Raw genomic sequence first — 53,647 nt, forward strand, 5'->3', positions numbered from 1 at the left:
ACGCCGTGCTCACTCCGGCGTCCGGGTCACCGAGTTGCGACTGCACGCTGGTAAGGATCTGTTGCTCGGTGGAATAGTAGTTTTGCGATGAGCTTGCGCCGCGGAAGAGTTCGTCGTAGGATTCCACGTTGGCGCGTTGGATCGAAGCGACGACAACGCCGTCCCCGACCGTCCCGGGAACGTTGGTCGAAGGGAACGGCGAACCGACGACCGGCGGCGCCTCGGTGAGATCCACCGTCTGCGTGGTTGCACCGGGCGTGTCGACGTTGGAGATGTTGTCGCCCGTCACGTTCTCCGCCACCGAGAACGACTGCAGCGACGTCGACATCAGATCGAGCCCGAAGAACGTACCTTGCGGGAAGAAACTGCTCATGCTTTGCTGCTCACCAGCACGCTGTTGGTCGGAGGCGGCACGTAACCGCGCCGCTTATAGGTTCCCGGTGTATCGTTGGCGGCACGCTGCAGTGCCGCGGTGATCTTGACCAGCCGCTGCATACCGCTCTGAATCAGCGCCTTGTTGTTGGCGTTGGTGATGCGCAGCCCGATCGAGGTCGTGGTCAACTCGACCAGCCGCTGATTGAGCGTGGGCCAGAGGGCCCGCGGCGCGTAACCGCAGACTTGCCGCAACGTGAGCGAACCGAATCCGCGAATCTGCATACCACGGCGTTTTCCGGAGGCCGAATGATAGGCGCGACGAGCCGAATCCAACGCGTGCTCGCTCTCGAGGATTTCCAGCGCGTCGCTCTTCACCAGCGCCTTGGTGAGGGCCAGCGACGCTTCGTGCGTCCGCTTGAGCAGCGCCGATTCTTCGCGCAAGGCAGCTGCAAACGCATCCCACGAATCGCTCACGGTCCGATCCTCCCATCGACCTGTACGGCAGCTTCCTGACTCGCATCGCTCAGAACCTGATTGCGCAGTTGGCTTTCGAGCTGCTGGGCGAGGCCGAACGAACCATCTTTCGCGATCGCTTGTGCCCGCTCGTCGTTGAGCATGCTCTGCCACGTCGACTCCGACGCTGACTGCTGGCCGAAGATCGTTTGCTGAGGCACGGTGTCTTGCATCGCGTTCATCAGCATCTCGAGAAAGACGCCTTCGAATTGTGTCGCTGCGTCGTGCAGCTTAGCCAAGGCGGCTTTCTGCACCGGCGTAAGGTTCTGCGCGCTCTGCGCCTGCGCGGGATTGCTGCTCGTCGGATCGATCGGCGACGCCACTAGAGGATCTCCAGATCGGCTTGCAGCGAGCCCGAGGCGCGCAATGCTTGCACGATGGCGATCAGATCGCGGGGCGAGACGCCGAGCACGTTGAGTGCGCGCACGACCGACGAAAGCGTGGCCGCTCCGGCAATGAACGTCAACTGATGACCCTTCTCCGAGGCCGCGACCGTCGTATTGCGCTGCACCGCGGTTTGGCCGTTGGAGAACGCGTTCGGCTGTACCACCTGGTTCTGCGTCGTAATCGTAATCGTGAGGTCGCCGTGGGCGATCGCGCACGGCGCAAGACGGATGTCGCCGCCGAAGACGATCGTACCGGTACGCTCGTTCATCACGACCTTCGCCAATTCGTCTTGTTCGAAACTCAAATCCGAGGCGTCGGCGAGAAACTGCACGGGATTGTTGGCGTACTGCGGAGGCAGGTTGACGTGCACGGTTTCCGCGTCTTGAGCCTGAGCGGTGCGCGCACCGAACCGCGCGTTGAGCAGCGCGGCCAGATTGGCCGCGGTCCGGAAGTCGGGCGTCGTCAGCACGTAGTTGAAACCGTTGGGAGAGTTTTCGATCGGCGTGACCATGTCGCGCGCAATCACCGCACCGTTCGGAATGCGGCCCGCGCCGGTGTAGTTTTTGTTGACGGTCGATCCGCCGAAGCCGGCGACGAAACCGCCGACCGAAACCGGTCCTTGCGCCGTCGCGTAGACGAGGTTGTTGGCCGCTCGCAGCTCGGTGAGCACGAGCGTCCCGCCCTGAAGGCTGGTCGCATCGCCCATCGCGGAAACGTCGACGTCGACGTTATCGCCGGAGTGGGCAAAGGGCGGCAGCGTCGCGGTGACGATGACCGCCGCGACGTCGCGCGTGCGCACCTCTTGCTGCGAGACGGTGAGCCCGAAGGATTGCAGGATGTTCTGAATCGTCTGGCTGGTGAAGATGACCGAGGTCGAATCGCCGGTCCCCTGCAGACCGACAACGACGCCGTAGCCGACGAGTTGGTTGCCGGTCACGCCCTGCACGTGCGCGATGTCCTTGACCAAAACAGCCTCCCCGAAGGGGTCGGCCCACGCGCATGAGCCCGCGCAGAGCAGCGCGAGCACGAACGCGGTGAGGGTTCGGCCTAGAAGAGCCAACTCAGTATCCTCGCTAGGAGCCCTTTGTTCTTCTGATCGTTGCCCTTGAACGTCGCCTGGACGTTGGCCACGTGCGAAGCCAGCACGGTGTCGGTGTTGTCGATGTCCTCGGGTCGAATCGTTCCGGTGATATGCAGCGTCTGGGCCTGTCCGTTGACGGTCATCGACTGGTCACCGGTAATCTGCAACGCACCGCTCGGAAAGACGTTGGTTACCGTTGCCATCATCGTCGCGGTAAAGGCGTTCGATCCGGTCGCGGTCTGCGCCGTCGTGGTCGTCGATTGCCCCGCGACCGAGTTGTTCAACCGCACCAGCGGCAGGTTGAAGAGGCCGCTTCCGTTTCCGCCGGACATCGAGGCCGCCTTGCTGCTCGAGTAATCGTTCACTTCGGAGTTGGTGTTGGCGATGTCGAATTGCACGTAGACCAAATCGCCGATCTGCGCCGCGCGATGGTCGGCCATCAGGCGCAGCGGATGTCCCGGTCCGACCGCCGGCGGGGCAGCCTGATAGAGAGTATCGGCGGCCGCAACGGCGGGAGCAAGCGCGAGCAGCGCGATGATTGCCAGCGTGGTGCGCATCACAGTGTCTCTCCCGACAGGTTCAGTTCGACGCGATCGGGGCCGACGACGGTTCCCGTCAGCGTCGTATTCGTCTGCGGATTGTAGACCGAGACGTGTTCGCCCAGACCGCCGCTGCTCCGCGCGACGACGTCGGCCACGACCGCCACGCCGTTGTCGTCTACGATCAGCGTCACCGTGTTGCCGGCCTTGACGATTTGGTTGATCGTCGTGCTTTCGATCGTAATCGGCGAGCCTGCACGCACTGCGGCGATCAACCGGCGCCCGACCAGCACCACCGCGCCGTTCGTCCACTGCCCGCTGTATATGACGCGCGCCATGCGCAGATCCGAGGCCGTAAGCACCGCTCCGGGCAGCAGATCGTGGGTCGCTACGGCGGTCTGCACGTAACGCACGACCTTGTATCCGACGAAAATCTGGCGCAGGAACCTACCGTCGAGATCGACCTGAATCGGCACGTTCACGTACGAGGGCGTGACGATCGCGCTCTGGACGAGCAGCCTCACGCGGCCGGCCCCGACCGTTTGATCGGGAATCTGATACGCCTGCACGAGTTTTGCGTCGCCGCTCAGATGGACGGCTTTGATCGCGGGCGCGGCAAGTTCTTCGAAACGCCGCCCCGGCACGACTTGCGTGAGCGTTTGGGCGCGCAGTGCCGCCGGCACGCATGCAAAGCACGCGAGTCCGAGAAGCACGGCGGCGACAAACGATCGCATCATCGATCCTACTGGAACGGCGAGAGCTGAACGGCGGTCGAGAGCATGTCGTCCGCGGCCCCGATCGCTTTCGAGTTCGCCTCGTAGGCACGCTGCGCGACGATCATGTTGACGATCTCGTTGACGACCTGCACGTTGGAGCTTTCGAGATAGCCGTCTTGCAGCGTCCCGGCGCCGTTGAGGCCCGGAGTCGTCACGATCGGCGGTCCACTCGCGGCTGTCTCGGTGTAGAGATTGTTGCCCGTCGGCGAGAGGCCCGCATTATTGACGAATCGCGCGAGCTGCAACTGTCCGAGCGTCTGCGGCTGCACCGCGCCGGGCACCTGCGCCGAGACCGTGCCGTCGGAACCGATCGAGACCGAGACCGCGTTCTGCGGAATCGTGATCTGCGGCTGCACGAAGTAGCCGTCGGCGGTGACGATCGAACCGTTGGCGTCCTCTTTGAACGAACCGTCGCGCGTATACGCGGTCGTCCCGTCGGGCATCGTCACCTGAAAGAAACCGTCGCCTTCGATCGCGACGTCGAGGTTGTTGCTCGTCTGCACCAGCGACCCTTGGGTGAAAACTTTCTCCGAATCCGAAACTTGCGTGCCCAAACCAACCTGCTGACCGACCGGAACGATCGACGCGCCGATCGGATTTCCGGGCGCCTGGATCTGCTGATAGACCAGGTCCTGAAACCGCGCCTGATTGCCCTTGAACCCCGTCGTGTTGACGTTCGAGAGGTTGTTGGAAATCGTGTCCATGTTGTACTGCTGGGCGATCATGCCGCTGGCTGCAGTGTAGAGCGATCGCATCATCTCGGTTCACTAGCTCCTAGCTGGTCTTGGCGACTTGCGAGATCGCCGTATTGGTAGCGTCGTCTTGGGTCTTGATCGATTTTTCGTTCGCATCGAACCAGCGCTCGGCCGTGATCAAGTCGACCATCGAGCGCACCACGTTGGCGTTGCTGGCTTCGAGCGCTCCCTGCTGCACGCTCGCGGTGGTCGTCGGCGACGGGCCGGCGTTGCCGCTGGGCACGTAGTTGTTCGCCCCTTCAGGGCGCAGGTTGAGCAGGCTGTTGAACTGCGTCAACTGGATCTGCGCGACGACCTGTCCGTTCTGAAAGACGGTGCCGTCCTTGCCGATCGTGACCGCGCCCTGGTTTTGTAACTGGATCTGCGTTCCTTGCGTACTCAGCACGGTGTTGCCGTCGCGGGTGCGCAAAATGCCCTGCCCGTCTTCGGCGAACTCGCCGTCGCGGGTATAACGCACGCCGTTCGGCGTTTGAATGGTGAAAAACGCGTTCGCGTTTCCGGTGATCGCGAGGTCGAGCGGATTGCCCGTCTGCCGGATCGGCCCTTGTTCGAAGCTCGTCGGCGTGTCGTAGACTTGCGAGCCGGTTCCGAGCAGGCCAACCGCTTGCGCGACCGGCACGCCCGAGAGCGCTCCGGTCGCCGTCTTGCCGGGATCGGTTTGAATCCGGTAGATGTCGAGCGTCGGCGCGGACTGAACTTGGAGCAGCGTCTGCTTGAAGCCGCTCGTGTTCACGTTGGCGAGGTTGTTCGCCACGTTGTCGACCATGCTCTCCGCTACGAGCGCGCCGCTCGCAGACGTGTACAGGCCACGGACCAAAAGAAAAAACCTCCGCACGAACGGCCTGCCGGAATCCCGGCTTGTGGCAAAATCCTCAATCAGTCGGATTTGCCGGCGGCCTTCCACCCTTCGTGCGAGGTAGTCCAGACCGCAAGTCCCGGATTATCCACCGGTACTCAGTCAGGTATTCGGTTGAACGAGGAGGGAATTTTAGGGCGGCGTGCCCTTGGGGTGCCTCTGACAGAAGGCTCGAAGTTTTGCGCCATTCGCAGGATGCGAACTTCCTTTGGGCGTGGCGCAAAACTCGCGCAGCAGGAGCGGCACAGGACGTGCCGCGAGGAGCGTCTTCGGGAAGAGGCGCCCCAAGGGCAGGCTGCGCTAAAATTGCATCTGAGAGATTTCGGTATACGCTTGGAGTATTTTGTTGCGGACGGAGAGGGCCATCTGCATCGAGAGGCCCGCCTCTTCGACCGCTTTGACCGTCCCCTCGAGATCGTTGCTCTTGCCGGTCGCGAGGTCTTCCGACTTCTGCTGAGCGGTGAGCATCTGATCGTTGACGTGGGTGAGCATTCCGGCTAGCGTGTCTTTGAACGAAACGCCGCCTGCGCCGGCGATGCTTCCGTCGTCCGGCAGCGGTTCGGACTGTGGCGCCGTTTGGGGGGCGATGTCCGGAACGAACGTCCCGGGGACGACCTTGCTCATCGCATCGCCGTAGCCATTGATATCCATCATCGTGTTATTCCCGCGCGGTTAGCTCTTGAGCAGGGAGAGGTCGGCTGCACCCATGTTTTGCGAAGCGGTGATCGCCGCCACGTTGGCCTGGTAGGCACGTGAAGCCGCCATGAGATCGACCATCTCTTTGACGATCTCGACGTTCGGATAGTGCACGTAGCCGCGGGCGTCGGCTTCGGGATTCCCGGGATCGAAGACCAGCCGGTCCGGGCTCGGATCCGTGGTGATGCCCACGACCTGGACGCCCTCGACGCTGGCCGGCTGTGAAGAACTCGGATCGAAGGGATCGGGCGGGGCAAACGGATCGGCGGAGTCGTCCGAATCGGACGCGCCAACCTGGTCCGAGCCCGACGGCGAGGCCGGTTTCTGCGCGAAAATCACCAGCTGACGCTTGAACGCGCCGCCCTGCGGCGTGCGCGTGGTATTGGCGTTGGCGATATTGTTCGCGATGACGTCCATCGCCAATCGCTCGGCCGAGAGGCCGGACGCGCTGATCTCGACTGCGTCGTAATAACCCATGCTACGTTGGTTGCTCCGTGATCGCTTCGCGAAGGAACTTATACTGCTCTTGCAAGAGCTGCGACATCGTCTCTTGGTAGCTCGTGTTCTCGGAGAGCTGCGCCATCTGCTGATCGATGTCGACGTTCGATCCGTCGACCCGCATTTGCGTGGTGGTATCGACCTGCGGCTGCGGATCGTACGGAACCGGCGCGCTCGCGTCGCCGATTGCAAACTGGCGAGAGTCATCGGTTTCCATCGGCAGCTGGTCGGGGTCCGGCGGCGTTCCGAGGCTGGCTTGGAGCGCGCTCTGAAAATCCACGTACGAGCTGCGAAATTCCGGCGTGTTGACGTTGGCGATGTTGTTCGCGATTTGGTCGTGCTCGAGCTTCGCGCCCTTGACCGCCTCGCCGAGCAGCGTGGTGGCCTCCCCAAGCGGAAGCATGCTGAAATCAGCCATCCTAGACTCTATCGACCCAATTACGCCGTGAATTGAGCGGCATGCAGACGTGCGTAGGCGCCGCCGCGGGCGATCAGCATGTCGTGCGAGCCGGCTTCCAGCACCCGTCCGCCTTCGATATAAAGGATCGTCGACGCGCGGCGGATCGTCGAGAGACGATGAGCGATGATCACGGTCGTCCGTCCGGGCAAGAGCCGATCGAGCGCCGCTTCGATCAGCGCTTCCGAATGGCGGTCGAGCGCGCTGGTCGCTTCGTCCAAGATGAGGATGCGCGGATCGCGTACGATCGCCCGCGCGATGGCGATGCGCTGGCGCTCACCACCGGAAAGGCGGACACCGCGCTCTCCGACCTCGGTTGCGTAGCCCTGCGGCAAGCTTTGCACGAATTCGTCCGCGTTGGCCTCGATCGCCGCGCGGCGCACGTCGTCGTCGTTTGCATCGGGCTTGCCGTAACGGATATTGTCGGCGATCGACGCGCGGAAGAGCTGGGGATCCTGCGGCACGATCGCGATCTGCGAGCGCAGATCGGCCAGACGAACCGACGCGATGTCGACTCCGTCGACCAGCACGCGGCCCCGCTGCGGGCGGTAAAACCGCGGGATCATGTTGATCAGCGTCGTTTTGCCCGCGCCCGACGGTCCCACCACCGCGACGATCTCGCCGGCTTCGATCGCGGCGGTGACGTCGGCGAGCGCCTGCGATTCGTCCGTCCCGTACCAAAACCACACATGATCGAATTCGATTCGCCCGGCGACACGCGGCATCGGGGCCGCGGCAACGGCTTCCTCTTCCTGCGGCAGGTCGAGCAATTCGTACGCGCGGCTGGTCGAGACGAGCGCTTTGCTCAGATCGCCCACGAACGCGGCCATCCGATTCATCGGGTTGACGAGGTTGACGACGAGCAGCCAGTAGTTGAAGAGCAGGCCGCTGTTGAGGTGCCCGACCAGCACCTCGCGCACGGAGAGCCAAATGATCGCGATCACGCCGCACGAGAGAATCGAAGAGATCACGACCGGCTGCATGTACACGAACTGATTGAGCTTCATGAATGCGCCGAAGTAGTCTTCGGTGCGATGATGGAAGCGCTTGGATTCGAAGTCCTCGCGCGAAAATGCCTTGACGATTCGCTGGGCCTGCAACACTTCGGTCAACGTCGAGGACATATCGGCGATGCGCATCTGGGAGCGCTGCATGCTCGCCGAGATGAGTTTTTGGAAGCGCGAGACGGCGAGCGACATCAGCGGTGCGACCACGATCAGCACCAGGGTCAGCAGCCAATCGATCACGATCATCGCGATCAGCGAACTCGTGAACGTGAGCAGCGCGTTGATCAGCTGGGGGAGCGAAACGCTGACCGCGTCGCTCATCACCTGCAGGTCGCTGTTGAAACGAGCGAGCAGCTCGCCCGGCCGCCAGCGATCGAAGCTCTCGAGCGGCAGGCGTAGGAGCCGGTCGTAGAGTTCGCGGCGGAGCGTGGCGAGAAAGCGCTGCCCGCACCACGTGGTGATGTAGTTCGTCCCGTACGTCGCGAAGTTCGAAAGCACGAGTGAGACGTAGGTTGCCCCGAGCGCCAGATAGAGCGCAACGAGATCGGGTTTGACGTGGCTCTGCGGCGAGGTTGCCGGTACGACGACCCGATTGATGATCACACCCAGCGCCCACGGCCCGACGAGGACGAGTAGGCTGTTGACCGCGCCGAGCCCGATCGCCAGCAGCAAACGGGGATAATAGGGACGCCCTTCGCGCGCCAGCCGCGCGACCGTGGAACCCTGCGTCGTGGAGGAGCCCGGCATCGTAGAACCCAGCATACTTGCCCCCGCGCTTTGCGGAGCGCCGCCGGTGAAACCTGCCCCTATACCCGGCAGTAGAGTTGAGTGTAGTGTAGGATTGGAGCGAGATACGAGCATCATGGACTGTTATTTTCACTCGAACGTCCCGTCGGTTGCGCCGTGCGTACACTGCGGCAAAGCCATTTGCGCGACGTGCCGCGACGACCAAGGCGGTTGTCCGAGTTGCCGTCTGGCGGAAAAAATCGACGCGACCACCGGCGAGCGCAAGCAACTTTGGGGCCAGGTTCCGCCGCGGCCCAACCCCGCGCCCCCGGCCGCCGCACCTCGCGCGCATGTCACGACGATCTCCGATGACCCGGTCGAGTCGCGTGCCCTGGTTGCGCTCGGCTACCCACTCTGGCCGCTGGCTCTGCTCGCTCTCCTCGATTCGAAGCGTTCGAAATACATCAAGCGCCAGGCGCTGCAGGCCCTTGGGTTCAACGTCGGATTCGCTGCATTCTGGGCGCTGCTCGAGCTGACCAGCATGATCCCGGTGCTGGGTTGGTCGTCGACGTTCGTGCTCGTAATGATGCTGCCGCTCTTCATCCTGGCCAGCGTCGTCTTCGGCATCAAAGCGTGGCACGGCGAACCCGTGCGCGTGCCGGTGATCAGTGACTGGCTCGACGAACGCATGCCCGCCTAGAAAGTCTGATTTAGCCCTGCTCTTCGTCAGAACAAAATCAGAGCTTTCTCGTTAAATAATCTTTGTATCTCTCCAGGAACGCGCGTGCTTCGCGCTCGTGATCGACGACCGGACGCGGATAACTATCGCGCGCGAACAGTTCGAGCGATAATTGCCGGTCGTCGGCGAAGCGCCCGTTCCAGGCACCCGGCGGTAGTTGTGCGAGCTCCGCAACCCACGTTTTGACATAAGCGCCGCTCGGATCGTAGCGGCGCCTCTGCTTTTCGGGATTGTAGATGCGCGGATACTGTGCCATGTCGGCGCCGACACCCGCGATCCATTGCCAATTTCCGCTGGAGAGTACGGGATCGTCTTCGATGAGCCAGCGCTCCCACTCGTCGCGGCCGACTCGCCAGTCGACGCCGAGATCGAAGCAAAGAAACGACGCCGCAACCGCACGGACGCGCGGATGCATCCACCCCGTCTCGTGCAACTGGCGTACTCCGGCATCGACCAGCGGATAGCCGGTTTTTCCTCCGCGCCAGCGATCGAGCGCGGGATGCGAACGCGCGAATGGAAAGCCGCGCATCTTTGTTTGCAACGCGTCGTCGTCGATCGGGCCGTAGAACGATCCGAGTTGGAGAAAGAAATCGCGCATCGCGAGCGAGCGCGAGAACAGACGGAGGGAAACGCGCTCTTCGCTCAAGAGGAACGGGTCTTCCATGCGCGCGAGCGTCGCTCGTACGACGGTGCGCGCGGAAATCGTCCCGAACGAGAGATGGGCAGCCAGGTGCGAGGTTCCCTCGTTACTGGGCACGTTTACGGCGAACGCGTATTGGGTCGCCGGCCCGGTGAGAAACCGCTCGAGAACGGCACGCGCGCGCGTGGACCCGGATTCGATCGCGCGCTCGATGGCCCCGAACTCGTGCGAGAGCGGCAGTTGCTCGCTTTGCAGCTCGCACCGTGCGAAGCGGACGAGCAGCGGCACGTCGTAGGACGCGGGCCGTAACGTGCGCCACACGTCGAAGTATGGCGCGAAGGCCCGATATCCGTCACCGCCGCTCGGCCGTGCCGCGGCCGTCTCCTCCGGAGGAATGGCCGGCGCGTCGTGAACCAGCACCGCACGCAGCCCGGCCTCTTCGAGTTCCGACTGCACGCGCGCGTCGCCGGCGACACCGCTTCCGTCGTAGCTGGCGCTCCACGCCACGCCGGCGGCCCCGCAGGCGCGCGCGACGTTCTTCAGCACCGCGCCCGCCGCACCGCGGCGGACCAAGAGCCGTGTACCGCGCTCGCGCAGGGCTGTGTCGAGCGCCGCCACCGCGGCACAAAAAAATGCCGCGCGCCGCGGCGAGCGGGCGAGGCGTGCCTCGATCGCGCGGTCGAGGACGAGGACGGGTATTACGTCGCCGTGTGCGGCGGCCCGTGCCAAACCTGCGTGATCGTCGATGCGCAAGTCGCGGGTGAAACGAAAGATGAACGGCGCCGCCATCGTCTCCAAATCCTAAAGGGTCTTAACGTAGGCGGCAATATCTTCGACGTCTTGCTCGGTAAGCGTACCCGGATAGAGTTTGGGCATCGGCGGGTCGGGTGCTTCGATCGCCCGCTCGATCTGCGCGAGGCTGCTGCGACGCCCCTGGTTCACCAGTGAGGGCCCGATGCGCGCGCCTTCCGGCGAGGAACCATGGCAAGGCAGGCAATTTTTCGTAAAAAGCTCGGCTCCGCGGCTGCGATCCGTTTGCCCGCCAGCATCATGCCGATGCGAACAACCTACGTTCGAAAATCCCATAAGAATTATGACGATGGCGGCGAATATCGGTCGTTGGCGGGTTTGCATTGCTGGGCGGGCGTTTTCGTCTGAGAGGGCCCGTTCTCCCCACAGCGGAATCGAAAGGCGACGTGGCCCGACGGATCTTCTTGCGGTTCGCGCAAACGAGCGATATCGAACGCCTTACAAAAGAGGGCGTGCTTACCGGTGCGCCCTCGCGGAATGAATCGTGGACCGCGCGCATGACGATGTGTCTGGGGGAACAAAAAGCCGGCCGGCGCGTGATCTTGGTCGCGGAGGATCAAACCGGATTACTCGGGATGGTTCAACTCGTCTTCAAGTTGCCGATCGGATACGACGATCCCGAGGCCGCCAACGGCATGGACGTCGCAATGATGGAGAGTCTGCGCCTGCGGCCCAACGCTCCGCCGGAAGTCGGAACCGAACTCGTCGGCGAGGTTCAGCGCCTGGCGATGAAGCGCAAGGTCAAAACCTTGACCTTCTTGATCTCGATGAACAATTCGCGCGGCATCACGCAGGCCAAGAGCTGGGGATTCGAAGAGTTCCGGATCATGCCCGAAGCGGAGAAGATGCTCGCCTTCTTCCGCAAATCGATCGACTAGGGAAGCAGAGCTTCCCTAGTTACCGCGGTGTGGCTGCGGGCAGCGGGCTCGGCTCAATGTCCGACGCACGGAAGGTGAACGCGTCGCGATAGATGCCGACCGTCGCCTTTCCGTTTAGCGTGCGCGGACTGTAGCGCGCCGCCATCGCCGCCTTGCACACGGCCACGTCGAGCACGAGAAAACCCGAAGACTTCGTGATCGTGCACTTCGTCGGTGCGCCGCGCTCGTCGACCATCACTTCGAACGCCGTCGTTCCTTGCGCGTCCTCTTCGATCGCCAGCCGTGTGGGGTGCGGAACGATCGCCGCGTCGCCGCCGAGCGGCACCACGTCGCGCACCACCGTCATCGGTGCCACCGCGATCGACTCGGCTCGTCCGCTGAGCACCGGTTCCGGCTTGACTTGCGCTGCCGAGACATGCTGCGACGGCATCGCTTCGCCGCGCCGCCAGATCGGCACGTTCGACGCGGGCGCCGTCATTTGGGGCACCGCCGCATCGGCAACTTCGGTCGTTTGCGTGGTCGTGGTCTGCGTGAGCGCGTTGCCGCGACGCGTGACGACGTTGTGGACGACGACGATAGCACGCCGGCGTGGCGCGACTTTCGCGACCCGCGGCGGGGTAGCCGCCGCGGCAGGAGCCGGCTTCTCCAGCGCAACGTGAACGACCGGCGCACGCGCCACGGTCGCCGGTTTGGTTACGCGGGCAACCGTCTTGGGATTGGTCGCGATGAGCGCGCGCGCGCCGAACGCGACGACGAGCGCCGCGGCAAGCACCGCCGCTGCGCCCCAGAAACCTCGCAACGTCCGGGAACGCCGGCTCGCGCGCCGCGCAAGCGGTTCCCACGTCTCGCTCTCGCGCGCCTGCGCGACGATCGCCATGACGCGCTCGATTTCGCGTTCGCCGCCGAGCGTGCGCAAACACGCCGGGCACGATGCGATGTGCCCGCGATATTCGTCGCGCTCTTGCGCGCCGGCCTCACCGAGCGCGATCGCTCCGGCGAGAATCTCTGCGCGCGTACATTGGTTGTTCACGATTGCTCCGTCATCACCGACCGTAAGATCTTCATTGCTCGGCAGACGCGCTGGCGAACCGCGTCCGGCGAGGTCCCGAGAATCGTTGCGGCCTCGCTCGAGGAGTACCCGGCATAGCTGGTCAGCAAGACCGCAGCCGCCTGTTCGGGCGGCAGCTTCGCGATCGCCGCTTGCAGATCGACCGACGCTGCGCTGCGCTCGTCGATCCGCCAAGAGCGATCGTCGCTCTCGCGGTCGAGCGGAAGCATGCGAATGATCTTCTTGCGACGCAGGTGCGAGATCGCGCCGTTGGTCGCGGTCTTGTACAGCCACCCCGCGGTCAGCGGACGCTCGGGGTCGCGTTGCAGCGTCCGATAGGCGGCGAGGAACACGTCCTGTGTCAGATCGAGGGCAAGCTCACTATCGCCGACCATGCGCCGAAGGTAGCGCGCCAGCTTCGTCTGATATTCGCGCACGAGCGCTTCGATCCGAAGCTGTACGCCGGCCGCCGATTGCGTGGTGAGGCAGACCTCCTCCATGCTGTTGGGTCCCCCTTTGCCCATTAACGCCAGTCTACCAGGCCCTGTGACGAGATTTCGTCCAGATCGAGGAAGCGAGCCCCGAAGTTTGCTCTAGCAAATGAGGGACTCGCTGACGACGAGCTGGGCAAAATCAGCCGCCGATTTCGGAGAAGGCCCGGAGGCGGGAGCTAGCCTCGCCGAGCCGCAGGTGGTGGCGTTCGGGTTTGATCGCCATGCTCGCGCGCAGCAGGTCGGCCAGATCCGCGGTCGAGGCGCCGGCCCGCAGGGGCGTACGCAGATCGACGTGCTGATCGCCGAAGAGGCAGAGGCGCAGCCGCCCGTCGGCGCTGAGCCGGACCCGGTTACAGCGCTCGCAATAATCGTGCGAGAGGGGGCTGATCACGCCCACGGCGCCCGGCGCGCCGGGAAAGGCGAAATAGCGGGCCGGCCCGTTTCCGGGCGGACCCGGAACCGGCTCGATGCGTTCGACCGCAGCCACGCGTTCGAGGATCTCGTCCGAAGAAACATACTGATCGCGCTGCAATTCGAGGTTTTCGTGAACCGGCATCACCTCGATGAAGCGCACGTAGACGGCGCGCTCGCGGGTGAGCGCAGCGAACGCGGCGATCTCGTCGTCGTTCTCGCCGCGCATCACCACGCAGTTCAGTTTCACCGGTGCGAGGTTGGCGGCGATTGCGGCGTCGACGCCGCGCAGGACGCTATCGAGTCCGGGCCGGCGCGCGATCCGTTCGAAACGGTCCGGCCGCAATGTGTCGAGCGAAATGTTCACGCGGCGTAGTCCGGCAGCGAGCAGCGCGTCGAGCTGTTCTTCGAGTAAAACCGCATTCGTCGAGAGCGCGATGTCTTCGATTCCCTCGATTGCATCGATCCCCGCGATCAAGCGGTGCAGATCGCGCCGCACGAGCGGCTCACCGCCGGTCAGACGAATCGTCCGGACGCCGGCCTGCGCCGCGGCCCGCACGATCTCGACGATCTCTTCGTAGGAAAGCAATTCGTCGCGCCGCAGCCAGGGAAGGCCGGATTCGGGCATGCAGTAGACGCAGCGCAGATTGCACTTGTCGGTGACCGAAACGCGCAAATAGGTGATGGGCCGGTTGAAGGCGTCGGCCAAGAGTTCGCGCGTCAGGTCGACCGTGGATTGCATGCTCTATTGGGTGAACAGCGCGTCGGGAAGGTTCGGATTCATCTGATACCCCGAAAGGGTTGCGGTGATGTCACCCTTGTAGTTCGGCTCGTCTACGTGACCGGTCTGCGACACGACCACGGTATTCCCTTGCACGAGCCCATAATGCTCGTTCATCGACGCCCAGCCGCCGTTGGCGTAGTCCCAACGCATCGAACGGACCGTTGCCGAGGCATCGTCGACCGTCGCTTCGACGCGCACGACGTTCCCGTTCTTGCGCGGGACCAGCGTGAAGGTCGCGGTCTTGCCGTCGTCCGAGCTTTTGGTGATGACGTAGACCAGCCCCCAGCGCGAGGGAGGGACGATGTGCGGATAGAGCTGCGAGAAGCCCTGCGCGACAACCGGTAAGCCGCTCGTGATCGACAGTTTATCCAGGTCGGGATCCTTGTGATAGTACGTCGCCACGATGTCGGTCGAGAGAAACGGGAAGGTCGAGAGCGCAACGTGGGCGTGCATCGTCGCCGAGTAGCTGTGCAGACCGGGATTGACGACGGCCATCCGTGCGAGCAGATCGGCGAGCAGAATAACGAACAGTTTCATAACAGTGCCGCGGTGATTTCCTCTCGGACGGTGGAGTCGGGTTCGGCGCGTTCGCATTCGTGCAGCGCTTCGATCGCGGGTGGCGAGCCGATTCTGCCCAGCGCCCACGCCGCCGCGCCGCGTACCATCGGGTGCGGATCGCCGCGCACGGCGTCCGTCAGCGCGGGGACGCTCGAGCGGTCGAGCGCATTCCCGAGCGCGATCGCCGCGTTGCGCCGCAGCACCGCGGCTCCGCGCCATCCCATTGCGGTGCGCGCGTAACGCCGTTTGAATTCTCCGCTGCGAAGCTTGAGCAGTTCTGTGAGCGCAGGGGCAGCAGTCGAGCGCTCGTGCGGCAAGAACGCCGGACTGCCGCGCGTCCCTGCTCGCTGCGTCGGCGGACAGACGATCTGGCAGATGTCGCAGCCCCACACCCAGTCGCCGATCAGGGCGCGAAGTTCACGCGGAATCGGATCGGTTCGTTGGGTCAAGTCGGCAATGCAGCGGCTCGCGTCTATCGTGTAGTCGCCGCGCAGCGCGCCGGTGGGACAACCCTCGACGCAGCGTACGCAACTCCCGCACGTCTTACGCAGCGGCGCGTCGCTTTCGAGTTCGAGCGTCGTGACGATCTCACCCAAGAAGACGAACGATCCGTGTGACGGCGAGATCAAATTGGTGTGTTTGCCGATCCAGCCCAGCCCGGCGCGCGCCGCGAATGCCCGTTCGGCGATCGGCTTGGTATCGCACGCGATGGCGGTTACCGGTGCGCCCGCGGCACGATCGATCGCGCCCGCCACGTCGGCGAGCAGCGCGCGCACGCGGCGGTGGTAGTCGAGCGACCAGGCGTAGTTCGAGACGCGTCCGTGCAGCGGCGGGCGCGCCGGCGCAGGCGTCGCATAGGGAATCGCAATGCACACGATGCTGCGCGCGCCGGCGAGCACGTGTTGCGGGCTGGCCGCGGTGCGCGCGTAGTCGTCGCCGTAGCCCCACGTCACGAAATCGCCGCGTTCGAACGCCGCGCGCATTCGCTCTCGCGTTTCGGCATCGTCGCGCGCATCGACCACGCGTACTTCGCCCGCGCCCATTGCCTTCGCGCGTTCGACGGCAAGCCGCTTGATCGCGGCGCGATCGCCGATCACAGCGTCGCGAGCGGCCCCTCGCGCCCAACCGGAAACGCCGCGTCGATCGCCTCGACGTCGCTTGCATCCAAGCGCAAATCGCCGGCCGCAGCGTTTTCGTCGACGTGTGCAACCGTCGCGGCCTTGGGAATCGTGAACACACTGCGATCGCGCGTGAGGAAGGCCAAGATCACTTGCCGCACGCTCGCACCGTGCTTGGCGGCAACCTGCGCCAGCGCCGCGCCTCCGGGGCTCGACGTTTTCGGAAAAGCGCCGCGGCCGAACGGCGTGTACGCGACAATGGCAACGTTCGCTGCCCGCGCCGCCGGAATCAGGCGGCGTTCGATTCCGCGTTCGCGCAAATGATAGAGCACCTGATTGCACGCGAGCGGGATCTCGCCGAGCAATTCGCGTGCCTCGAGCATCTCGTCGACGTCGAAATTACTGACGCCGGCGAATCGCGCCTTACCGGCATGCACGAGGTCGCCGAGCGCGCGCATCGTTTCGCGCAACGGCACGCTGCTCGGCCAGTGAAGCAGATAAAGATCGAGATACTCTAGGCCCAGATTGCGCAGGCTGCGTTCGCAGGCGTCGATCGTGCCCTTGTAGCTCGCGTTGCTCGGCAGCACTTTGCTGGTAACGAACACGCGCTCGCGCGCAATCCCGGCAATCGCTTCACCGAGCAGGCGCTCGACCGCACCCGAACCGTACATCTCGGCCGTATCGAGATGCGTCATGCCGAGTTCGATGCCGCGCCGAATCGCACGAATCGCTTCGGCTTTTTGCGCTCCGCCTTCGGGCATGTCCCAGGTTCCCTGACCGATGACCGGCAGTTCCAAGCCGGTCGGCCCAAACGGTTTGTATTGCACGCTGCACGCTTCGGCAATACAAAAGGCGCACCCGCAAGTGCGGGTGCGCGTTGGATTCGATCGCAATGCTGCTTCCCTTAGTTGTGGCTTACCGCGTCCCCGACCGATATTTGAATCTTTCGCGGCTGAGCTTCCGGACGGCGGCTGAGCGCGAGCGTCAGCAAGCCGTTTTCGACGTGTGCGTTGATGCCCTCGGGATCGACGTCCTCCGGGATCATCAGCGAGCGCGAGAAATTTCGCTTTTCGCTCTTGCCGGAAACGGTGAGCACGTTTTCTTTCAGGGTGATCTCGATCGCGCTCGGCGCGAAGCCGGGAACCGGAATCTCGACCTCGTAGCCGTTTTCCGTCCGCGAGACGCCGTACTCGGCGCCCATCGACCAGGCTTCGGGGAACGGATCGAACCCAAAGAGCTCACGGAAAATCGCTAACGGCGCGGCTTGCCCTTCAACTCTGGGGGTGCGGGTGCGGCCGGGCGTATTTGAAATCGTCATAGCCTCCTCTCAATCGCGCCGGGCAGAGCAATCGAAGCCGGCGTCCACCTCTATGGTAGCGAAGTTTTGGCAGTCTCGTCAATAGAGTGCCAGCTATGCCAGGCGCCTAAAAGAAGTCGAACGAGTCGTGCGCCGCGGCGTAGGCGAGCAGGCCGCCGCGCAGGTGCCGGACGCGAGTAAACCCGGCGTCGCGCAGCCGGCGAGCCGCCCAATGCGACTTGGCTCCGACCCGGCAGGCGACCACGTAGTGCCGTGCACTATCGAGTTCGTGCATTCGTTCCTCGAGCTGCGAAGCCGGAATGTGCAGCGCGCCCTCGACGAGACCGAGTACCGCTTCGTGCGGTTCGCGCACGTCGAGCAAGACCGCGTCGGCGAGCGCGTCGTCGAGCTCGGCAGGCTCCAGATCGGCTTCGTCGCGCAGCTCGTCGACGGTGGATTCGAGCGCGTCGAAGATCGTCGGCGCCTCGCCGCAGAGCGCGCAAGACGGATCGCGCGCGAAGCGCACCTCGCGCGTACGCGCGCTCAGGCTCTCGACCAGCAGCAGTCGTCCCGCCAGCGGCTCACCGATACCGAGCAACAATTTCAGCACTTCGTTCGCCTGCCAGGTGCCGACGAGTCCGGCCAACACCCCGAGCACTCCGCCCTCCGCACAGGTCGGCACCGAATCCGGCGGCGGCGCATCGGCGTAGAGACAACGGTAACACGGGCCGTCGCGATATCCGAAGACGCTGATCTGGCCGTCGAAACGAAAGATCGAGGCATAGACGTCAGGCTTGCCTTCGAGCATGCACGCATCGTTGATCAGATAACGGATCGAAAAGCGGTCGGTGCAATCGGCGATGACGTCGTAGAGCCGCACCAACTCGCGCGCGTTGCCCGTATCGAAGCGCACCGGAATCGGATCGATCGCAATCAGCGGATTGAGTGCGTGCAGATACTGCGCCGCAACCTGCGCCTTTGGCTTTCCGATATCGGCGGTGGCAAAGATCGTCTGCCGCTGCAGATTCGTCTCGTCGACGGTATCGTCGTCGACGACGCCGATGCGGCCGACGCCGGCGGCGGCGAGATATTGCAGCACCGGCGAACCCAAGCCGCCCGCGCCCACGACGAGCACGCGCGCGCTGCGCAGGCGTTCCTGGCCCGCCAGCCCGACCTGTGGAATCAGCAGGTGGCGGCTGTAACGCCGCAGTTCGGGTCCTCCAGCCAGCGTTAGGCGCGTGGGTGCCGGTGGTTCAGCCATTGCAACACTTCACCCTTGGCGTGTTCGCCCGCGTAGGTGTGATCGCTTTCGATCGTCACAAAGCTCTTGGGCTCGGGGGCTCGGTCGTAGAGCTCGCGAACGGTCGAGAGCGAGACCATCGCATCGCGCGCGGCGGCGATGTACAAGACCGGGCGTCCCGCCAGCTGCGGTAAAAGCCGCGCATACCATGCCTGCGCATCTGCGAAGAGCACCGGCAGCTCGACACCGTCGACGTACGAAGAACGGAAGTCGGTAGACGCGGCTGCAAGCAGCGAGGAGACCGCCGGCGACCAACCGTAGCCGGTCGCGATCGAGACCGCGCCCGCAATCGAAGAATCCGCGGCCGCGACGAAGAGCGCGGTCATCGCGCCCATGCTGTGACCGAGCGTGTAGAGCGACACGTCTGCGTCTTCGCGCGCTCGGGCGACCACCGCGTTCATTGCATCGACGCAGTCTTCGATACCGCGGAGTTCACCGCCGCTGGCGCCGAGTTTATGACCTGGAAAATCGAGGTTGTAGACTCGAAACCCCTGCGCGGAAAGAAAGTAACAGAGCAGATCCAAATTGTGCTTGCTCGACGAATAGCCGTGGCCGGCAACGATGCTCACGTTGCGCGGCCGTCGCGGCTCGTACGTCAACACGGCCACGTCGTTGTGCTGCGCGTGCACGCGGATGAGGTCGATACCCACGCTTCTTCGGGCTACAGTTTGTTGACGATCCACGCGTCACCGCCGTCGGCGTAGGCCTCTTTCTTCCAAATCGGGGCGCGCGCTTTGAGTGCTTCGATCGCGTACTCGCAGGCTTCGAACGCTTCGCGGCGATGCGGTGCGGCAGCGCACACGGCAACGGAGACTTCGCCGACGTTCAGCGCTCCGACCCGGTGCAGGATGCCCAACCGCACCCCGGTGTGACGCTCGCCCACTTCGGATGCGATCGCCGCGAACTCGGCCAGCGCCATGGCTTCGTGCGCTTCGTACTCGAGTCCGACGATGCTGCGCCCTTCGCTCGTGCTGCCGCGCACGACGCCCAGGAACGTCACGATCGCCCCGCAGGCGTCGGTGCGCACGGATGCTTCGAGCGCGCGCGGATCGATCGCATCCCGAAGGATGGCAAACAAGGCCATGGCGCTTGGTTATCCGCCGCCAACCGGAGGGAGAAGCGCGATCTCGTCACCGTCAGCGAGGCGCTCGCTCATCAATGCGACGACGCGGCCGTTGCGCGCGATGCGGGTGCTCGAGGCGAGCGCGTCGATCTTGCGGTTGCGGGCGCGCAGCGCTTCCCACGCGTCAACCACCGTAGCACCTTCGGGCAGCTGCAAATCAAACGCTCCCTCGTCGAGTAACTCGCGCATCCGCGCGAACGCACGCACTCGAACCGTCATCGCGGCGATCAATATCCTCCGATGTCGGTGGTGTAACCGCGCTGCGTCAGCCAGTCGCGCGCCTGTGCGTGCTCGCTCAACATGTCGATGCGATTGCAGATCAGCTTGTGCAGCATGACTTCCCAAAAGTGCTGGTCTTTGGAGTAGATCTCGTCCGCGACCTGATTCTCGGTGCGCGCGAATTCCCGCAATCCCTGCCAGTCCCGCGCGCTCAAGATCCCACGCAGCCGCGCCTCGTACTCCGGGCTCGGCGCTCCCTCGGTCACGCGCTGCGCTGCTCCCGTTCGGGCGGATCGAGCACGAACCGTTCGATCGCGCGCGCCACGCCGTCGTCGTCGTTGCTGGCGGTGACGTAGGGCGCGGCTTCGATCACCTCGGGCAACGCGTTGCCCATCGCGACGCCGATCCCCGACCAGCGCAGCATCGGCACGTCGTTGCGCGAATCGCCGATTGCGAGCACCCCCGCCGGTGCGACGCGCAGATCGCGGCACAACTGCGCGAGCGCGCGTTCCTTCGTCGCCTCTTCGCTGGTAATCGCGAGCTCTTCGAACTCGCCCCACGTTTCGTATTTGAAGTGGACAGGCATACCGGCAAAGCGCGCGGTTATCGCATCGACCGCGGTGCGGCCGAAAAATCGGATGAAGGTCGAGTCGCGTTCGGCGAGCGGGATCAGGTTCGGCACCTCGACCCACGCCGGCGACACCATGTCGTCCATGTAGCGCGGTGCGCCCGTGAGGCGATGAAAGCGCTCGTCGGTGTAGACCGCCGCGTCGAGGTTTTCGGTCTGCGCAAACTCGATCAGCGCCGTCGCGTACTCGCGCGGAATCGCGATGTGCCGGCGCTCGCGGCCGCTCGGGCAATCCTTGGTGAGCGCGCCGTGTGCGCAGATTACGGGATCGGTGAGCCCGAGTTCCCGTGCGAAGCCCAGCGGCGCGTCGCTGCCTCGGCCCGTAACGAGGACGACCCGCACACCGCGCTCACGCGCTCCCCGTATGGCCTCGCGGTTAGCCTGGGAGATCGTTTCGGAAGAATCGAGGAGTGTACCGTCGAGATCGAGGGCGATGAGCTGGATAGGTGGCACCATCCCCAGCATAGCGCGAGGCGTCAACCCGGCCCTCCACGAAGCGGCCGGACGGCGGGCAACGCAACCGCCCGGGGCGGCCCTGCGTTTAGGAAAAAGGTGCGGCGCAGATACATAGCGTTCAACCGTTCCAAGATTCCCGACGGCGCTCGACCCTCGGAGTAGTTTCATCATGCCCTGTTCGGCCCAAGTGCCTAACCTCACGGCTCGCGAGCAAGCGCAATTCATCCACGACGCGATTCCGCCCGGCCTCTTCCGAACCGAAGACGACAGCGAGCGAATCCCGTGGCGCGTCAGCCCCGAGCCGTTCGCATTGTCGCCCAAGACCGTCACCGAAATCGAACGCATCGGCCGCGACCTCCTCGCCTTCTACCGGGCGCTCAACAATCTCTACAATCGCAGCGCGCGGGGCACGGCGCCGGCCTTTATCGCCGAATATCTGGACCAGGGGAAGCCCGAACACATCGTGCGCCTCGCGCGGCAAAACCGTTTCAAGCCCGACATCCCCGGCGTCATTCGGCCCGATCTGCTGATGACCGAGGACGGCTTCATTGCCTCCGAGCTCGACAGCATCCCCGGCGGTATGGGCTTCGTGGGGGCGATGACCGAAGCGTATTGCAAGGCCGGAATCGAGTCCATCGGCGGCGTCGACGGCATCCCGCGCGCGTTCGGCGCGATGCTCGCTTACGCAAGCCGCACGCCGCACCCAACCGTTGCAATCGTCGTCTCCGACGAGTCCGGCGACTATCGCACCGAACTTCGCTGGCTGGCCGATGCGGTGCGCCGGATCGGCGAGGTGAAAGCATTCGTCTGCGCGCCGCAAGACGTGATCTTCACCGAAGAAGCGCTCTTCGTACGGCTCGAGGACGGGCGCGAAGAAAAACTCGACGCCATCTATCGCAACTTCGAGCTCTTCGATTTGCTCAACGTGCCCAAGCAAGAATTGATGCTCTACGCCGCACGGCACAATCGCGTGCTGATGGTGCCGCCACCCAAAGCGCCGCTCGAAGAGAAACTCTCCTTCGCCCTCTTCCACCATCCCGCGCTGGCCGCGCTCTGGCGCGGCGAACTCGGCCGCGACGGAGCGGCGATCTTCGCTCGTCTCTCGGCAATTTTTCCGAAGACATGGGTGCTCGATCCGCGTCCGCTACCCCCGCAGGGCGTAATCGCGGGACTCGAAGTACACGGGCAACCCGTCGGCAATTGGCGCGCGCTGCTCGATCTGGGTAAGAGCGAGCGCGATTACGTGGTCAAGCCGTCGGGTTTTTCGGAGCTCGCGTGGGGATCGCGCGGCGTGAAGATCGCGAACGATCTGACCAAGGAAGAGTGGACGGCCGCGCTCGAGGACGCGCTGCGCTCATTCGATCGCACACCGTACATCCTGCAGCGTTTCCACAAAGGCAAACGCATTCGCATGCCGTACCTCGATCGCACCGAAGGCGAGATCCGGATGTTCGACGGGCGGGTGAGGCTCTGTCCCTACTATTTCGTGACGAGCGAGACGACCGTGCAGCTCGGCGGCATTCTGGCGACGATCGCACCCGCCGACAAACGGCTGATCCACGGCATGGTCGACGCCGTGATGGCGCCGTCGTTCGTGAAGGACAACGGTTACTAGACTTTATCCGTCAAAGCTGAAGCTTTGCCGTCTAAAGTCGCGATTCGCTTCGCTCATCGCAGGTCAGATTCGACAGCAGGTTCCCTGTTAACGCTGTCTTGTGACCGTTAACCCTTGCATGGTGAAGTCGATTTCGTCGGGCACGTTGGTCGAAGGATCGTACCACACCGTGAACGGTGCTTCGCCGCCGAACGAGATCGAGGCGTCGCCCGCGGGCACGTCGGTCGGACGATCTTCGCTGGTCGACGATTGCGGTGTAAGCGTGACGGTTCGGCCCATCGACGGCACGACCGCGTAGACCACCGCATCATCCCAGGCGCGCATTTGCGCCGGCAGCGGCAAGAATCCGGCGAAGCTGCCGAAATCGACGACCACGAAATGTTTCGCGCTGGCGGGAAGATCGAAGGACTGCTTCGTGCCGTGGACGTTGGTGACGTCGGCGGTCGTATCGTCGATCGTCGCTGAATCGCGCAGCGGCGATCCATCGTCGGTGGCGTTCAGGCGATAGCTGACCGGGGCGAGATCGGCACCCAAGAGCAGGGTCGAGTTTGCAGTAGCGGTCGAACCGCTCATCGCGCCGCTAGCCTGCTCGTCGATCTCGATCGATCCGCCCAGATCCTTGACGGTCAGCGTCGACGTGCCAACCTTCGCGCCGGCGAGCATCGCCTCGTACGTGTAGGTGCCGGGCGCGATTTGCGTGGTCGGCGCGGTGGCGACGAGATGCGCAGCGAGTATCAGTCCGACCATGGTAGCCCTCTATGCTGGGAGCGCTCGGGCGCGTTCGGGCACGAGTCGCAGTACGGTATCGATTTCGTCGTGCGTGTTGTACCCGTGCGGCGAGACGCGGATTCCGCTGGGCCGCCAGGTGGTTACAATGCCTTCCGACTGCAACGCGCGTCCGAGCGCGACGGGGTCGACGCCCGGAAGCGTAAACGTCACGATGCCGGAGGAGATACCGGGTCCTCGCAGCGAGCGGAGGTTGGCGCCGCACGCGCGCAGACCCTCCACCAGGTGGTCGGTAAGCGCGAGGACGTGGGCGCCGATTGCATCGGTTCCCGCCTCTTCGATCACGCCGATCGACCGGTCGAGCGAAAGCGCGCCGGCGAAGTTCGGCGTGCCGCCCTCAAAGCGGCGCGCGTCCCGGCTGAGCGGCTGATCGTAATTCAGGAAATCCCAGATGTCGGCCACCGAGCGCCAGCCGGGCGATCCGGTCGCCAAGCGATCGAGCAGGTTCGCGCGTATGTACACGAAGCTCACGCCTTGGAGCGCAAGCAGCCACTTTTGGCCGCCCGCGAAGAGCACGTCGATATCGAGCGCGCCCACATCGAGCGGAAAGGCGCCAAGGCCTTGAATGGCGTCGACGCACAAAATCGCGCCGCGTTCGTGCGCAACCGTCGCGAGGCCCGCCAGATCGTGGCGATACCCGTCGGCAAAAGAAACCCACGAAACCGTCACGACCCGCGTTCGCCCGGTCATCGTTTCGCGTAATACGTCGGGCGTCATGCGCTCGCGCGCGGTATCGATGAGATCGATCTCGACGCCATGCCGGCGCAGCGCGAGCCAAGGAATCGCATTCGCCGGAAATTCGTTGTCGCAGAGCACGACGCGGTCGCCGCGGCGCCAGTCCAGCCCCTGTGCGATGACGTTGGCGCCGTCGCTCGTGTTGCGGAGAATGCCGATCTCCGCGCCGCTCGCTCCGATGAAACGGCCGACGTGCTCGCGGTACGCGGGCATCTTCATCTCGTACCGCGCGGTTCCCACGACGCCTTCGCAGGCTTGAGCCTCCAGAAATGCCGACAACGCCTCATGCGTTCGTCGCGGCAAGATGCCGGTCGCGGCATGGTTCAGATAGATGTAGCGCTGCGTTACGTCGAACTGCGAGCGGGGGAGGGGTGTCACACCCGGAGAGGTGTCACTGCGGGCCGATCATGTCCTTCGTGTGCCAGGCGATGTTGCCGGCGCGATCGCCTACGCGTTCAAGCGAGGCCAAAACGAAGAGATAGCGCGTGCCGGATCGTACGAGTTCCGGATCCTGCTGCATTTCTTCTTGCAAAAGCTTGATGCTGCGTTTGTAGAGCTTATCGACCTCGTCGTCGCGGTCGATGACTTCGCTCGCCAAGTTCGCATCGCGTTCGGTGTAGGCGCGCATCGCGTCGAGCAGCATCCCGTGCGCCACGCCCGCGATGCGATCGACCTCGACCCGCGTGGGACGCAGCGACTGGTCGGCGAGCTTGATCGCGTTCTTGGCGATGTCGACCGCGTAGTCGCCGACCCGCTCGAGGTCGGTTGCGATTTCGAGCATTGCCGCGATCTCGCGCAGTTCGCCGGCGACGGGCTGCTGGCGCCAGATCAGTTCGATGCAGTGCGATTCGATTCGGCGTCGCAAATCGTCGATCGCGTCATCGCCCGCCACGACGCGCGCACCCGCGGTCGCGTCGCGCCGTTCGAGCGATTCGACGGCAACACGAATGGCGTCGCCGCAGAGCGCACCCAAGCGAACGACGTCGAGTCGACTCGCCTCGAGTGCCTCGTGATAGGCGGTCCGCACCTTTACGCACTCCTCCCAGCGGCAATGGCAAATTTGTAAGGCGGAGGTAAGTCTACCGCAAGGCAGAGAAAGCCCCTGCGCTCTTTATCAAACGATAATCTGGAGGAGATGACAAGTGTCTGAAATTCGCAGCGTCGGCGTCTGCGGGGCCGGCTTGATGGGCAGCGGCATCGCGCAAACCTGCGCGGCGGCGGGATTCAGCGTGGTGATGATGGAGGTGGCAGACGAGCCTCTTCGCCGCGGCGTCGCCGGCATCACCAAATCGCTCGATAAATTCGTGGAAAAGGGCAAATTACCGCAAAGCGAGCGCGACGCCGCGCTTGCCCGGATCAAGCCGACAACCAAGGTCGACGACATGGCCGGCTGCGATTTGATCGTGGAGGCGATCGTCGAGAACGTCGAGGTAAAGGCCAAGCTCTTCGCGCAACTCGACGCGCTGCTCGAGCCCCAGGCTATCATCTGCACCAACACCTCGAGCCTGTGCGTGATCGAGCTGGCCGCCAAGACCAAGCGCCCGAATCGATTTGCCGGGCTGCATTTTTTCAATCCCGTTCCGATCATGAAGCTGGTCGAGGTGGTCAAGTCGATCGCAACCGCGCAAGAGGTCGTCGATACGCTCTTCACCTTTGCCAAGAAGCTTGGGAAAGAACCGATCCTCGCTCAAGACACGCCGGGCTTCGTCGTCAATCGCTTGTTGATTCCGTATCTGCTTTACGCCATCCGATGTTACGAAGACGGCGTTGCCAGCAAAGAGGATATCGATGCGGGCATGAAGCTCGGCTGCGGATATCCGATGGGGCCGTTCGAGTTGCTGGATTTCGTCGGACTCGATACGACGTACTACATCGCACAGATCATGTTCGACGAATTCAAAGATCCGGCGATGGCGGCGCCGCCGCTGCTCAAACGAATGGTGTTGGCCGGGCGCTTCGGCCGCAAGACCGGAAAGGGCTTCTACGATTATGAGTGAGACGATCTTCGAGCACATTCTGGTCGACAAAGACGGCGCCATCGGTATCATTACGCTCAACCGGCCGGACGTGCTCAACGCACTCAACGGTAAACTCTTGGCTGAACTTTCGTTTGCCTTGCTCGAACTCGAGCGCAACGCCGACGTGCGCGCGATCGTGGTTACCGGCACGGGGGAGAAGGCGTTCGCGGCCGGCGCCGACATCGGCGAGTTGAACGCGCTGTCGAGCGCGACCGCCGGCGCCGATCAGGCGCGCTTGGGCCAATCGATCACGCGTCAGATCGAGCGCTCGCGCACGCCGGTAATCATGGCGGTGAACGGCTTCGCGCTCGGCGGCGGGTGCGAACTGGCGATGTCGGGCGACATCCGGATCGCGAGCGAAAGCGCGAAGTTCGGCCAGCCCGAGGTCAATTTGGGTATCATGCCGGGCTACGGCGGCTCCCAGCGGACGACCCGGCTCGCCGGCAAGGGCATGGCGATGTATCTGTGCCTCACCGGCGAGATGATCGACGCGCGCGAGGCGCTGCGCGTTGGGTTGGTCGAGAGGGTTGTCCCGCCGGGCGACCTGATCAATGAAGCCAAGCGTATCGGCAACGCGATCGCCGCCAAGGCGCCGCTCGCGATCGCGGCGTGCAAACGCGCGATCAACGGCGGCGCACATCTCGCGATCGACGACGCGCTCGAGCTCGAGGCGCTCGAGTTCGGGACGCTGATCGACACCCAGGACGCCAAAGAAGGCACCGGCGCGTTCCTCGAAAAGCGCAAACCGGTCTGGAAGGGCGTGTAAATGTTCGTGCGCGCGACGCTGTGTCTGGCCGCCCTAGATCATTGCAGCGTCCGCACCGCGTGCGCCATCGCGAGTTCGATCGCCGGGTTGAAGCCGGCCCAGGTGGCGCGGATGCGTCCTTGCGGATCGATCACGACGATCGTAGGAAAACCTTCGATCTGAAAAAAGCCCTGCGAACTCGAGGTGGGATCGAGCACGACGTGCGCGATATGAAAGCGTTGCGCGAATTTAGCGGCCACGCCGGCCGGCTCGCCGACGTCGATCGGCACGATCGCGACCTTCGGATGCGCCCGTGCATACTGTTGGATCAGCGGCGCCTCGAGCCGGCACGGCTCGCACCATGAGGCGTAGAAATCCAAAAACGTCACGTGCCCGCGCTCGTCGCTGATGCGAAAAGTCCCCCCGCCGAGTTTCGGGTAGGCGATGCGCGGCGCGGGGTAGGCCTTGGCGAGACTGAGCGCGCGCGGCGCGAAGAAGATCTTCCACGCCACGAACGCGACGACGCAGAGCGCGAGGACGTCGAAGAGACGTCCCCACTTATTCGACGAGAAGAACCGCCGCGATGCCCTGTCCTCCGCCGATGCACGCCGCCGCGACGCCGTAGCCGCCGCCGCGTGCGCGCAGATCGTTGAGCGCCGTGAGCGCGATGCGCGCGCCCGACGCGCCGAGCGGATGACCGAGCGAGATCGCACCGCCGTGCGGATTCAGACGTACGCCATTGGTGCCCATCTCGCGCAGACAGGCGAGCACTTGCGGTGCGAAGGCCTCGTTGATTTCCATCACGCCGAGATCTTTCTCGGCGATGCCGGCGCGCTGCAGCGCTTTGGGAATCGCGACGGCCGGTCCCAGCCCCATCGTTGCGGGATCGACGCCGACCACGCTCGCCCCGGTCAGGCGCCCGATCCACGAAAGCCCGTCGGCCTTGGCTTGCTTCACCGTGCTGAGTACGACGGCCGCGGCGCCGTCGGTGATGCCGCTCGCGTTGCCGGGCGTGACCACGCCGTCTTTGACGAAGCGTGCCGGCAGTTTCCCGAGCCGCTCCATCGAGAGTCCCGCGCGCGGGCCCTCGTCCTTTTCAATGACGCTCTGGGTGCCTTTCGGTCCCGGCACGCTCACCGGCGTAATCTCGTTCGCGAAGTAGCCGTTCGACTGCGCCTCCAACGCGTTCGTTTGACTGGCCAATGCGAATTCGTCGCACTCCTCGCGCTCGATTCCGTACTTCTTCGCGAGGTTCTCCGCGGTAACGGCCATCGGCGCCGGAATATACGTGTCGGTCAGCGCGCTCCAGAGCGAGTCTTCGAACTGCACGCTGGCGCCGAACGCGAAGCCCTTGCGCGCGCCGCGCACGACGTGGGGCGCCTGGCTCATATTTTCGGTGCCGCCCGCGAGCGCATAGGTCGCTTCGCCGAGGCGGAGCGAGCGCGCGGCGGAGAGGATCGCCTCCAAACCCGAACCGCACAGCCGGTTGAGGGTAAGCGCCGGAACGCCGACCGGAACGCCGGCGCGCAAACCGATGTGGCGCGCGAGATAGGCGGCATCGACGCTCGATTGGATGACGTTGCCGAAAACGACCTCGTCGATTCGCTCCGTGGGTACGCCGCTGCGTCCGATAGCAGCCTGCGCGGCGGCGACGCCGAGGTCGGTGGCGGTCAGATCCGCCAGCACTCCGCCCAGGTTCCCGAAGGGCGTGCGGGCACCGGCGATGATGACGATGTCGGAGTCGTTGGGTGTGGTGGTCATGGCCCGGAGGTATTCCGCGCCTGCCCTCCTAACCTTCGCGGGTCATGCCAATGAATCGGTCCGCCGCGATCACGCTGGATGCCCGGTCGCTCCCGCCTGCGACGAAGACCGAGCAGATCCTCGATGCATTCGATCGCCTTGCGATGGGCGGGGCACTCGAGATCAACGAAGAGAGCGACCCGCGCGCGCTCCGCAACGAGATGACGCAGCTGCGCTCGGGCCGGTTTTCGTGGGATGCGCGCAATCTGGGCAGCAACCGGTGGACGATTCGGCTCGAACGCATCGACGAGCACGCCGACGGCGAGACATTTCTCGCTCACGTGCCGCAATTCACTCAAGCCAAGGCCAGCACGGTGAAAGAGCTGGCCAATCAGATGAGCGAGCGCAGCTATAAGTCGGGCGACACCATTTTCGACGAAGGCGAGATCTGGCCGTATCTCGGCATCGTCCGGAGCGGCAAAGTCATTTATACGTTGCTCTCTCCCGACGGCAAGACGCATACGATCGGCGAGCGCCTCACCCACGACACGCTCAACGAGAGCGGGACGTTCGACGGCGGCGGCGCAACCACACGCGCCGAGGCGTTGACCGACGCGACCGTGGTCACGCTCCCGAGTGAGGCGGTGATGCACGCGATCCGCAACGACGCCGAACTCGCCCTCGGATTCCTGATCGCAAGCTCGCAAGCGCGCCGCCGTTCGATCGACACGATCGCCGATCTGGCGTTCGCGCACGTCTTGCAGCGCGTCGCGAAGTTCTTATTGGGGTACGCGCGCACGTCGGTCGGCATGACCCGCGGCCTGCCCGGCGTCGAGAGCCTCTCGCAAGCCCAGATCGCCGCGGCGGCCGGAACCGTCCGCGACATGGCTGCGCGCGCGCTGTTGCGTTTGAAAAATGCGCACGCGGTTGAGCTCGACCGCGGACGGGTGCGCGCCATCGATCGCGCGCGCCTCGAAGCCTTCGCGCACAACGTCCAAGCGCCGCCGGTTTAAACCGCGGCGGTAACGGCGGAATTATAGCGCATGATTCCGGTGGTCCGCGACCTTGCGGCGCCCTATCCTCGAGGCATGCTCTATCTGCCCATTTCCGACGAGGTTGCGCACGAAGCACGAACGAGCTTGCGCGATCGTTTCGGTCACACGCTCCGGATCGAACGGAACCAAGCTCCGTGCCGTTCGTGTCTACGCATTTCGAAGGAATCCGAAGATTTGATCTTGCTCTCGTACCAGCCGCTGGAGGACCGCAACCCGTACGCGGAGATCGGACCCATCTTCATTCACGCGCACGCATGCAGGCCGCACGACGCGCGGCAGTTTCCGCGCGATTTCGCCGATCGCGAACTGGTGGTTCGCGCTTATGATCGCGAAGGCCGCATCGCCGACGCCGCAATCGCTGCGCCCGGTACGCTCGAAACCATCGCGGCCGCCTTCCTCACCGACCAGCACATCGCCGAGCTGCACGTACGCCATCGGAGTTACACCTGCTTCGATTTCAAGGTAGTACGCGCATGAACGTGGGGCCAATCTATGCCGTGATCACTACCGGAATCTATTGCCGCAGGGGTTGCCCGAGCCGAACGCCGCTTGCGCAGAACGTGCGCTCCTTCGAGAACGCGCAATCGGCGCGCGAGGCGGGCTTCCGGCCGTGCCGACGGTGTCGCCCCGACGAACAACCCGCGCTCGACGAACGGATTTTGCACGCGTGCCGTCTACTCGATTCCGCCGACGAACCGCTCACGCTCGCGCGGCTCGCGCAAGCCGTCGGATTGAGTCCCGCGCATCTGCAGCGAACGTTTACGAAGGTGATCGGCCTCTCGCCGCGGCGCTACGCGCGCTTGCGTCGCGAAGAGCGGTTACGCCGGCTGATCCATGCCGCGCCCTCGATCACTGCCGCGATTTATGATGCCGGCTACGGTTCCTCGACGACGGCCTATGATCGCGTGCCCGCGCGCTTGGGCATGACGCCCTCAACCCTACGCGATCGCGGCCGCGGCGAAACGATTCACTACGCAATCGTCGACTCGACGCTCGGACGCGTGCTTGTCGCCTCGACGGAGCGCGGAATCTGCCGGGTCGACATCGGCGAGCGCGACGACGAGTTGATCGCTCGCCTGAGCGAGGCATTCGCATCGGCACGGCTCGAGCGCACGGAAGACGCCCTCGAGAGCGCGACCTCGCGGATCGTCGCGTATCTCGCGAACGAGCGCCCGTGGCCGCTGCTTCCGATCGACGTTCGTGGAACGGCGTTCCAAACGCGCGTGTGGGAAGCGCTTCGCACCCTCACCCCCGGCAACACGATCCAATACGCGGAGCTCGCGCGCGCGATTGGATCCAAATCGGCAGCGCGAGCCGTAGCTCGCGCGTGCGCCGCGAATCCGGTCGCGCTGCTCATTCCATGTCATCGCGTCGTACCTGCCCGAGGCGGCGTCGGCGGCTACCGGTGGAAGCCGGAACGCAAGCGCGCGCTGCTCGAGCTCGAGCGCGCTAGCGGATCACGTTCTCGTCGGCCGTAAGCGCCGGATTGACGATGGCGGTGTGAAAGCGCGGACCGGTGCACGTCGGCTTCGACCCGAGGTGAAGCGTCATGCGGGTGACGGCTCCATCGAAGACGCGGCCAAGCTCGCAGCCCGAGCGCTCGCGCGAGACGATGCTCGAAACCACGTAGGGTCCCGGTTCGAGCGCGAGATCGGTAAACGATCCGTGGCGATCGGTCGTCAAGGTCGCGATCGCGAGGTTGGTCCGCTTCAACGGAAGCGCAAAAATTGCGACATGCACGCCCGCAACGGGGTGCCCGTTCGCATCGACGACCTTTCCGCTCACGCCGCCGTTAGCGGCAAGCGCCGGGAGAGCGGTCACGCCGAGCATGAGGAGGAGTCCGAGTAGTCGTTTCATGCCTAGCGTGTACCCATTCCAGCGCTATGCGTCGACCGATTCGAGCTCCTTGGTTTCTTGCGGCGCCTGTAAGTCGAAGGCCGCTCGTTTGCTTCGTGCGGCCGCGTCCGCGAGCGGCTGTTGCTGCGGAGCTGCCGACGGCTTGGGTGCGTTCGCAAGCGTTGCCCGGCCCTTCTGGATCGAGCCGATCGCGACCGCCAGCCGGCTCTCGATTTCGGCGAGCAGCTGCGCGGCGTAATGATCCGCGCCCTCGCGAATCTTACGCGCGCGTTCTTCCGCTTCGCGCAGCACCACTTCGGCGGTGGTGCGCGCGCGCTGCACGATCTCGTGCTCGTCAACGAGCCCTTCGGCTTTTTCTTGCGCGGCACGCATCACGCGTTCCTGATCCTTGGCAATGATCTGCGCGCGCCCCACTTCCTTGGGCAGCGTGGAACGGATCTTCTCCACGAACTCAAGGAGGCGTTCCTCGGAGAGAATACGGTATCCGGCGGGAAGCCAGGTTCCCTCGTGCACGTAGCTCTCGAGCTTGTCCAACACGCGATAGACCGACATGTACAAACCTCCGTTATGCTTGTTTGAGAGCGGACCGCTTCGTCGACATGACGTTCAGCACCGGTTGCGGCACGAACGGCGCGACGTCACCGCCGAGAAAGAAGACTTCTTTGACGAGGCTCGAGCTGACGAATGAATACCGAGCATCCGACATCAGAAAGAGCGTATCGACGTTGGAGAGCGACCGGTTCATGAGTGCGGTCGACATCTCGGTTTCGAAGTCCGAGACGACGCGAAGTCCTTTGACGATCACGTCGGCTCCTTGCGCTTTGACGAAATCCGCCAGCAATCCGCGAAAATGGTCGACGCGGACGTTCGGCAGATGCGCGATGCATTCGCGGAGCATGTGCTCGCGTTCGCCGAGCGTGAACATCGGATCGCGTTTTTGTGGATTGACGACGACGGCGACGATGACTTCACCGAAGGCGCCGGCGGCGCGTTCGATGACGTCGAGGTGACCGTTCGTTGGTGGATCGAACGATCCGGGGTAGATTGCCCGCGTGGCCCGCGGACTCAACCGCCGCGCTGCCCCTTACGCGTTCGCGTGCTGGGGCGAAAGAAATGCCAAAGCGACATCGCCGTATACTTCTTCGCGCGTCGAGCGATACCCCGGTATGTCCGGAAGAATTCGTTTCGCGGCATGTTCGTAGACGACGACCGCATCGGGTGCGAGCAGCGAGCGCTCGAGTAGCAGCCGGAAGATCTGCAGCGGCACGTCGCCCGCGTAGGGTGGATCGAGGTAGACGATGTCGAACGGCCCTTCGATACGGTAGAGCGCGCGTTCGACCGGCGCGGCGACGACGCTCACGCGATCGTCGACCTCGAGCGTTCGCGCCGCTTCCTCGATCGCTTGCGCGGTCTCGCGGTGGCCTTCCACGCTGACCACGCGCGCAGCGCCGCGCGACGCGGCCTCAAAGCCGATCGCGCCGGTTCCGGCAAAGAGGTCGAGCACGTTCGCACCGTCGATCCGATGCATCAGGATCGAAAAGAGCGACTCTTTGACGCGACCGGGCGTCGGGCGAACGTTCATTCCTTTGGGAGAGCGCAGCTTTCGGCTCCCGAGTTCGCCGCCGGTGATCTTTGGACTCAAACGCATGCCTCCGCAGCAACCAACGCCGGAACCTCCTCCAGCGAGTGAACGACATAGGCCGGCGCCGGCAAGTCCGGCGGATAGGTCTTCCCTTCGTGATCCAGCCAAACCGCCCGCAACCCCGCCTGCAGTGCCCCGTAAACGTCGGCGCGCGGGTCGTCGCCGATGTAGAAACAACGCGTGGGGTCGACGCCGAGTTCGCGCGTCAGCTCGGCGAAGGCTGCCGGGTGCGGCTTTTGATGTCCGAGTTCGGCGCTGGCTAGAACCGGTCCGCCGAATCCGGCGCGGCGCGCCTTGACCTCTTGGAGGGGGTTCCAGCCGTTGCTGAGCACCGCCAGCCGAACGCCCATGCTCTCCAACGTCGCAACCGTCGAACGCGCGAAGGGGTCGGGCACGACGAAGCTCTCGGCCATCGCCAGCGCCATCCGTTTGAAACCGGCGACGTGTTCGTCCCTCGCCTTGACGCCGCGCTCGTCGACGAAACGGCGCACGGCCTCCTCGATCGTGCAACCGCCCCCGCGCGAGAACGCGAGCAGATCGTCGATGCGTTCGCTCTCCCGCGCCTGACTGCCGAGCGGGCGTCCGCCCTCGAGGACGATGCGATCGAGCAGATGGAGAAAGACCACCCGCTCGAGCTTGTTGTCGATGCACAGCGTGTGATCGATGTCAAACCCCACCGCACAACCGCGCAAACTCACTTCGGTCCGGGACCCGTAACGATGCGGACGAATCCGTTCGGGCGAATCCACTTCGCGAACGCCGCCCGCACCTGTGCCGCGGTCGTCGCGAGAAAGGCGTGCGCGTCGCTCTCGTATTGATCGAGCGGCAACCCATGGCTCGCGTAGCTCAAGAGCAGCGAGGTCACGCCGTCGTAACTTGCCTGCTGGATCGGCACGCCGCCGAGCAGGAGCGCTTTGGCGCGCAGGAGTTCTTCCTTGGTGAGCGGCGTGGTTTGCATACGCTCGAGGTCGGCGATCACCGCTTCTTCGGCCGGCACGATGTTTTTCGGATCGCACGCGTAGCGCACGCTAAAACTCGAGCGCGTCTTGCCCGCGAGTATCGAGCTTCCGACCGAGTACGCGTAGCCGTGAACCTCACGCAGGTCGTGATAGAGAATTGAGGAGTAGAAACCGCCGGTGAGCGCAGTGTTCGCTACCTGCAATGCCGCCCACGAGGGATCGGAGCGGCGCAGGTCGTTGAGTTCGACCAACTCCACCGAGGATTGGACGCGCCCCTGCGCCGGAACGACGACCTGCGCCACCTCGTTCAACGGTACCGGCGAGGGCTGTGTTTGCGGCTTCGGCCCGTTTGCCGTCCATCCGCCGAAGTACTTTTCGACGACGGCGCGGGCCGCATCGGGCGTGACGTCGCCGATCACGACGATCGTGGTCAGGTCGGGTCGATAGGCGGCGGCGTACCACGCCTTCACGTCGTCCAGCGTCACCGCGCTGACGCTCTTGACGGTCTCGAAATTGCGGAACGGATCGCCGGGCGGATAAAGCGCGTCGCTGAGCGCGACTTGCGCGAGATAGTCGGGCGAGGTGACCTCGCCTTGCATCTGTCCGACCAGCTGGCTTTTCACGATTGCAAAGCTCTTGCTGTCGAACGCCGGATGGAGTTCGTCGTCGGCAAGCAGTTGCACGCCGCGATCGAAGTCCTTCGAAAGCACGTCGAGACCGAAATCGGTACCCGCGCTGACGCTCGCCGCGATCGTGTCCAGCTGCGCCTGATACGCTATGCGGTCATAGGTCGTCGTACCGTAGGGGAAGAGGCCGGTCGTGATCTCGTTGACGCCGCGCCGATCGGCCGGCTCTTGCACGAACGGATCGTTCTCGATCTGCCCGCTTACCACGACCGTCTTCGTGATCGACTCGGGCTGCACGATCAAGCGAATGCCGTTCGGCAGCGTGGTCGAGGTCGGATCGAGCGTCTGCGCCGGCACGTTGAGGTTTTTCAAAACGCTCTGCGCCCACGCCGGGAGCGGCTGATGCGTCTTGGGCGGCACCATGTTGTTCTCTTTGCCCGGTCCCCCGCCGCCGGCGCTCATCGCGCCGCTGTTCTTGGGCACGGCGTACGCCGCCACGGCGTCGGCGTTGTCGAGATACCTGCGCAGCACGCGGTTCACGTCGGCGGTGGTGACGCGCGCGAATGCGCCCTCCATATCGTCGGGCGAAGAGAGTCCCTGCACCGCGACGGCCTGACTCCACTCGAAAGCCAAGTCCTCGATCGAGTTGCCGTTGAATTCGAGCTGCGCGATCTCGCGACGCTTTGCCGCCTCGACGAGATCGGACGGAACGCCGGTCTCGCGGTAGTCGTCGATCACCTCACGCATCTCACGATCGATGGTTTCCGGTTTCACGCTCACCGAAACGACCCCGATCGCAAGGCCCACGGCCGCCTTGCGGAAGGTCTGCGCCTGAAATCCCGTGTAAAGCGCTTTGCCCGACGCCGCAAGATCGAAGAGTTGGCCGCGCTGACTGCTGAGCACATCCTGCAAGATCTGCGACGCGGCATAGTCGGGACTGTCGTAGCCCGGTAGCCGATAACCGACCAAAACGATCGTGTACGGCTGGTCGGAATAGTCACGGTAGATTTTCGCCGTGACCGGCGCGAGCTCGACCGCAGGTTTGGGTGGAAGTTTGGCAGCCGGCAAATTGTCCCATAGCGCTTTCACGCGTGCAATCGTCGCCGGCCCATCGACGTCACCGACGATGACGTAGACGGCATTGTTCGGATGGTACCACGTATCGTAGAAGTGACGCAGCAGCGGCATGCTGACCTGATGCGCAAAACCGTAGACGGTCCCGAGCCCGTTCTTGGCGTAAGGCGTGCCGTACAAGATGCGGCCGATCATCTTTTCGAAGAGCCGGTAGATCGCGTCGCTGTTGTCTTGCGTGACCTCTTGCGTGATCGCAAGGCGTTCGGAGGCCCACTGATCGGGTGCGAGCGAGAGCCCTACCGCGCGCGAGCGCTCGAGATGCAATGCGATATCGAGATACTGCGAGGGCACGGTAAAGAAGAATTGCGTGATCGCGTCTTCCGTGTCCGCATCGAAATCGCCGCCGGTCAGGCTGACCGTGTCCATCAATTGCGAGGACGAGAGCGACGCGCTGCCGCGAAACATCATGTGCTCGAGTGCATGTGCCTCGCCGGCCACGGTCTGTTCGTCCGAGCCGGCTTCGTAGTTGAGCACCGTGCTCACCACCGGAGCGAGCGGGTCGCGCACGACGATCACGCGCAAGCCATTCGGCAGCGTGACGCGGGTGACGTTCAGTGAAGCAGCACCAGCCGGTACGGCGAGAGCCAACGTCGCAGCCGTAATAGCAGCGACTATGGCAAGACACGATGTGCGCAAAACGTCTCTCCTTCTTTCGGGCCGGTTTAGCCGCGGCGGCGGCTAGCCCTCTTCGATCTAGGAAGAGAGGACGAGTGCGCGTGTCGACGGCGCACGTTCGAGCGAATTGCGCAGCCCGGCGTGCTCGGCACGTCGAAGCGCCGGGTCACCGGCAATGATTCGCTCGGCCTGCGTCCTGGCTTCGCGATAAATCTCGATGTCGCGCACGAGGTCTGCGATCCACAAATCCGCCGCGCCCGATTGAACCGTTCCGGCGAATTCACCCGCGCCGCGCAGACGTAAGTCGGCTTCGGCGATTGCAAATCCGTCGGTCGATTCAGTTAGAATCCCAAGACGCTCGGATTCGCCCGTTTCGTCGGGATAGACCAGCACGCAGAACGATTTGGCCACGCCGCGTCCGATCCGGCCGCGCAATTGGTGCAACTGCGCAAGCCCGTACCGATGCGCGTCGAGCACGACCATGACCGATGCGTTGGGAACGTCGACGCCGACCTCCACCACCGTCGTCGCGAGCAAGATGTCGATCTCGCCGCGCACGAACCGCCCCATCACCTCGTCCTTCTCGCGGCTGGTAAGGCGACCGTGAACCACTCCGATGCGCCGCTGCGGGAAGACGTCGTTTTTGAGGTGCTCGCTTTCGGCGATGACGCTGGTCAGCTCGCTTTCCTCGTCGATCGCGGGTGCCACAATGTAGGCCTGATGGCCGCGCGCGACGTTGGCTTCGACGAATGCGTACGCGCGCTCGAGCCGGCTCGTACGAATCGCGTACGTCTCGATCGGCGTGCGGCCCGGCGGCAATTCGTCGATGACCGAGAGATCGAGATCGGCGTACACCGATTGCGCGAGCGTACGCGGTATCGGTGTCGCCGTCATGTGCAGGGTATGGGGCGCGATGCCTTTGGCGCGCAGACGCGCGCGCTGCTCCACGCCGAAACGATGCTGCTCGTCGATGATGACCAAGCCGAGGCGCGCAAAATCGACGCTTCCGGTGAGCAGCGCGTGTGTTCCGACCGCAAGGAGCGCCTCGCCGCTAGCCAAGCGATCGAGTGCGGCGTTGCGCGCGCGCGCACCTTGCGCTCCGAATACGGCTTCGACCGTGATGCCGAAGGGGAGGAGCAGCGGCGCGAGTTTGCTTGCGTGCTGCGCGGCCAGAATCTCGGTCGGCGCCATCAGCGCCGATTGGATGCCGTTTCGCGCAGCGAGCACGACTGCCGCGGCCGCAACCAGCGTCTTGCCGCTGCCGACGTCGCCCTGCAACAACCGGTTCATCGGCACGTCGCGGGTCATGTCGCGCCAGATCTCGTCGATCGCGTGCCGCTGCGCGCCGGTCAGCGGAAAATCGAGCGGAACTTGAAATTGGTCGAGCAGATCGCGCGGACGTTCCAGCGCGCTTGCGTCGTGCGCGCGCTCGCGCTCGGCGCGGCGAAGTTGGGCGCCCGCTGCCAACACGAGAAACTCCGTGAAGATAAAACGCTCGCGCGCCCGCTCGGCCTCCTCCGGTGTCGCCGGTGCATGGACTGCGCGGTAGGAATCGCGCAGCGAAGGATACGCCGCATTCGCGCGCACCGCCTCCGGCAGCGGATCTTCGCCCGCCTCTTCGAGCAACGCCGGAAGGTTCTTGCGCACGACCGCCGCGATCTTACGCGTGGTCAAATCCTTGCTCGCCCGGTAAACCGGAACCATCTCGCCGCGATAGCTCTCGCCCTCGCGCAATTGGGTATAGTGCGTCACGTTGATCACCGCTCCGGCGAGCGTGCGTTCCACGCGCCCGCGCACGAACAGCCGCATCCCTTCTTTGATACGCCCATAGACGTAGCGGTTGCGTCCGATCCACTTTGCACCGAACTCGCCGGCCTCGTCGCGCATGCGCACTTCGACGATCTCGAGTCCGCGCACGCGCCGCTCTTTGACGTGCGTTACGGTGCCGACCGCGTTATCCTCGCCTCCGCTCGCGCCGAGCAGATTCGCCGGCGTGGGAAAGCGCAGATCTTCGTAGCGGAACGGTAGATAATCGAGAAGGTCGCGCGACGTTTCGATGCCGAGCTCGCGAAAGAACGGTGCGCTCTTGAGTCCAACCCCGTTGAGCTCTCCGATCTTCATCAAACCGCGGCCGTACGAGCGCGCAGGATATCGTACACCTCACGCAAGCGCGGCACCGGCACGCCGGCGTCCTCGCCGAGTTCCACCACGGCGCCGACGATCGGGTCGAGTTCGAGCGGGCGGTGAGCGAGCGCATCTTGCAGCATCGAGGTTCGCACGTCGGTCAGGCGCTGCGCGTACGCCATCCGCGCATTCAAATCGACGTCATTCACGACGCCGAGCGCGCGCCCGACCGCGACCGCCTCCAGCATGAGCGCGCGGACTTCCTCGCGCGCTACCGGGTCGGTGAGCATCTGATGGATCGTGAGCTCGTGGATCGTGCTCACCGGGTTGAGGCTCGCATTGTTGATGAGTTTGAGCCAGGCGAAGTGGCGGATGTTGGATTCGACTTCCGGTTTCAGCCCCGCCTCACGCATCACGCCGGACAGGCGTGCGAGCAGGTCGTTGAGCACAGGAGTCAGCGCACCGAGCACAAAGCGGCCGCCGCCGCTCTGACGAATCTTGCCGGGCTCAGCGACGTGCCCGGACACGTGCACCACGCCGCCGATCACGCGTTCATCGGGAAAGAGGGCCCCGATTGTCCCACCGGGGTCGACGGTTCGCAGCGGCGGCGTGCGCCGAAACCAAAACGGCACACCGTTTTGCAGCGTCACGACCGGCGTGCCGGCGGCGGCAGCGGATTCCAATTGCGGGAGCAGCGCCGGCCATTGATGCGACTTAAAGGCGAGCAGAGCGACGTCGTATCCGCCGAGCGCGCGCAGATCGTCGCTTGCTTCCACGCGAGCGGTGAATTGCCCGAGGTCGCTGGAAAGCACCGCGATACCGTCACGTTGTATCGCTTCGAGGTGCGCGCCGCGTGCGACGACGCCGACGTCGGCGCCGGCGCGGGCCAGCACCGCGGCAATGTATCCGCCGATCGCGCCTGCGCCTATAACTGCTATCCGCATGATAAAAGGTTGGAGGCGACGGGCAGATTTGAACTGCCGAATGGGGCTTTTGCAGAGCCCTGCCTTACCACTTGGCTACGTCGCCGCAATCGCTCAAACAATCGATCCGGTGTCGTGGTTGCTGGAGCGGGTAGTGGGAATCGAACCCACGCGTCAACCTTGGGAAGGTCGCAGGCTACCATTACATCATACCCGCGAACCACGGCAGGCCGCCGATTCGGTGCAGGCGGCAAGGCGTCCTGGCGGAAGTGCTGACTCGTGTGATGACATGGATCTACTCGATCCCGGCTTGGCTCGTATGCATCCTCTTCATTGGAGGCACCAGCGCGTTCGCGGCCGTCGGACTGCTGCTGGCGCGCAATCCCCGGATGGGGCGGTTGCGGGCGGTGGCCAACGACTTCGCCGGCCCGGTGATGGGGGCGCTCGGCACGATCCTGGCGGTTATGCTCTCGTTCATGGTCGTCACCGTCTGGCAAGAATACGATCAATCCGCGCAGATCGTAGAAACCGAAGCCTCTCAGATTTCGAATCTCTATCACGAGGTCGCGGTTTTTCCCGAACCGCTGCGTGACCAAGTGCGCTCCGCAATCATCCGCTACGTCAATGTGGTGGTAAAGCAAGAGTGGCCTCTCATGAGCGTCGGACGAGAGAGCCCCGCGGCTCGGCGATCGGCGATGGCGATCGTTTCGCTCGTGCAATCCTACAGCCCGACGACGATGGCGCAGCAAAACTCTCAAGCAGACGCGCTCGATCACGCCCACGCGATGTTGGATGCGCGCGAGGACCGGCTGTTCCAGAACAGCCAAGCCGTCCCGCCCCTGCTCTGGGTCATGATGCTCTTCGTCGCGCTGGTTACGCTTTGCTCGTCGTACTTCTTCTTCGTGGCCGACGTACGCGCGCACTTGGCCATGACGATCGCGCTTGGCGCCGTGATCGGCGCGATCTTTGTCGTCATCGCCGAACTCGATCTGCCGTTCCGCGGCGATTTGCAAATTCCGCCGACGGCTTACGCGCACGATTACCGAGTGTTCGCCGACGATCCGGTCAGCTCAAAATATTTACCGAACGCGCCAGGATCAACGCAACCGTAACGAACGAGATGAGCGATTCCAACAGCATCAGCATTTTCGCGGTGCGAGTGAGAGGCATGACGTCGGTCGGACTGACCGCCAGCGCATTCGTGAACGAGAGGTAGAGATAGTCCAGAAACATCGGCTTCCAGTTTTGCGAAACCCCTTTGATCCGGTTAGGATCCATCGACATCTGCGGAAAAAGAAAGTCGATCGAGGGCGTTTCGCACGCCGAAGGAAAGCGATCGCGGTCGAACGGCCCGTCGCCATCGAGTTCCCAATACCACAGCGCGAAGACGATCACGTTGGTCATCCAAATCGCCGCGCCGGATGAGAGCAACTGTTGCGCGCTCAAGTTGACGTGCGCCGGTGCGTGTACGTTGAGGAGATCGTCGATCAGGAGCACGACCGAGGCGACGTTGAAGACGTTGAGCGCGGCCACGAGTGCGATCGTCAGGGCGCGCATGACGTGCAGGTTGCGCATCCCCACCGGGGTCATCGCGACGAGCGGCGTCAAGAGCACGGCCACGATGACCAAAAGCACCCAAACCGGGCCGAGCTCCAGTTTGGGCGGCAGGACGATGTTGAGAAGCACCGCCACGAGAACCGCGACTCGAGCCTGATAACGATCCTTCACGCGACGCTCTGGTTCGCGCGCCCGGCAACCGCCTCCGCCTTGTGCGCGTTCTAGCGAATATGGCTACTGATTTTCGAGACGGCAAGACCTTCCCACGGCGCGGCCGCGATGCAATCGACGGTGTGTTGTGGCTCAAGCGAGTCTCCGACAAGGGGCGTGCCGCCGCCGCCGGCACGATTTTCGATTACATCTATCCCTGCCCGATGGATAAGGGCGTAATGGAACGTTGGGGTATCACGCCCGAGCAATTCGACGCGGCCCTCACCAAATACAAGACCGACGAAGAACTGCTCGCCTGGCTACGGGGACGGGTTCCTCCGCAAAACGTCAAACGCGCCAACGAGTGGCTCCTCGCGGAGCGCATCGAGAACCTCGACCGGCAAGACGCCGAGGAGGGAGTCACCGTTGGGTGAGATGATCGAATTCACCCGTCCCGACGGCAAGAAAGCGCCGGGCTACTACACCGCGAGCGCTCCGAACGCACCCGGCGTGGTGATGCTCGAAGAATGGTGGGGCGTTACGGATCACATCAAGCATACCGCGGATGAACTCGCCGCAGCCGGGTTCCGCGTGCTGATCCCGGATCTCTATCGCGGTCGCGTCGCCGCCGTCGGCGACGAGGCCAATCACCTGATGCAAGGACTCGACTTCGGCGATGCCGCGACGCAAGACGCGCGCGGCGCCGCGCAGTATTTGAAATCGACCGGTTCGGCGAAGGTCGGCGTCATCGGGTTCTGCATGGGTGGCGCGCTCGCGCTGCTCGCCGCGATGTACGATCCCGAATTCTCGGCGGCCGTCACATTCTACGGCTATCCGCCGCCGGAGGCGGGCGACGTCGGCACGATCAAGATTCCGGTGCAGGGTCATTGGGCGGAGAACGACGCATTCTTTACGATCGAAGGCGTCAACCGCATCGAAGCGCGTTTCAAAGAGGCGCATGTACCGCATGAATTTCATCGCTACGATGCGGAGCACGCGTTCCATAATCCAAATCAGCCGGGTCACGCGGGGCTCGGACATTACAAGAAAGACTTGGCCGAGCTCGCGTGGGGACGCGCCATCGGCTTCCTGAAGAAAAACCTTAGTTAGTTATTTACTGAACAACGTCCCAGCATCGGTGGGCGCGCTGCGGAGCGCCCCCTGTTCCAGTCCCCACTTCTTCAAGAGCGCGTCGTAGGTGCCGTCGGCGATCACGCCGTGCAGCGCCGCGATGACGCGCGCCCGGAGCGCGGGATTGTTCTTGGGAACCGCGATGCCGTACGGCACCAGGTCGAACTGCCGTCCCGCGATCGTATAGAGATGGTCGTTCGACTCTGCGAGATACGCCACAACCGGGAAGTCGGTCACGTGCACGTCGGATTTTCCGGCCGCGAAGGCTTGAAAGGCCTGATCGTCGGTGGCAAAGGTGATCAACTTGATCGGCGCGAGATGAACCTCGCGACAACGCTTCGACTGCTCGAGCAGTTCGGTCTCCTGTGACGTGCCGCGCTGCACGTCGACGCGCAATCCGCACAAACCACCCAAATCGAAAATGTGCAGCGGATTGCCGGCACGCACCAACATGCCGCTGCCGGCGAGCAAATAGTCGACGAAATCGACTTGGCGCTCACGCGCTCGGGTGTCCGAGATCGCGGAAATTCCGACATCGAATCGCCCGTCTTGTACGGAGCGCAACAGATCGTCGAAAGTGTGATTCGTGATCGCGACCGGCTCGCCCAAGCGCTTGCCGAGCGCCTGTGCGAGGTCGATGTCGAAACCCTGCATGCGGTGTCCCGGCCCGTAAAACTCGAGCGGGGCATAGGACACGTCCGATCCGACCTTGAGGGTCGCGGCTCCCGCCGCGAGGCACACGGAGAAGAGTGCGGCCAGTAAAGCGGCCGCCGCCCGGGAGAAAGCTCTCATGCACCAAGTTATCGGCAGCACCGGACGCCTTTCAAATTCTATGGTGCCAAGGGTGAGAATCGAACTCACGACACCGCACTTTTCAGGCGCGTGCTCTACCGACTGAGCTACCTTGGCACATCTGGACCGACGCTTCGCGTCGGACGCCCCGGGCGACCGCCGTAGGTTCTGCGCCTGGGGTGGGGGTCCTCCGCATGGGCAATGGCACCCGGTGATACTTAACCGCAGCGTCTCGAGAAAGAACTCCGGTATCAGCGCCACGCTCTCCGGCTCAAACGGGCACTACGCCTGGATCCAAAACGGCTGATAAAGAAAGCCCCAGCGCGCAGGCACCGGGGCTTCTCCAAACTGGCGACGCTGATGGGGCTCGAACCCACGACCTCCGCCGTGACAGGGCGGCGCTCTAAACCAACTGAGCTACAGCGCCACGCGGACGCATCGGACGAGTTGCGAAAATGGGCACGGTAGGGCTCGAACCTACGACCCCCCGCGTGTGAAGCGGATGCTCTCCCACTGAGCTACGCGCCCGAACCGGGCCGGTCACCGACCGGCTCGCTGAGATTGGACAAGCCAGGAGTTTATCCTATCCGGGGCATGTTGTCCAGCCGCCCCGGTCGAAACGCCGAGGCCATGCTCGAAGGCTTTCCGCTCGTCACACGTTTTACGATCCCATTCTCGGACATCGACATGCTTCAACACGTGAACAACGTCGCGTACATCCGATGGTGTGAAATGGTACGCACCGAATACTATGCACGTGTCATGAACACGCCGATCACCGGCGAGCGTGGGATCATCCAGGCCAACATCAACTTCACATACGAACGGCAGCTGCGTTACCGGGAGGCGATCGCGGTGGGCGTTCGTATCTCGCGCATGGGTACGAAGTCGTTCGATTTCGGCTACGAAATCTGGAGCGAAACCTACGACGCGCGCGCCGCGCACGGCATTACGACCGTCGTTGCCTATGATTTCATCGGGCAGCACTCGATCGAAATTCCGGCCGCGTGGCGCGACGCGATCGACGACTTCGAACGGGGTCCGCAGCAGAGCTTTATCTAACCGAGAAACGCCGCGGCGGTGTTGAGCGTCCCGCTTCCGCCGCGCCAAAGCGCGTAGTGCAACGGTTGCTCGCTATTCATCGACGCCGCTCCGACCTCGCCGCGCGGGTTGAGCGCGATCGCGCAGTACATGTCGGTCTTGAGATTCGGCGCCGTTTTGGCCATGAAGCGCATCAGTTCGTTGCACGCCTCTTGCGGATGCGCGCCGGTACGCATGCGCTCCACGACGAACATCGAGGTGCAATAGTTTGTCATCACGTCGCCATCGCCGGTGGCGGAGGCCGCGCCGGCCGCGTCGTCGGCGTAGTATCCGCAACCGACCAGCGGCGAGTCGGCAACGCGGCCGGGAATTTTCCATGCAAGCCCGCTGGTCGAACAGCCCGCCGCGACTCCGCCTTTGCCGTCGCAGGCGACCATGCCGATCGTATCGTGATGCTCGGCATCGATCCAGAACGTCTTGCGATCGGGCGTGCTCTTCCACTTGAGCCACGCCTCGAGACTCTGGGGCGTGAGCAGTTGTTGCGGTTCGAACCCGTTCGCAATCGCGAATTGCAGCGCGCCCTCACCCGCCATCGTCGTGTGGCGCGTCTTCTCCATGACCAAGCGCGCGACCGAAATCGGATTCTTGATCTTGTGCAGGCTGCACACCGAACCGGCGCGGTGGCTCGTGCCGCTCATGATCCCCGCATCCAGCTCGACCTCGCCTTGCGCGTTCGGCAAGCCGCCGTAGCCGACGGTCATCACGTTCGGATCGTCTTCGACGACGTTGATGCCTTTCTCGATCGCATCGAGCAGCGATCCACCCGCGCCGAAAACCTGCGCCGCCCGCGCGTTCGCGGCAACGCCCCATTTCCACGTCGAGAGATAGACCGGGCCGCTCGCGCCGCTCGCTTCCGCCTCGCTTCCAGCCAACGCGCCGGCCGCCGCTGCCGAAGTGGCAGCGATGAACGTGCGGCGATCGATGGGCTGCACGCAAATCTCCGGCTAGAGCGTGAAGGCGACGATCGACGTCGTCTTCGGATCGTTGCACCAAAAGCGCTGGCCGTCGTGCGCGAGCGAGATCGCGGCAAAGCGCAGCGCGGCCGCCACTTCGACTCGATCTTCGACCACGCGGCCGAGCTTCGGCCCGCCGTCTTTTCCGTACCAAAGCGAGAGATAGAGCGTTCCGTCGACGAAGGTGATGCCGAGGATCTGCGCGTCGGCGCGAATCTCGCGCCGGATGCTCATGTTTGAATCGAGCTGCAGCACGCGGCGATTGTAGCGCTGACTCAGCCAGAGCGACTCGCCGTCGTATGCCAAAAACGAGCCCGTGTCTTCGGGGCACGCGATCTTGTCGTGTTCTTTGAAGCCGTGGCCGGGAACGTAACGCCGGATGAAACGGTGATCGCCCTCGCCGCCCTCGCTGAGGATGCAGCGCAGCTCTTCGCCGATTGCGACCATACCGACCGGTTTGCCCGGCGCCGGCTTCTCTTCGAAAACGGTGAAGTGCGCGCGGTCGATGCCGTAGATCCGCTGCGTTTCCCACGAGCCCATCCAGAGATTTTGGCCGGCGCAGGCCAGCGCTTGCGGCGCCGGCGCCGGGGAGGGCAGGCGCATCACTTCTTCGACGATCGTGACTTGGTCCATGACGGGCGTTTCGACCGGCCGTCGTCCATAGCCCTCGCAGGGGTCCCGCCCGCCCGCGAATAACCCCCGACGGCGCCCCGCGAAGTGACGGACGAAAACATGTGCGTGTAGCTCAGTGGGAGAGCACTACCCTGACACGGTAGGGGTCGTAGGTTCAATCCCTACCACGCACACCATTTAAGCCCCGCTTTGTTCGCGGTTTTTCCTTTGCCGTGAGGCAGCGGTTGCAAAACAGGTGCAGCCGCATCTTAAGCCGAGCCTTACCATCCGCCACTATCTTGTGACGTCTCGGCTTCCGCATGTTCACCGTCAACCTCTTGAAGGGCATCGCCAAACAGCTCCGACTGAGCCTTTTCACCGCGCTCGTTGATTTCGTACTTGTATTTGCCCGAACCGAGAGAAACCCAGTAGAGCTTTTCCGATACGTCGAAAAACACTAGCTCCGTAATGACGCAGATTAACCAGAGCGAGATTCGAAAGATATTGATGTTCGTCGCAAGCGGAATGTAGTCACGCGACTCATATTCCATGATAGGGTGGAGATGTGAGTAGGTCCGGCGGATGTGAACAAAATTCGCACTTAAGACGCCATAGAGTTCAGCGAACAACGGGAACATTCGATTTGCCGCGGCGAGTCTCGACTCGGGCCTTAGCCTATCATGTCTGAACGCAATCCAATCGTCTTTATCAACAAAGATACAAACCACGGCGATAAGAGTCTCAACTAGATTTCGGATGAGCACGCCCGGCTGCAGAATGAAGCCGTCACGAAGAATGTCTATTGCTGATATTAGGGTTTGCAGTGCGTTTTGTAAGAGCCAGCCACACGTTTCGCGAACCTCATAGCCACTCTCTTTCGCCCACTGCCGTCCCGCGTATATCGTCATCGAAGACCGCGACACGTACTCATCGAGAACATTTAGATCAGCTTCACAGAGGCGATCGAAGCTCTGAGCTATTCGCGGCGCGTCACGTCGCAGTTGATTGATGACAAAGCCGCGGTTAAAAACGATATTGGGATTTCCTTCGCTGCCGATAATCATGCCGATCGCGTTCTTAAGCGATGCCTCTACGATAGGCGAGCGGTTGGCGCAGCACTTCTTGAACTTCTTTCCGCTTCCACACGGGCACAGCTCGTTACGACCAACCTTCACGGCTGTCCGCCTTTCTCGTCTTTCTTCGGCACATTGCGCTTCGCCGCGTCAAGCGGGGGCAGGATGCGCTTGTTGATCCGGTCCACTTATTGAGCATCACCGAATGAAGGCTCTTTGCAATACGGCGACACCTCACTATAAACACTGATTCCGAAGTGCCAATGATTTCGCCATGCGGCGAGCTGATAGATGGAGCACATGATTGGACCGGTGCCGCCATGCTTATAGTCAGCGGCCAGGGCTTGCGCAACGTCACCAGGCGACGCATCCGGCCCTAGCGCGAACGTGTGGCGAGCGATAGAGGCAAAGTACCTAAGGGCGAGTGGATTGTCAATGACGCAAAAAAGAGGGCCCATATTGCCGTCGGCGCCGTAGGAGGCGTGAGGACACGGCGGTACCAGTTGACTGTTAGACGCTGCTGCGGTGGAGGGCGCGTTTGCGACCGACGAACGAATACTCAGCGTAAAAACCACTCCGCATATGGACGCTGCAAAGACAACCGCCACTTGCCTCATAACTTTTCCGCGTCTTTCTTGGCCTTCTGCCTGTCAGCCGTCAGGCGATGGTCAAGCAGAAGCCCTTCGCTCTGAACGGTCTTATCGAGAGCTTCGAATTTTTCAATCCCTACCACGCACATTATCCCATCGCGGCTTCGCCGCTTTCCCTAATAGGTCTCACCCTTCAGTTCGAAGGTGAGGCGGCTGCCCGCTTGTCCGAAGGCGAGATCGATGCGCATGAAGCGAAAGAAGATCACGCCGACGCCCGAATCCGGATGCCACGTAAAGTACGGCAGAATGTTGGGTGACACCGCCTGCCGAACGCGGCCCGCCGCGTCCTCGGTGAAGACGACGAACTCGAGCGGCGGCGATTTCGTGTCGTTTATACGAAATTCGACCGTCCCTCCCTCCGCGTCGGTGCCGCAGAACGGCTTGGGATAGGCCCGCACGACGGCGCAGGTGAGAAAGCTGTCCGGAATCACGCCTCCGCTTCGCGCCATCGTTGCGTGCAGCGCGAGCGTCGAGGAACCGATCGCGGTGTAATGCGCAACGTCGGCGGAATAGACCTGATATTCATCGGTCGCTCCCAGCGCGCCGATTCCGTCGGAGATCGAGAACCGGAATTGTCCGTCGCAAAACGGCGGATACCAGTAGCTCGGTCCGCGCACACACGCGTGGGAAACGCCCACGGCAAGCTGCGTCGTCTTCGCCCACGAAACATTCGTGGGATAGAGCGACGGCGCGACGAGATTCGACGAGAGTTCGTTGCTCGAGTGCAGCACGCGGATGCCGCCCTCGAACTGCGTGCCGTTCGTGCTCTGATGCAGATACAGCGCCTCCTCGCCCGCGTTCCAACTGTAGACGTTGATCGCGAGCGGTTCACTGGCGCGAAAGACACCGCGGCCGCCGAACGTGTCAACGACGAGCGAGGACGCGTTGCCCTTCACCGGATCCACTTCGAGGGGTTGGGTGAAGAGCAGCCGTGCCAAATTCGCGCGCCGGCTCAGCTGCGTGTAGCTGGAAAAATTCCCGCCGTTCCTATCGACCTGCGGCGAGGTCAATATCCAGCCGACGCCCTGAATCGGCGCCGAGAGCGGAGCGTCACCGTAAAACGGATGCTCCGTCGGCTTGAGCCATTTCGACATGACGATCCAGCGAAGCCGCACCAGATTCTGCGCGCTTCCCGGATGGACTTCGAGACGCGCATTATACGGACCGAGGTGCGCGAGGTTGGAGTAGTCATGAGCGACGGCGTCCTGACTGAGCCGCTCGCCGCGATGCAGCGCAAGAAAGCGATAGACGAACGCGGGCTTGACCACGCCGAAGGTCTCCACCGAAACCGACTCGACGAGCTTGCCGACGTCCGCCGCCGGAACCAGTGGGGGAGGACCGAACCCATGTTCAGCGGCCCCGGCGCGCCACGGCACGAGAAAGAGTACGGCGATGAATACCATCGCACAGGAACGCCGAATCATCCGCATCACTTCACCGTCGATTATGAAATGGCATTTTAGCGGCGAAGCGAAAGGACGCCCCATGCGAATTGGGAGCCCGGAACACAAGGAGCTCTTCTGCCGTTCGTTCATCGAATCGCACGAAGCCTATGAGCCCCGCGACCTGCCCTGGCCGCAGCTCGACCCGGCGTCACTCGACATCTTGCGCTCGATTCCGGTCTGGAGCATGGCGCTTCAGGTCGAGGTCAACGCGGGCGCCACGCTCGAGTCGTTCGCGCGGTCACAAAAGGACGCGCTGATCGTTCAAGCGCTTCGTCTGCAGGGCTACGAAGAGGATCGCCATGGCCGCATGCTTGCCACATTGGTCGAGCGCTACGGGCTCGACGGAAAGGCCGGTCCTGCGGCTCCCTACGGCGGACGCCAAGCGTTCATCGATTTCGGCTACAACGAATGTCTCGATTCGTTCGTCGGTTTCGGCATCTTCCGCATCGCGCGGCAGGTGCGTTTTCTGCCGGACGCGCTGACCTCGCTTTTCTCCCGGGTGATGTACGAAGAAGCGCGTCACATCGTCTTCTTCGTCAACTGGATTACCTACGAGCGCTGCGTGCGCGGATACGGGATGCCGCCGCTGCAAGTGATTCCAACCGCGATCGGCTATCTGCGCGCGCTCAAGAAAACCCTCGGGCGCGCCGGCGCAGCGAACACCTCCGAGAAGGGCATGGCCGCGGCGGGCGACATCTTCGCCGATCTCACGCTGCAGAAATTCATCCAGGCCTGTCTCGACGAGAACGCGGCCTACATGGCGAGCTTCGATCCGCGCTTGCTGCGGCCGCGCGTCGTGCCCACGCTCGCTCGCATCGCTCTGACCGGAGCGAACGCGTTCGATCGCGCCAAGCAGACGGTGCGTTCGTTCGCCCGCGCGTAACATGCGGCTGACCGGGGCGAGCGTCGTCATCGTCGGTGCCTCGGGCGGCATCGGTTCGGCAACGGCACGCGCGTTCGCGCGCGCCGGCGCGAATCTCACGCTCGCCGCACCCGAAAGCGAACGCGCGCCGCTCGAAGAACGCGCTCGCGAAGCGCGCGAGGCCGGAGTCCAGGCGCTCGCCGTTTCCGTCGACGTCACCGAGCGCGCGCAGATCGACCGGCTGATCGAGCTTTCGCTGCAGAGATTCGGACGGATCGACGTGCTGGTGAACCTCGCCGGCATCGGGTCGGCGCCCTCCCTGTGCGAAAGCACCGATGAGGAAATCGCGCTCGTGTTCAACGTGAACCTGGTCGGATGCGCGCGTTTGATGCACGCGGCGTTGCCGGTGATGAAAGCGCAGGGCTGCGGTTCGATCGTCAACGTCGGCTCGATCGCCGGCGAAGCGGGCGTGATGGGTGTGTACTCCGCGTCGAAATTCGGGATGCGCGGCCTGACCGATTCGGTTCGCCGCGAGGTGCGCTCGCACGGCGTGCGCGTCACGTTGATCGAACCGGGCTTCGTGCGCACGGCGATGAACGCGGCGATGGGTGAGGGATTGCCCAGCCCCGACGTCGTCGCCGACGCGATCGTCGATGCGGTGCGCCGCCCGCGGCGCGTGCGCATCGTTCCCAAGCGCTACGTGCTGCCGATCGTCCTCGCGCGCGCCTTCCCGGGACTGCTCGACGTCGTCTTCGGTCACCCGCGCATCCAACACCGTCTCAATCGCGACGCGCGCGCCGAACGTGCACGCGGTTCTCGTTAGCGGCGCGTCGAGCGGCATCGGCGCCGCCGCGGTGACGGCGATCGCGCGCGCCGGAATGATCGCCTACGCCGGCGTGCGCACCGAGGCTGATGCGGCGGCTGCCCAGGCCCTGCATCGCAACGTACGCGCGCTCCGGCTCGACGTGACCGATCCTGCTTCGATCGCAGCGGCACGCGACGCGGTACGCGCCGGCGGCGTCGCCCTGACGGGTCTGGTGAACAATGCGGGCATCGCGCTCGGCGGACCGCTCGAATCGCTCCCGCTCGACGCGCTGCGCGCGCAATTCGACGTCAACGTGTTCGGCGCGGTCGCGCTCACGCAAGCCTTTCTCCCGCTCCTGCGCGAACGGCCGTCGCGGATCGTGTTCGTCGGTTCGGTTGCCGGGCTGGTCGCGATACCGTACATGTCGGCCTATAGCGCCTCGAAATTCGCGCTGCGCGCGTTCGCCGACGCGCTGCGGATCGAGCTGCGGCCGTCCGGCATCGACGTTTGCCTGATCGAACCCGGATCGGTCGCGACACCGATCTGGCGCAAGGGCCGCGCGCAGCGCGACGCGATGCTCGCCCGCCTGCCGCAGGACGCTCCGCCGTACTATCGCACCGCCGTCGAATCGCTCGTGCAGGCGACGCAAACCGAGGAACGCGCCGGACTACCACCCGCGCTCGTCGCGGAGGCGATCGTGCACGCGCTAACCGCGCGCAAGCCCAAGGCGCATCACATCATCGGCGCGCCGGCGCGCCTCGGCGCACTGATGGCGCTGCTGCCGCCCGCGCTGCACGACCGATTCTTACGCGCAACGATGCGCCTGCCCTAGAAAAGGCATGCGCTCCCCTTAGGCTCGCTGCGAAAGCACGTATGCGGAGCCGGCCAGTGCCGCGCACACCGATAGATATCGAAGCCATGAGCGGTCGAAGAGGCGAACATCTAGCCACGAGTCGGCGGAGATCGCTCCGGGTCCCCCGAGCGCAAGGAGTACGGCGATCGCGGCGAACAGCGCCTCCTCTTCGCGCTGGTCGAGGTCAAAGCGTTTCGCCCGAATCGTAGTGGCCACCGCCGCGATAATCATGTCGGCAAGCAGCATCGCCGGTCCAACCGGGCCGAGTGCACCGAGCACCACGAGCGCGCCGGCGGTTGTTTCGACGAGGCCGGCTCGCGTGACGTACGTGCCGGCGGGACGAAACCCGAGACTTTCAAATTCCTTTGCGAACGCCCCGTCGGCATCACGCAGCTTCGGCAGACCGTACTTGATAACGTAGCCGCCCGCAACGACGCGCAGGATGAACAACCCAAGATCGTTCGGCATCTTCATCACGCTAGCCAATCCGCAGTGCAGTGTCTGGTCACAAATAGTGTGCAGACTTCCGCTGCCGCTGCTGCTATGGTTCTTCCATGTTTAATCGACGCTACTTCCTGGGTGCGGCTGCCATGGCGGTGGCTTCCGCGCAACTCGGCGCGGCGGAACCTGCGCACGCGGCGAGCGCAACCCGCACCTCGTTTCCCTCACGCAAACAGATCGATGCCGGGCCCTTGAACATCGGCTACGCCGAGTCCGGCCCCGCCGACGGTCCGGCCGTCGTTCTCTTGCACGGCTGGCCCTACGACATCCACAGCTACGTCGACGTTGCGCCGCTGCTCGCATCTCACGGGTATCGCGTGATCGTGCCCTATCTGCGCGGGTATGGCTCGACGCGGTTTCTCTCGAGCGAAACGTTCCGCAATGCGCAACAATCGGCCGTCGCGCTCGACGTCCTCAATCTCATGGACGCGCTCGAGATCAAAAAAGCGATCCTCGGCGGGTTCGATTGGGGATCGCGCACGGTGGACATCGTCGCCGCGCTCTGGCCCGAGCGCGTGAAAGGCCTCGTTTCCGTGAGCGGCTATCTGCTCACGACCCCCCAGGCTCAGCAACAGCCGCTGCCGCCCAAGGCCGAACTCGGTTGGTGGTACCAATATTATTTCTCCACCGAGCGCGGCGTGCTCGGGTACACGCAAAATACCGATGATTTCAATCTGCTCATCTGGCAAACCGTGTCGCCGAAGTGGAACTTCGATAGAGCCACTTACGAGCGCACCGCCCAGGCATTCAAGAATCCCGATCACGTTGCGATCGTGATTCACGACTATCGCTGGCGTCTCGGCCTTGCCAAGGGCGAATCGAAGTACGACGCGCTCGAGCGCAAGATCGCCGCGCTCCCGGTGATTTCGGTGCCCACCATCACGATCGCAAGCGACTTCGACGGAGCGAACGCGAGCGGAACGGCGTATCGCGCAAAGTTCTCGGGCAAGTACGATCACCGAATTCTGACGGGCATCGGACACAACGTGCCCCAAGAAGCTCCGGCGGCGTTCTCGCAGGCGGTGATCGACGTCGACGCTCTTTGATCCGCGGCAGCACGCGCCAACGGCCTAAGGTGCCGGTCCCCGCCTCATCTCGGGTAGGGCAAGGGCGAAGAGTGTGACACGCTCACCGGGCGTCGCCATCAGCGCGTCGGAGAGGCGAGCAAGCAGTTTGACCGAGGCACGCGCCCCCGCGCCCCCCTCGAGCTGGCGATACCACCCGCGGCTCACGCCGACGACCTCCGCAATCTCTTCTTGCGTCACGCGCCGGCCGCATCGCACGGGGAGGCGCTTATGCTCCCCGAGTGTGCATGCCGTGGAGGGAACCCGTTCGCGCAGCATCCTCAGGTATGCGCCCAACATATACGCACCGAGCGATGCTTCCATTCGAACGGAATCGACCGTCATTGTACTCATG

64 protein-coding genes and 6 tRNA genes (1 of these 70 only partly in view) are annotated in these 53,647 nt (G+C 63.8%); 17 read left to right on the forward strand and 53 right to left on the reverse strand.

Translation table 11 applies throughout. The features are described 5' to 3' along the window. The 12 genes from VMF11_09805 to VMF11_09860 all read right to left on the reverse strand — a co-directional run. On the reverse strand, positions 1 to 373 hold the 5' portion of the coding sequence (locus VMF11_09805; protein ID HTU70601.1) for a flagellar basal body rod C-terminal domain-containing protein. 1,868 nt of this gene lie to the left of the window's left edge; only the first 373 of its 2,241 coding nucleotides appear in the window; the start codon lies at positions 371 to 373; its stop codon lies off the left edge, out of view. After that, on the reverse strand, positions 370 to 849 hold the full coding sequence (locus VMF11_09810; protein ID HTU70602.1) for a hypothetical protein: 480 nt from the start codon (positions 847 to 849) through the stop codon (positions 370 to 372). The genes VMF11_09805 and VMF11_09810 overlap by 4 nt, the downstream gene beginning before the upstream one ends. Further along, positions 846 to 1,211, reverse strand: coding sequence for a rod-binding protein (locus tag VMF11_09815; GenBank protein HTU70603.1), 366 nt, complete (start codon positions 1,209 to 1,211; stop codon positions 846 to 848). The genes VMF11_09810 and VMF11_09815 overlap by 4 nt, the downstream gene beginning before the upstream one ends. Then, a complete protein-coding gene (locus VMF11_09820) occupies positions 1,211 to 2,335 on the reverse strand; it encodes a flagellar basal body P-ring protein FlgI (protein HTU70604.1) in 1,125 nt (374 codons plus the stop codon). The genes VMF11_09815 and VMF11_09820 overlap by 1 nt, the downstream gene beginning before the upstream one ends. Next, positions 2,323 to 2,913: a flagellar basal body L-ring protein FlgH gene (locus tag VMF11_09825; protein ID HTU70605.1), complete on the reverse strand. Its 591-nt coding sequence runs from the start codon at positions 2,911 to 2,913 to the stop codon at positions 2,323 to 2,325. The genes VMF11_09820 and VMF11_09825 overlap by 13 nt, the downstream gene beginning before the upstream one ends. Then, positions 2,913 to 3,632 (reverse strand): flagellar basal body P-ring formation chaperone FlgA, encoded by a 720-nt coding sequence (gene flgA / locus VMF11_09830; GenBank protein ID HTU70606.1) that lies wholly within the window; start codon positions 3,630 to 3,632, stop codon positions 2,913 to 2,915. Before flgA ends, VMF11_09825 begins: the two co-directional genes overlap by 1 nt. 5 nt (positions 3,633 to 3,637) lie before the next feature. Next, positions 3,638 to 4,429 (reverse strand): flagellar basal-body rod protein FlgG, encoded by a 792-nt coding sequence (flgG, locus tag VMF11_09835; protein HTU70607.1) that lies wholly within the window; start codon positions 4,427 to 4,429, stop codon positions 3,638 to 3,640. A 16-nt stretch (positions 4,430 to 4,445) separates the two neighbouring features. Next, entirely contained in the window at positions 4,446 to 5,330 is an 885-nt protein-coding gene (locus tag VMF11_09840) for a flagellar hook-basal body protein (protein ID HTU70608.1), read from the reverse strand. A gap of 252 nt (positions 5,331 to 5,582) precedes the next feature. Continuing rightward, on the reverse strand, positions 5,583 to 5,936 hold the full coding sequence (fliE, locus tag VMF11_09845) for a flagellar hook-basal body complex protein FliE (GenBank protein ID HTU70609.1): 354 nt from the start codon (positions 5,934 to 5,936) through the stop codon (positions 5,583 to 5,585). Between the two features lie 18 nt (positions 5,937 to 5,954). Next, on the reverse strand, positions 5,955 to 6,455 hold the full coding sequence (gene flgC / locus VMF11_09850) for a flagellar basal body rod protein FlgC (protein ID HTU70610.1): 501 nt from the start codon (positions 6,453 to 6,455) through the stop codon (positions 5,955 to 5,957). A 1-nt stretch (position 6,456) separates the two neighbouring features. Continuing rightward, a complete protein-coding gene (gene flgB / locus VMF11_09855; GenBank protein HTU70611.1) occupies positions 6,457 to 6,894 on the reverse strand; it encodes a flagellar basal body rod protein FlgB in 438 nt (145 codons plus the stop codon). Between the two features lie 20 nt (positions 6,895 to 6,914). Then, positions 6,915 to 8,702: an ABC transporter ATP-binding protein gene (locus VMF11_09860; GenBank protein HTU70612.1), complete on the reverse strand. Its 1,788-nt coding sequence runs from the start codon at positions 8,700 to 8,702 to the stop codon at positions 6,915 to 6,917. Positions 8,703 to 8,802: 100 nt separating this feature from the next. On the opposite strand from VMF11_09860, the gene VMF11_09865 reads away from it, so the two are divergent. Beyond that, complete coding sequence (locus VMF11_09865; GenBank protein ID HTU70613.1) at positions 8,803 to 9,366, forward strand: DUF4870 domain-containing protein; 564 nt, start codon at positions 8,803 to 8,805, stop codon at positions 9,364 to 9,366. Positions 9,367 to 9,403: 37 nt separating this feature from the next. On the opposite strand, the gene VMF11_09870 is transcribed toward VMF11_09865, so the two are convergent. Further along, entirely contained in the window at positions 9,404 to 10,834 is a 1,431-nt protein-coding gene (locus VMF11_09870; GenBank protein HTU70614.1) for a deoxyribodipyrimidine photo-lyase, read from the reverse strand. 12 nt (positions 10,835 to 10,846) lie between these two features. Then, positions 10,847 to 11,179: a cytochrome c gene (locus VMF11_09875; protein HTU70615.1), complete on the reverse strand. Its 333-nt coding sequence runs from the start codon at positions 11,177 to 11,179 to the stop codon at positions 10,847 to 10,849. 62 nt (positions 11,180 to 11,241) lie between these two features. On the opposite strand from VMF11_09875, the gene VMF11_09880 reads away from it, so the two are divergent. Further along, a complete protein-coding gene (locus tag VMF11_09880; GenBank protein ID HTU70616.1) occupies positions 11,242 to 11,733 on the forward strand; it encodes a hypothetical protein in 492 nt (163 codons plus the stop codon). A gap of 19 nt (positions 11,734 to 11,752) precedes the next feature. On the opposite strand, the gene VMF11_09885 is transcribed toward VMF11_09880, so the two are convergent. The 13 genes from VMF11_09885 to VMF11_09945 form a co-directional block, all read right to left on the reverse strand. After that, entirely contained in the window at positions 11,753 to 12,763 is a 1,011-nt protein-coding gene (locus tag VMF11_09885; protein HTU70617.1) for a TonB family protein, read from the reverse strand. Continuing rightward, entirely contained in the window at positions 12,760 to 13,281 is a 522-nt protein-coding gene (locus VMF11_09890) for an RNA polymerase sigma factor (protein ID HTU70618.1), read from the reverse strand. Before VMF11_09890 ends, VMF11_09885 begins: the two co-directional genes overlap by 4 nt. A 133-nt stretch (positions 13,282 to 13,414) precedes the next feature. Next, positions 13,415 to 14,428, reverse strand: coding sequence for a GTP 3',8-cyclase MoaA (gene moaA, locus VMF11_09895; protein ID HTU70619.1), 1,014 nt, complete (start codon positions 14,426 to 14,428; stop codon positions 13,415 to 13,417). A gap of 3 nt (positions 14,429 to 14,431) precedes the next feature. After that, positions 14,432 to 15,007, reverse strand: coding sequence for a hypothetical protein (locus VMF11_09900; protein HTU70620.1), 576 nt, complete (start codon positions 15,005 to 15,007; stop codon positions 14,432 to 14,434). Further along, positions 15,004 to 16,125: a tRNA epoxyqueuosine(34) reductase QueG gene (gene queG / locus VMF11_09905; GenBank protein HTU70621.1), complete on the reverse strand. Its 1,122-nt coding sequence runs from the start codon at positions 16,123 to 16,125 to the stop codon at positions 15,004 to 15,006. The genes VMF11_09900 and queG overlap by 4 nt, the downstream gene beginning before the upstream one ends. Continuing rightward, positions 16,122 to 16,973, reverse strand: coding sequence for an aldo/keto reductase (locus tag VMF11_09910; protein ID HTU70622.1), 852 nt, complete (start codon positions 16,971 to 16,973; stop codon positions 16,122 to 16,124). Before VMF11_09910 ends, queG begins: the two co-directional genes overlap by 4 nt. Positions 16,974 to 17,050: 77 nt before the next feature. Continuing rightward, a complete protein-coding gene (locus VMF11_09915; GenBank protein ID HTU70623.1) occupies positions 17,051 to 17,464 on the reverse strand; it encodes an Hsp20 family protein in 414 nt (137 codons plus the stop codon). Positions 17,465 to 17,570: 106 nt separating this feature from the next. Continuing rightward, positions 17,571 to 18,704 carry a molybdopterin-synthase adenylyltransferase MoeB gene (gene moeB, locus VMF11_09920; GenBank protein HTU70624.1) on the reverse strand — a complete coding sequence of 378 codons (1,134 nt, stop codon included), beginning with the start codon at positions 18,702 to 18,704 and terminating at the stop codon, positions 17,571 to 17,573. Then, entirely contained in the window at positions 18,674 to 19,393 is a 720-nt protein-coding gene (locus VMF11_09925; protein ID HTU70625.1) for an alpha/beta fold hydrolase, read from the reverse strand. The genes moeB and VMF11_09925 overlap by 31 nt, the downstream gene beginning before the upstream one ends. Before the next feature lie 11 nt (positions 19,394 to 19,404). Then, a complete protein-coding gene (locus VMF11_09930; protein ID HTU70626.1) occupies positions 19,405 to 19,827 on the reverse strand; it encodes a molybdenum cofactor biosynthesis protein MoaE in 423 nt (140 codons plus the stop codon). 9 nt (positions 19,828 to 19,836) lie between these two features. Further along, positions 19,837 to 20,085, reverse strand: a complete 249-nt coding sequence (locus VMF11_09935; GenBank protein ID HTU70627.1) for a MoaD/ThiS family protein — start codon at positions 20,083 to 20,085, stop codon at positions 19,837 to 19,839. An 8-nt stretch (positions 20,086 to 20,093) separates the two neighbouring features. Beyond that, a complete protein-coding gene (locus VMF11_09940; GenBank protein ID HTU70628.1) occupies positions 20,094 to 20,351 on the reverse strand; it encodes a hypothetical protein in 258 nt (85 codons plus the stop codon). Then, positions 20,348 to 21,169, reverse strand: a complete 822-nt coding sequence (locus tag VMF11_09945; protein HTU70629.1) for a Cof-type HAD-IIB family hydrolase — start codon at positions 21,167 to 21,169, stop codon at positions 20,348 to 20,350. Before VMF11_09945 ends, VMF11_09940 begins: the two co-directional genes overlap by 4 nt. A 169-nt stretch (positions 21,170 to 21,338) precedes the next feature. Here VMF11_09945 and VMF11_09950 point away from each other — a divergent pair, with 169 nt between their 5' ends. Continuing rightward, positions 21,339 to 22,784: a hypothetical protein gene (locus tag VMF11_09950; GenBank protein ID HTU70630.1), complete on the forward strand. Its 1,446-nt coding sequence runs from the start codon at positions 21,339 to 21,341 to the stop codon at positions 22,782 to 22,784. A gap of 87 nt (positions 22,785 to 22,871) precedes the next feature. Here VMF11_09950 and VMF11_09955 read toward each other — a convergent pair whose 3' ends face one another. From VMF11_09955 to phoU, 3 genes are read right to left on the reverse strand one after another with little or no spacing between them, the layout of a single operon-like run. Further along, positions 22,872 to 23,531, reverse strand: a complete 660-nt coding sequence (locus VMF11_09955; GenBank protein HTU70631.1) for a hypothetical protein — start codon at positions 23,529 to 23,531, stop codon at positions 22,872 to 22,874. Between the two features lie 9 nt (positions 23,532 to 23,540). Continuing rightward, a complete protein-coding gene (locus VMF11_09960) occupies positions 23,541 to 24,683 on the reverse strand; it encodes an aminotransferase class V-fold PLP-dependent enzyme (GenBank protein HTU70632.1) in 1,143 nt (380 codons plus the stop codon). Positions 24,684 to 24,696: 13 nt separating this feature from the next. Then, positions 24,697 to 25,332 carry a phosphate signaling complex protein PhoU gene (phoU, locus tag VMF11_09965; protein ID HTU70633.1) on the reverse strand — a complete coding sequence of 212 codons (636 nt, stop codon included), beginning with the start codon at positions 25,330 to 25,332 and terminating at the stop codon, positions 24,697 to 24,699. 115 nt (positions 25,333 to 25,447) lie between these two features. On the opposite strand from phoU, the gene VMF11_09970 reads away from it, so the two are divergent. Continuing rightward, a complete protein-coding gene (locus VMF11_09970; GenBank protein HTU70634.1) occupies positions 25,448 to 26,302 on the forward strand; it encodes a 3-hydroxybutyryl-CoA dehydrogenase in 855 nt (284 codons plus the stop codon). Further along, complete coding sequence (locus VMF11_09975; GenBank protein ID HTU70635.1) at positions 26,295 to 27,089, forward strand: enoyl-CoA hydratase-related protein; 795 nt, start codon at positions 26,295 to 26,297, stop codon at positions 27,087 to 27,089. The genes VMF11_09970 and VMF11_09975 overlap by 8 nt, the downstream gene beginning before the upstream one ends. Before the next feature lie 38 nt (positions 27,090 to 27,127). Here the strand turns inward: VMF11_09975 and VMF11_09980 are convergent, their stop codons facing one another. Both VMF11_09980 and VMF11_09985 read right to left on the reverse strand, forming a co-directional pair. After that, positions 27,128 to 27,580 carry a TlpA disulfide reductase family protein gene (locus VMF11_09980; protein HTU70636.1) on the reverse strand — a complete coding sequence of 151 codons (453 nt, stop codon included), beginning with the start codon at positions 27,578 to 27,580 and terminating at the stop codon, positions 27,128 to 27,130. Between the two features lie 46 nt (positions 27,581 to 27,626). Then, positions 27,627 to 28,829: an acetyl-CoA C-acyltransferase gene (locus VMF11_09985; GenBank protein ID HTU70637.1), complete on the reverse strand. Its 1,203-nt coding sequence runs from the start codon at positions 28,827 to 28,829 to the stop codon at positions 27,627 to 27,629. 50 nt (positions 28,830 to 28,879) lie between these two features. On the opposite strand from VMF11_09985, the gene VMF11_09990 reads away from it, so the two are divergent. Genes VMF11_09990 through VMF11_10000 form a run of 3 tightly spaced genes read left to right on the forward strand, consistent with a single transcriptional unit; the run spans position 28,880 to position 31,341 of the window. Then, entirely contained in the window at positions 28,880 to 29,821 is a 942-nt protein-coding gene (locus VMF11_09990) for a DUF2249 domain-containing protein (GenBank protein HTU70638.1), read from the forward strand. A gap of 30 nt (positions 29,822 to 29,851) precedes the next feature. Beyond that, entirely contained in the window at positions 29,852 to 30,340 is a 489-nt protein-coding gene (locus VMF11_09995; protein ID HTU70639.1) for a DUF1203 domain-containing protein, read from the forward strand. Beyond that, positions 30,337 to 31,341: a methylated-DNA--[protein]-cysteine S-methyltransferase gene (locus VMF11_10000; protein ID HTU70640.1), complete on the forward strand. Its 1,005-nt coding sequence runs from the start codon at positions 30,337 to 30,339 to the stop codon at positions 31,339 to 31,341. The genes VMF11_09995 and VMF11_10000 overlap by 4 nt, the downstream gene beginning before the upstream one ends. On the opposite strand, the gene VMF11_10005 is transcribed toward VMF11_10000, so the two are convergent. From VMF11_10005 to VMF11_10050, 10 genes are all read right to left on the reverse strand, one after another. Further along, positions 31,313 to 31,720 carry a carboxypeptidase-like regulatory domain-containing protein gene (locus tag VMF11_10005; protein ID HTU70641.1) on the reverse strand — a complete coding sequence of 136 codons (408 nt, stop codon included), beginning with the start codon at positions 31,718 to 31,720 and terminating at the stop codon, positions 31,313 to 31,315. The genes VMF11_10000 and VMF11_10005 overlap by 29 nt on opposite strands. A gap of 24 nt (positions 31,721 to 31,744) precedes the next feature. Then, the gene (locus tag VMF11_10010; protein ID HTU70642.1) at positions 31,745 to 32,272 is read right to left on the reverse strand and encodes a hypothetical protein; all 528 of its coding nucleotides are present in this window, start codon (positions 32,270 to 32,272) and stop codon (positions 31,745 to 31,747) included. A gap of 13 nt (positions 32,273 to 32,285) precedes the next feature. After that, positions 32,286 to 32,789, reverse strand: coding sequence for a pantetheine-phosphate adenylyltransferase (coaD, locus tag VMF11_10015; GenBank protein HTU70643.1), 504 nt, complete (start codon positions 32,787 to 32,789; stop codon positions 32,286 to 32,288). Between the two features lie 15 nt (positions 32,790 to 32,804). Next, positions 32,805 to 33,362, reverse strand: a complete 558-nt coding sequence (gene rsmD / locus VMF11_10020) for a 16S rRNA (guanine(966)-N(2))-methyltransferase RsmD (GenBank protein HTU70644.1) — start codon at positions 33,360 to 33,362, stop codon at positions 32,805 to 32,807. Continuing rightward, positions 33,359 to 34,039 (reverse strand): HAD family hydrolase, encoded by a 681-nt coding sequence (locus VMF11_10025; protein ID HTU70645.1) that lies wholly within the window; start codon positions 34,037 to 34,039, stop codon positions 33,359 to 33,361. The genes rsmD and VMF11_10025 overlap by 4 nt, the downstream gene beginning before the upstream one ends. 17 nt (positions 34,040 to 34,056) lie before the next feature. Next, a complete protein-coding gene (locus VMF11_10030; GenBank protein HTU70646.1) occupies positions 34,057 to 36,669 on the reverse strand; it encodes a pitrilysin family protein in 2,613 nt (870 codons plus the stop codon). A 105-nt stretch (positions 36,670 to 36,774) separates the two neighbouring features. Next, positions 36,775 to 38,817: an ATP-dependent DNA helicase RecG gene (recG, locus tag VMF11_10035; GenBank protein ID HTU70647.1), complete on the reverse strand. Its 2,043-nt coding sequence runs from the start codon at positions 38,815 to 38,817 to the stop codon at positions 36,775 to 36,777. Next, complete coding sequence (locus VMF11_10040; GenBank protein ID HTU70648.1) at positions 38,817 to 39,764, reverse strand: 2-dehydropantoate 2-reductase; 948 nt, start codon at positions 39,762 to 39,764, stop codon at positions 38,817 to 38,819. Before VMF11_10040 ends, recG begins: the two co-directional genes overlap by 1 nt. A gap of 10 nt (positions 39,765 to 39,774) precedes the next feature. Next, a tRNA-Cys gene (locus VMF11_10045) sits at positions 39,775 to 39,849 on the reverse strand. A gap of 37 nt (positions 39,850 to 39,886) precedes the next feature. Continuing rightward, positions 39,887 to 39,960 (reverse strand) — tRNA-Gly (locus VMF11_10050). Between the two features lie 67 nt (positions 39,961 to 40,027). Here VMF11_10050 and VMF11_10055 point away from each other — a divergent pair. Beyond that, positions 40,028 to 40,855: a DUF4239 domain-containing protein gene (locus VMF11_10055; GenBank protein HTU70649.1), complete on the forward strand. Its 828-nt coding sequence runs from the start codon at positions 40,028 to 40,030 to the stop codon at positions 40,853 to 40,855. On the opposite strand, the gene VMF11_10060 is transcribed toward VMF11_10055, so the two are convergent. Beyond that, positions 40,809 to 41,471, reverse strand: a complete 663-nt coding sequence (locus VMF11_10060; GenBank protein HTU70650.1) for a hypothetical protein — start codon at positions 41,469 to 41,471, stop codon at positions 40,809 to 40,811. The two genes, VMF11_10055 and VMF11_10060, sit on opposite strands and share 47 nt — an antisense overlap. Before the next feature lie 59 nt (positions 41,472 to 41,530). On the opposite strand from VMF11_10060, the gene VMF11_10065 reads away from it, so the two are divergent. Together VMF11_10065 and VMF11_10070 are read left to right on the forward strand one after the other, a co-directional pair. Further along, positions 41,531 to 41,884 carry a DUF5069 domain-containing protein gene (locus tag VMF11_10065; protein HTU70651.1) on the forward strand — a complete coding sequence of 118 codons (354 nt, stop codon included), beginning with the start codon at positions 41,531 to 41,533 and terminating at the stop codon, positions 41,882 to 41,884. Position 41,885: 1 nt separating this feature from the next. After that, positions 41,886 to 42,560 carry a dienelactone hydrolase family protein gene (locus tag VMF11_10070; protein HTU70652.1) on the forward strand — a complete coding sequence of 225 codons (675 nt, stop codon included), beginning with the start codon at positions 41,886 to 41,888 and terminating at the stop codon, positions 42,558 to 42,560. On the opposite strand, the gene VMF11_10075 is transcribed toward VMF11_10070, so the two are convergent. The 4 genes from VMF11_10075 to VMF11_10090 form a co-directional block, all read right to left on the reverse strand. Then, positions 42,561 to 43,373, reverse strand: a complete 813-nt coding sequence (locus VMF11_10075; protein ID HTU70653.1) for an ABC transporter substrate-binding protein — start codon at positions 43,371 to 43,373, stop codon at positions 42,561 to 42,563. Positions 43,374 to 43,414: 41 nt separating this feature from the next. Beyond that, positions 43,415 to 43,490: transfer RNA gene (locus VMF11_10080), tRNA-Phe, on the reverse strand. Between the two features lie 232 nt (positions 43,491 to 43,722). Continuing rightward, a tRNA-Asp gene (locus VMF11_10085) sits at positions 43,723 to 43,800 on the reverse strand. Positions 43,801 to 43,829: 29 nt separating this feature from the next. Then, positions 43,830 to 43,901, reverse strand: a tRNA-Val gene (locus tag VMF11_10090). A 102-nt stretch (positions 43,902 to 44,003) separates the two neighbouring features. On the opposite strand from VMF11_10090, the gene VMF11_10095 reads away from it, so the two are divergent. Next, the gene (locus VMF11_10095) at positions 44,004 to 44,435 is read left to right on the forward strand and encodes a thioesterase family protein (protein ID HTU70654.1); all 432 of its coding nucleotides are present in this window, start codon (positions 44,004 to 44,006) and stop codon (positions 44,433 to 44,435) included. On the opposite strand, the gene VMF11_10100 is transcribed toward VMF11_10095, so the two are convergent. Together VMF11_10100 and VMF11_10105 are read right to left on the reverse strand one after the other, a co-directional pair. Next, positions 44,432 to 45,406 (reverse strand): N(4)-(beta-N-acetylglucosaminyl)-L-asparaginase, encoded by a 975-nt coding sequence (locus VMF11_10100; protein ID HTU70655.1) that lies wholly within the window; start codon positions 45,404 to 45,406, stop codon positions 44,432 to 44,434. The genes VMF11_10095 and VMF11_10100 overlap by 4 nt on opposite strands. A gap of 12 nt (positions 45,407 to 45,418) precedes the next feature. Beyond that, a complete protein-coding gene (locus VMF11_10105; GenBank protein ID HTU70656.1) occupies positions 45,419 to 46,060 on the reverse strand; it encodes a hypothetical protein in 642 nt (213 codons plus the stop codon). A 101-nt stretch (positions 46,061 to 46,161) separates the two neighbouring features. On the opposite strand from VMF11_10105, the gene VMF11_10110 reads away from it, so the two are divergent. Beyond that, positions 46,162 to 46,236: transfer RNA gene (locus VMF11_10110), tRNA-Val, on the forward strand. Positions 46,237 to 46,320: 84 nt separating this feature from the next. Here VMF11_10110 and VMF11_10115 read toward each other — a convergent pair. Next, positions 46,321 to 47,214 carry an SEC-C metal-binding domain-containing protein gene (locus tag VMF11_10115; protein HTU70657.1) on the reverse strand — a complete coding sequence of 298 codons (894 nt, stop codon included), beginning with the start codon at positions 47,212 to 47,214 and terminating at the stop codon, positions 46,321 to 46,323. Between the two features lie 664 nt (positions 47,215 to 47,878). Continuing rightward, positions 47,879 to 49,186, reverse strand: coding sequence for a hypothetical protein (locus tag VMF11_10120; GenBank protein HTU70658.1), 1,308 nt, complete (start codon positions 49,184 to 49,186; stop codon positions 47,879 to 47,881). Between the two features lie 61 nt (positions 49,187 to 49,247). Between VMF11_10120 and VMF11_10125 the strand changes: the two genes are divergently transcribed. Genes VMF11_10125 through VMF11_10135 form a run of 3 tightly spaced genes read left to right on the forward strand, consistent with a single transcriptional unit; the run spans position 49,248 to position 51,706 of the window. Next, positions 49,248 to 50,090 (forward strand): hypothetical protein, encoded by an 843-nt coding sequence (locus tag VMF11_10125; GenBank protein ID HTU70659.1) that lies wholly within the window; start codon positions 49,248 to 49,250, stop codon positions 50,088 to 50,090. Position 50,091: 1 nt separating this feature from the next. Continuing rightward, positions 50,092 to 50,892, forward strand: coding sequence for an SDR family oxidoreductase (locus VMF11_10130; protein HTU70660.1), 801 nt, complete (start codon positions 50,092 to 50,094; stop codon positions 50,890 to 50,892). Next, positions 50,873 to 51,706, forward strand: coding sequence for an SDR family oxidoreductase (locus VMF11_10135; protein HTU70661.1), 834 nt, complete (start codon positions 50,873 to 50,875; stop codon positions 51,704 to 51,706). Before VMF11_10130 ends, VMF11_10135 begins: the two co-directional genes overlap by 20 nt. Before the next feature lie 18 nt (positions 51,707 to 51,724). On the opposite strand, the gene VMF11_10140 is transcribed toward VMF11_10135, so the two are convergent. Next, positions 51,725 to 52,201 (reverse strand): DoxX family membrane protein, encoded by a 477-nt coding sequence (locus tag VMF11_10140; protein ID HTU70662.1) that lies wholly within the window; start codon positions 52,199 to 52,201, stop codon positions 51,725 to 51,727. An 80-nt stretch (positions 52,202 to 52,281) separates the two neighbouring features. Here VMF11_10140 and VMF11_10145 point away from each other — a divergent pair, with 80 nt between their 5' ends. After that, the gene (locus VMF11_10145; protein HTU70663.1) at positions 52,282 to 53,274 is read left to right on the forward strand and encodes an alpha/beta hydrolase; all 993 of its coding nucleotides are present in this window, start codon (positions 52,282 to 52,284) and stop codon (positions 53,272 to 53,274) included. Between the two features lie 24 nt (positions 53,275 to 53,298). Here the strand turns inward: VMF11_10145 and VMF11_10150 are convergent, their stop codons facing one another. Beyond that, a complete protein-coding gene (locus VMF11_10150) occupies positions 53,299 to 53,646 on the reverse strand; it encodes a helix-turn-helix transcriptional regulator (GenBank protein ID HTU70664.1) in 348 nt (115 codons plus the stop codon). Position 53,647: the final 1 nt, after the last annotated feature.

Source organism: Candidatus Baltobacteraceae bacterium (genome assembly GCA_035502855.1).
GTDB lineage: Bacteria > Vulcanimicrobiota > Vulcanimicrobiia > Vulcanimicrobiales > Vulcanimicrobiaceae > Aquilonibacter.

What these genes read in the sequence shown, in the direction of transcription:
- VMF11_10120 (HTU70658.1), bottom strand. Translation starts at nt 49,186, where the DNA reads ATGATTCGGCGTTCCTGTGCGATGGTATTCATCGCCGTACTCTTTCTC.
- VMF11_10145 (HTU70663.1), top strand. Translation starts at nt 52,282, where the DNA reads ATGTTTAATCGACGCTACTTCCTGGGTGCGGCTGCCATGGCGGTGGCT.
- VMF11_10065 (HTU70651.1), top strand. Translation starts at nt 41,531, where the DNA reads ATGGCTACTGATTTTCGAGACGGCAAGACCTTCCCACGGCGCGGCCGC.
- VMF11_10070 (HTU70652.1), top strand. Translation starts at nt 41,886, where the DNA reads ATGATCGAATTCACCCGTCCCGACGGCAAGAAAGCGCCGGGCTACTAC.
- VMF11_09890 (HTU70618.1), bottom strand. Translation starts at nt 13,281, where the DNA reads ATGGAGGAGGTCTGCCTCACCACGCAATCGGCGGCCGGCGTACAGCTT.
- moaA (HTU70619.1), bottom strand. Translation starts at nt 14,428, where the DNA reads ATGCAATCCACGGTCGACCTGACGCGCGAACTCTTGGCCGACGCCTTC.
- VMF11_10055 (HTU70649.1), top strand. Translation starts at nt 40,028, where the DNA reads ATGACATGGATCTACTCGATCCCGGCTTGGCTCGTATGCATCCTCTTC.
- VMF11_09860 (HTU70612.1), bottom strand. Translation starts at nt 8,702, where the DNA reads ATGCTGGGTTCTACGATGCCGGGCTCCTCCACGACGCAGGGTTCCACG.
- VMF11_09900 (HTU70620.1), bottom strand. Translation starts at nt 15,007, where the DNA reads ATGAAACTGTTCGTTATTCTGCTCGCCGATCTGCTCGCACGGATGGCC.
- VMF11_09915 (HTU70623.1), bottom strand. Translation starts at nt 17,464, where the DNA reads ATGACGATTTCAAATACGCCCGGCCGCACCCGCACCCCCAGAGTTGAA.
- VMF11_10105 (HTU70656.1), bottom strand. Translation starts at nt 46,060, where the DNA reads ATGGACCAAGTCACGATCGTCGAAGAAGTGATGCGCCTGCCCTCCCCG.
- VMF11_09955 (HTU70631.1), bottom strand. Translation starts at nt 23,531, where the DNA reads ATGGTCGGACTGATACTCGCTGCGCATCTCGTCGCCACCGCGCCGACC.
- flgG (HTU70607.1), bottom strand. Translation starts at nt 4,429, where the DNA reads ATGATGCGATCGCTCTACACTGCAGCCAGCGGCATGATCGCCCAGCAG.
- recG (HTU70647.1), bottom strand. Translation starts at nt 38,817, where the DNA reads ATGAAGATCGGAGAGCTCAACGGGGTTGGACTCAAGAGCGCACCGTTC.
- VMF11_09945 (HTU70629.1), bottom strand. Translation starts at nt 21,169, where the DNA reads ATGGTGCCACCTATCCAGCTCATCGCCCTCGATCTCGACGGTACACTC.
- VMF11_10130 (HTU70660.1), top strand. Translation starts at nt 50,092, where the DNA reads ATGCGGCTGACCGGGGCGAGCGTCGTCATCGTCGGTGCCTCGGGCGGC.
- VMF11_09935 (HTU70627.1), bottom strand. Translation starts at nt 20,085, where the DNA reads ATGACGGTTCGAGTGCGTGCGTTCGCGCGGATGCGCGAGTTACTCGAC.
- VMF11_10125 (HTU70659.1), top strand. Translation starts at nt 49,248, where the DNA reads ATGCGAATTGGGAGCCCGGAACACAAGGAGCTCTTCTGCCGTTCGTTC.
- VMF11_10005 (HTU70641.1), bottom strand. Translation starts at nt 31,720, where the DNA reads ATGAAACGACTACTCGGACTCCTCCTCATGCTCGGCGTGACCGCTCTC.
- VMF11_09990 (HTU70638.1), top strand. Translation starts at nt 28,880, where the DNA reads ATGAATCGGTCCGCCGCGATCACGCTGGATGCCCGGTCGCTCCCGCCT.
- VMF11_10150 (HTU70664.1), bottom strand. Translation starts at nt 53,646, where the DNA reads ATGAGTACAATGACGGTCGATTCCGTTCGAATGGAAGCATCGCTCGGT.
- VMF11_09870 (HTU70614.1), bottom strand. Translation starts at nt 10,834, where the DNA reads ATGGCGGCGCCGTTCATCTTTCGTTTCACCCGCGACTTGCGCATCGAC.
- VMF11_09985 (HTU70637.1), bottom strand. Translation starts at nt 28,829, where the DNA reads ATGACCACCACACCCAACGACTCCGACATCGTCATCATCGCCGGTGCC.
- flgB (HTU70611.1), bottom strand. Translation starts at nt 6,894, where the DNA reads ATGGCTGATTTCAGCATGCTTCCGCTTGGGGAGGCCACCACGCTGCTC.
- fliE (HTU70609.1), bottom strand. Translation starts at nt 5,936, where the DNA reads ATGATGGATATCAATGGCTACGGCGATGCGATGAGCAAGGTCGTCCCC.
- flgA (HTU70606.1), bottom strand. Translation starts at nt 3,632, where the DNA reads ATGATGCGATCGTTTGTCGCCGCCGTGCTTCTCGGACTCGCGTGCTTT.
- VMF11_10000 (HTU70640.1), top strand. Translation starts at nt 30,337, where the DNA reads ATGAACGTGGGGCCAATCTATGCCGTGATCACTACCGGAATCTATTGC.
- VMF11_10140 (HTU70662.1), bottom strand. Translation starts at nt 52,201, where the DNA reads ATGAAGATGCCGAACGATCTTGGGTTGTTCATCCTGCGCGTCGTTGCG.
- VMF11_09865 (HTU70613.1), top strand. Translation starts at nt 8,803, where the DNA reads ATGGACTGTTATTTTCACTCGAACGTCCCGTCGGTTGCGCCGTGCGTA.
- VMF11_10040 (HTU70648.1), bottom strand. Translation starts at nt 39,764, where the DNA reads ATGCGGATAGCAGTTATAGGCGCAGGCGCGATCGGCGGATACATTGCC.
- VMF11_10095 (HTU70654.1), top strand. Translation starts at nt 44,004, where the DNA reads ATGCTCGAAGGCTTTCCGCTCGTCACACGTTTTACGATCCCATTCTCG.
- VMF11_09950 (HTU70630.1), top strand. Translation starts at nt 21,339, where the DNA reads ATGCCCTGTTCGGCCCAAGTGCCTAACCTCACGGCTCGCGAGCAAGCG.
- VMF11_09875 (HTU70615.1), bottom strand. Translation starts at nt 11,179, where the DNA reads ATGCAAACCCGCCAACGACCGATATTCGCCGCCATCGTCATAATTCTT.
- moeB (HTU70624.1), bottom strand. Translation starts at nt 18,704, where the DNA reads ATGGCTGAACCACCGGCACCCACGCGCCTAACGCTGGCTGGAGGACCC.
- VMF11_09975 (HTU70635.1), top strand. Translation starts at nt 26,295, where the DNA reads ATGAGTGAGACGATCTTCGAGCACATTCTGGTCGACAAAGACGGCGCC.
- VMF11_09825 (HTU70605.1), bottom strand. Translation starts at nt 2,913, where the DNA reads ATGCGCACCACGCTGGCAATCATCGCGCTGCTCGCGCTTGCTCCCGCC.
- flgC (HTU70610.1), bottom strand. Translation starts at nt 6,455, where the DNA reads ATGGGTTATTACGACGCAGTCGAGATCAGCGCGTCCGGCCTCTCGGCC.
- VMF11_09995 (HTU70639.1), top strand. Translation starts at nt 29,852, where the DNA reads ATGATTCCGGTGGTCCGCGACCTTGCGGCGCCCTATCCTCGAGGCATG.
- VMF11_09930 (HTU70626.1), bottom strand. Translation starts at nt 19,827, where the DNA reads ATGGCCTTGTTTGCCATCCTTCGGGATGCGATCGATCCGCGCGCGCTC.
- VMF11_10075 (HTU70653.1), bottom strand. Translation starts at nt 43,373, where the DNA reads ATGAGAGCTTTCTCCCGGGCGGCGGCCGCTTTACTGGCCGCACTCTTC.
- VMF11_10010 (HTU70642.1), bottom strand. Translation starts at nt 32,272, where the DNA reads ATGTCGGTCTATCGCGTGTTGGACAAGCTCGAGAGCTACGTGCACGAG.